This is a genomic window from Trinickia sp., assembly GCF_051954495.1.
In the GTDB taxonomy this organism is placed as follows: Bacteria; Pseudomonadota; Gammaproteobacteria; order Burkholderiales; family Burkholderiaceae; genus Trinickia.
The window spans coordinates 1-48188 of record NZ_JBQCHR010000076.1 but is presented as its reverse complement, the minus strand read 5'-3'; the positions used below and the strand labels follow the sequence as shown (position 1 = coordinate 48188).

Annotated in this window: 43 protein-coding genes; 31 read left to right on the top strand and 12 right to left on the bottom strand. The window is 63.5% G+C overall.

Annotation, left to right across the window (positions count from 1 at the left end; genetic code table 11):
- From ACTHNR_RS10685 to ACTHNR_RS10665, 5 genes are all read left to right on the top strand, one after another.
- Positions 1-561: NAD(P)/FAD-dependent oxidoreductase (locus ACTHNR_RS10685; RefSeq protein ID WP_440547576.1), on the top strand; the 561-nt coding region annotated here is incomplete at its 5' end.
- A 145-nt stretch (positions 562-706) separates the two neighbouring features.
- Positions 707-2134: an amino acid permease gene (locus tag ACTHNR_RS10680; protein WP_440547575.1), complete on the top strand. Its 1428-nt coding sequence runs from the start codon at positions 707-709 to the stop codon at positions 2132-2134.
- A gap of 137 nt (positions 2135-2271) precedes the next feature.
- On the top strand, positions 2272-5223 hold the full coding sequence (locus ACTHNR_RS10675) for a molybdopterin-dependent oxidoreductase (protein ID WP_440547574.1): 2952 nt from the start codon (positions 2272-2274) through the stop codon (positions 5221-5223).
- A 13-nt stretch (positions 5224-5236) separates the two neighbouring features.
- Complete coding sequence (locus ACTHNR_RS10670; protein WP_440547573.1) at positions 5237-5977, top strand: 4Fe-4S dicluster domain-containing protein; 741 nt, start codon at positions 5237-5239, stop codon at positions 5975-5977.
- 57 nt (positions 5978-6034) lie between these two features.
- The gene (locus ACTHNR_RS10665) at positions 6035-6982 is read left to right on the top strand and encodes a dimethyl sulfoxide reductase anchor subunit family protein (RefSeq protein WP_440547572.1); all 948 of its coding nucleotides are present in this window, start codon (positions 6035-6037) and stop codon (positions 6980-6982) included.
- Positions 6983-6991: 9 nt separating this feature from the next.
- On the opposite strand, the gene pdxR is transcribed toward ACTHNR_RS10665, so the two are convergent.
- Both pdxR and ACTHNR_RS10655 read right to left on the bottom strand, forming a co-directional pair.
- Positions 6992-8536: a MocR-like pyridoxine biosynthesis transcription factor PdxR gene (gene pdxR / locus ACTHNR_RS10660; RefSeq protein WP_440547570.1), complete on the bottom strand. Its 1545-nt coding sequence runs from the start codon at positions 8534-8536 to the stop codon at positions 6992-6994.
- A gap of 203 nt (positions 8537-8739) precedes the next feature.
- Complete coding sequence (locus ACTHNR_RS10655) at positions 8740-8865, bottom strand: hypothetical protein (RefSeq protein WP_440547569.1); 126 nt, start codon at positions 8863-8865, stop codon at positions 8740-8742.
- Between the two features lie 453 nt (positions 8866-9318).
- Between ACTHNR_RS10655 and ACTHNR_RS10650 the strand changes: the two genes are divergently transcribed.
- Together ACTHNR_RS10650 and ACTHNR_RS10645 are read left to right on the top strand one after the other, a co-directional pair.
- Positions 9319-9831, top strand: a complete 513-nt coding sequence (locus ACTHNR_RS10650; protein WP_440547568.1) for a thioesterase family protein — start codon at positions 9319-9321, stop codon at positions 9829-9831.
- A gap of 97 nt (positions 9832-9928) precedes the next feature.
- Complete coding sequence (locus ACTHNR_RS10645; protein WP_440547567.1) at positions 9929-10672, top strand: class I SAM-dependent methyltransferase; 744 nt, start codon at positions 9929-9931, stop codon at positions 10670-10672.
- 67 nt (positions 10673-10739) lie between these two features.
- On the opposite strand, the gene ACTHNR_RS10640 is transcribed toward ACTHNR_RS10645, so the two are convergent.
- Positions 10740-11516: a GntR family transcriptional regulator gene (locus ACTHNR_RS10640; protein ID WP_440547565.1), complete on the bottom strand. Its 777-nt coding sequence runs from the start codon at positions 11514-11516 to the stop codon at positions 10740-10742.
- Between the two features lie 349 nt (positions 11517-11865).
- On the opposite strand from ACTHNR_RS10640, the gene ACTHNR_RS10635 reads away from it, so the two are divergent.
- From ACTHNR_RS10635 to ACTHNR_RS10600, 8 genes are all read left to right on the top strand, one after another.
- Positions 11866-12486 carry a cadmium resistance transporter gene (locus ACTHNR_RS10635; protein WP_440547564.1) on the top strand — a complete coding sequence of 207 codons (621 nt, stop codon included), beginning with the start codon at positions 11866-11868 and terminating at the stop codon, positions 12484-12486.
- A gap of 183 nt (positions 12487-12669) precedes the next feature.
- The gene (locus ACTHNR_RS10630) at positions 12670-13467 is read left to right on the top strand and encodes a GntR family transcriptional regulator (protein WP_440547563.1); all 798 of its coding nucleotides are present in this window, start codon (positions 12670-12672) and stop codon (positions 13465-13467) included.
- 109 nt (positions 13468-13576) lie between these two features.
- The gene (locus ACTHNR_RS10625; protein ID WP_440547562.1) at positions 13577-15019 is read left to right on the top strand and encodes an ABC transporter substrate-binding protein; all 1443 of its coding nucleotides are present in this window, start codon (positions 13577-13579) and stop codon (positions 15017-15019) included.
- A 1-nt stretch (position 15020) separates the two neighbouring features.
- A complete protein-coding gene (locus ACTHNR_RS10620) occupies positions 15021-15917 on the top strand; it encodes an ABC transporter permease (RefSeq protein ID WP_440547561.1) in 897 nt (298 codons plus the stop codon).
- The gene (locus tag ACTHNR_RS10615) at positions 15914-16774 is read left to right on the top strand and encodes an ABC transporter ATP-binding protein (protein WP_440547560.1); all 861 of its coding nucleotides are present in this window, start codon (positions 15914-15916) and stop codon (positions 16772-16774) included. Before ACTHNR_RS10620 ends, ACTHNR_RS10615 begins: the two co-directional genes overlap by 4 nt.
- Before the next feature lie 63 nt (positions 16775-16837).
- Positions 16838-18205 carry an arylsulfatase gene (locus ACTHNR_RS10610; RefSeq protein ID WP_440547559.1) on the top strand — a complete coding sequence of 456 codons (1368 nt, stop codon included), beginning with the start codon at positions 16838-16840 and terminating at the stop codon, positions 18203-18205.
- A gap of 113 nt (positions 18206-18318) precedes the next feature.
- On the top strand, positions 18319-19191 hold the full coding sequence (locus tag ACTHNR_RS10605; RefSeq protein WP_440547558.1) for a formylglycine-generating enzyme family protein: 873 nt from the start codon (positions 18319-18321) through the stop codon (positions 19189-19191).
- Between the two features lie 67 nt (positions 19192-19258).
- On the top strand, positions 19259-20761 hold the full coding sequence (locus tag ACTHNR_RS10600; RefSeq protein WP_440547557.1) for a SulP family inorganic anion transporter: 1503 nt from the start codon (positions 19259-19261) through the stop codon (positions 20759-20761).
- 66 nt (positions 20762-20827) lie between these two features.
- On the opposite strand, the gene ACTHNR_RS10595 is transcribed toward ACTHNR_RS10600, so the two are convergent.
- Both ACTHNR_RS10595 and ACTHNR_RS10590 read right to left on the bottom strand, forming a co-directional pair.
- Positions 20828-21577, bottom strand: coding sequence for a hypothetical protein (locus ACTHNR_RS10595; protein ID WP_440547556.1), 750 nt, complete (start codon positions 21575-21577; stop codon positions 20828-20830).
- A 250-nt stretch (positions 21578-21827) separates the two neighbouring features.
- Entirely contained in the window at positions 21828-22313 is a 486-nt protein-coding gene (locus ACTHNR_RS10590; protein ID WP_440547555.1) for an SRPBCC family protein, read from the bottom strand.
- Between the two features lie 183 nt (positions 22314-22496).
- Here ACTHNR_RS10590 and ACTHNR_RS10585 point away from each other — a divergent pair, with 183 nt between their 5' ends.
- The 5 genes from ACTHNR_RS10585 to ACTHNR_RS10565 all read left to right on the top strand — a co-directional run bounded on the left by ACTHNR_RS10585 (position 22497) and on the right by ACTHNR_RS10565 (position 29134).
- Positions 22497-23102 carry a LolA family protein gene (locus ACTHNR_RS10585; RefSeq protein ID WP_440547554.1) on the top strand — a complete coding sequence of 202 codons (606 nt, stop codon included), beginning with the start codon at positions 22497-22499 and terminating at the stop codon, positions 23100-23102.
- 159 nt (positions 23103-23261) lie between these two features.
- On the top strand, positions 23262-23834 hold the full coding sequence (locus ACTHNR_RS10580; RefSeq protein WP_440547553.1) for a hypothetical protein: 573 nt from the start codon (positions 23262-23264) through the stop codon (positions 23832-23834).
- Entirely contained in the window at positions 23744-25372 is a 1629-nt protein-coding gene (locus tag ACTHNR_RS10575; RefSeq protein ID WP_440547552.1) for a glycosyltransferase family 2 protein, read from the top strand. The genes ACTHNR_RS10580 and ACTHNR_RS10575 overlap by 91 nt, the downstream gene beginning before the upstream one ends.
- Positions 25365-26921 (top strand): hypothetical protein, encoded by a 1557-nt coding sequence (locus ACTHNR_RS10570; protein ID WP_440547551.1) that lies wholly within the window; start codon positions 25365-25367, stop codon positions 26919-26921. Before ACTHNR_RS10575 ends, ACTHNR_RS10570 begins: the two co-directional genes overlap by 8 nt.
- A complete protein-coding gene (locus ACTHNR_RS10565) occupies positions 26918-29134 on the top strand; it encodes a hypothetical protein (protein WP_440547550.1) in 2217 nt (738 codons plus the stop codon). The genes ACTHNR_RS10570 and ACTHNR_RS10565 overlap by 4 nt, the downstream gene beginning before the upstream one ends.
- 66 nt (positions 29135-29200) lie before the next feature.
- Here ACTHNR_RS10565 and ACTHNR_RS10560 read toward each other — a convergent pair whose 3' ends face one another.
- Positions 29201-29698, bottom strand: a complete 498-nt coding sequence (locus ACTHNR_RS10560; RefSeq protein WP_440547549.1) for a hypothetical protein — start codon at positions 29696-29698, stop codon at positions 29201-29203.
- 325 nt (positions 29699-30023) lie between these two features.
- Here ACTHNR_RS10560 and ACTHNR_RS10555 point away from each other — a divergent pair, with 325 nt between their 5' ends.
- Positions 30024-30899, top strand: a complete 876-nt coding sequence (locus tag ACTHNR_RS10555; RefSeq protein ID WP_440547548.1) for a class I SAM-dependent methyltransferase — start codon at positions 30024-30026, stop codon at positions 30897-30899.
- Positions 30900-30973: 74 nt separating this feature from the next.
- A complete protein-coding gene (locus tag ACTHNR_RS10550; protein WP_440547547.1) occupies positions 30974-31753 on the top strand; it encodes a phosphoribosyltransferase family protein in 780 nt (259 codons plus the stop codon).
- 154 nt (positions 31754-31907) lie between these two features.
- Here the strand turns inward: ACTHNR_RS10550 and ahpF are convergent, their stop codons facing one another.
- From ahpF to otsA, 5 genes are all read right to left on the bottom strand, one after another.
- Positions 31908-33506: an alkyl hydroperoxide reductase subunit F gene (ahpF, locus tag ACTHNR_RS10545; protein WP_440547546.1), complete on the bottom strand. Its 1599-nt coding sequence runs from the start codon at positions 33504-33506 to the stop codon at positions 31908-31910.
- A 108-nt stretch (positions 33507-33614) separates the two neighbouring features.
- Complete coding sequence (ahpC, locus tag ACTHNR_RS10540; protein WP_277426908.1) at positions 33615-34178, bottom strand: alkyl hydroperoxide reductase subunit C; 564 nt, start codon at positions 34176-34178, stop codon at positions 33615-33617.
- A 240-nt stretch (positions 34179-34418) separates the two neighbouring features.
- Positions 34419-34841 carry a type II toxin-antitoxin system VapC family toxin gene (locus tag ACTHNR_RS10535; protein ID WP_440547545.1) on the bottom strand — a complete coding sequence of 141 codons (423 nt, stop codon included), beginning with the start codon at positions 34839-34841 and terminating at the stop codon, positions 34419-34421.
- Positions 34838-35092, bottom strand: a complete 255-nt coding sequence (locus tag ACTHNR_RS10530; protein WP_440547577.1) for a FitA-like ribbon-helix-helix domain-containing protein — start codon at positions 35090-35092, stop codon at positions 34838-34840. The genes ACTHNR_RS10535 and ACTHNR_RS10530 overlap by 4 nt, the downstream gene beginning before the upstream one ends.
- Before the next feature lie 290 nt (positions 35093-35382).
- Complete coding sequence (otsA, locus tag ACTHNR_RS10525; RefSeq protein ID WP_440547544.1) at positions 35383-36780, bottom strand: alpha,alpha-trehalose-phosphate synthase (UDP-forming); 1398 nt, start codon at positions 36778-36780, stop codon at positions 35383-35385.
- A gap of 485 nt (positions 36781-37265) precedes the next feature.
- On the opposite strand from otsA, the gene dbpA reads away from it, so the two are divergent.
- Together dbpA and ACTHNR_RS10515 are read left to right on the top strand one after the other, a co-directional pair.
- The gene (gene dbpA, locus ACTHNR_RS10520; RefSeq protein WP_440547543.1) at positions 37266-38663 is read left to right on the top strand and encodes an ATP-dependent RNA helicase DbpA; all 1398 of its coding nucleotides are present in this window, start codon (positions 37266-37268) and stop codon (positions 38661-38663) included.
- Between the two features lie 104 nt (positions 38664-38767).
- On the top strand, positions 38768-39199 hold the full coding sequence (locus tag ACTHNR_RS10515; RefSeq protein ID WP_440547542.1) for a hypothetical protein: 432 nt from the start codon (positions 38768-38770) through the stop codon (positions 39197-39199).
- On the opposite strand, the gene ACTHNR_RS10510 is transcribed toward ACTHNR_RS10515, so the two are convergent.
- Positions 39193-40680 carry an MFS transporter gene (locus ACTHNR_RS10510; RefSeq protein ID WP_440547541.1) on the bottom strand — a complete coding sequence of 496 codons (1488 nt, stop codon included), beginning with the start codon at positions 40678-40680 and terminating at the stop codon, positions 39193-39195. The two genes, ACTHNR_RS10515 and ACTHNR_RS10510, sit on opposite strands and share 7 nt — an antisense overlap.
- 339 nt (positions 40681-41019) lie before the next feature.
- Here ACTHNR_RS10510 and ACTHNR_RS10505 point away from each other — a divergent pair, with 339 nt between their 5' ends.
- From ACTHNR_RS10505 to ACTHNR_RS10475, 7 genes are all read left to right on the top strand, one after another.
- Positions 41020-41871 (top strand): transporter substrate-binding domain-containing protein, encoded by an 852-nt coding sequence (locus ACTHNR_RS10505; RefSeq protein WP_440547540.1) that lies wholly within the window; start codon positions 41020-41022, stop codon positions 41869-41871.
- 42 nt (positions 41872-41913) lie between these two features.
- Positions 41914-42636, top strand: coding sequence for an ABC transporter permease (locus ACTHNR_RS10500; protein ID WP_440547539.1), 723 nt, complete (start codon positions 41914-41916; stop codon positions 42634-42636).
- Positions 42637-42656: 20 nt separating this feature from the next.
- On the top strand, positions 42657-43403 hold the full coding sequence (locus tag ACTHNR_RS10495) for an ABC transporter permease (RefSeq protein ID WP_440547538.1): 747 nt from the start codon (positions 42657-42659) through the stop codon (positions 43401-43403).
- A 27-nt stretch (positions 43404-43430) separates the two neighbouring features.
- Complete coding sequence (locus ACTHNR_RS10490; protein WP_440547537.1) at positions 43431-44222, top strand: ABC transporter ATP-binding protein; 792 nt, start codon at positions 43431-43433, stop codon at positions 44220-44222.
- A 28-nt stretch (positions 44223-44250) separates the two neighbouring features.
- Positions 44251-45801: an HAL/PAL/TAL family ammonia-lyase gene (locus ACTHNR_RS10485; protein ID WP_440547536.1), complete on the top strand. Its 1551-nt coding sequence runs from the start codon at positions 44251-44253 to the stop codon at positions 45799-45801.
- The gene (gene hutC / locus ACTHNR_RS10480) at positions 45779-46522 is read left to right on the top strand and encodes a histidine utilization repressor (RefSeq protein ID WP_440547535.1); all 744 of its coding nucleotides are present in this window, start codon (positions 45779-45781) and stop codon (positions 46520-46522) included. Before ACTHNR_RS10485 ends, hutC begins: the two co-directional genes overlap by 23 nt.
- Positions 46523-46755: 233 nt before the next feature.
- On the top strand, positions 46756-47907 hold the full coding sequence (locus tag ACTHNR_RS10475) for a porin (protein ID WP_440547534.1): 1152 nt from the start codon (positions 46756-46758) through the stop codon (positions 47905-47907).
- Positions 47908-48188: the final 281 nt, after the last annotated feature.

The following is a 48188-nucleotide window of genomic DNA, read 5'->3' as shown; positions in this document are numbered from 1 at the left end:
TCGCTGCGCAGCAAGGTCATGCCGATTCTGTCGAATTCGATGGTGACCCGCGTGCTCACCGACGAGGAAATTCAAGCCTGCAACTTTCGCACGACCCAGGTTTTGACCGACACACGCACGCTGCGCTTCTACTATCGCTTTCTGCCCGACAGGCGCCTTCAGATGGGCAGCCGCAGCGCGATCACGGGGCATGACGCGCCGAATCCGCGCCACCTGGATCTGCTCAAGCAAGGCTTGGCGCGCAAGTTTCCGGCGCTGCGCGACGTGGACATCGACTACTCCTGGTGGGGCTGGGTGGACGTCAGTCACGACATGATGCCGCGCGTATGCCAGCCCGACCCGCGCCAGGCCGTCTTTTACGCGCTCGGCTACGGAGGCAACGGCGTGTCGTACTCGCAGCAGGCCGGGCGCAGGCTGGCCGAGCGTATCGCGGGCAAGGGCGCGCACCAGACGCTGCCGATCTTCACGAGCCCGTTGCCGGGTCATCTGTTCGCGCCGTTCCGCAGAATCGGGCAGCGCATGCTGTACGCGCAATACTTCAGGCGCGACGAAAGGCCTTGAGCCGCGCGCGCGTTCCCGCGCGCGCATTCATCTCCGCATGCCCGGTGCGCTAGCGCCCGGGCATCGCACCAACGGTTACTCAGCGATACGGCAATTCACGCGGCGCCGCGCAGACGGCGTCCGATCACTAAGATATGGAGAAGGCATGCAACCCTCGATGGATCAAAGCAAGTTGAAATGCGGGCTCAAGCAGCGCCACATGACGATGATCGCGCTTGGCGGCGTCATTGGCGCGGGGCTATTCGTCGGCAGCGGTGTCGTCATCCAGCAGACCGGTCCCGCGGCGATCCTCTCGTTCTTGATCACGGGCGCGCTCGTCGTGCTGGTGATGCGGATGCTCGGCGAAATGGCGTGCGCCATGCCGGCGGTCGGGTCGTTCTACGAATATGCGCGGCTCGCGTTTTCGAATTGGCGCGGCCCGGGCCGATTGGCGGGATTTTTGACGGGCTGGATGTACTGGTACTTCTGGGTGATCGTGGTGGCGCTCGAAGCGGTGGCCGGGGCGAAGCTGGTGCAGTTCTGGTTACCCGATACACCCGCTTGGATCATTAGCCTCGTGCTGTTGATCGTTCTCACCGCCACGAACCTGATTTCCGTCGGCAGCTATGGGGAATTCGAATTCTGGTTTTCCTCGATCAAGGTCGGCGCGATCATCGTGTTTCTCTTTCTGGGCGGTCTTTATGTGCTCGGCCTGTGGCCCGCGTCCATGCACACGACGGCCGTGCTGCCCACGCTGCTCGGCCATGGCGGGTTCATGCCGCTCGGCATCGGGCCGGTGTTGAGCGGGGCGGTGGCGGCTACGGGCTTTTACTTCGGCGCGGAAATCGTCACGATCGCGGCAGCCGAAGCTCGCGAGCCGGCGAAGGCCGTCGCGAAGGCCACCAATTCGGTCATCACGCGCGTACTCGTGTTCTACGTGGGTTCCGTGACGCTCGTCGTGGCGCTCGTGCCATGGAATTCGCCGGCCATGGCCACGCCCTACGTGAGCGCGTTGCAGGTGATGGGCTTGCCGGCTGCGGCGCACGTGATGAACGCCATCGTGCTGACGGCCGTCCTCTCGGCGCTGAACTCGGGCCTTTATGCCGCATCGCGCATGCTGTTCGCGCTGACGCGCAACGGCGACGCGCCGGCATCGCTCGCCAAGGTCAACCGGCGCGGCGTGCCGGTGCGCGCGATCTTGCTCGGCACGCTCTTTGGCTATGTCTCGGTGGTCATGTCGTATGTGTCGCCCGACACCGTCTTCGCCTTTCTCGTCGATTCGTACGGCACCGTGGCGATCTTCGTCTACGTGCTGATTGCGTTTTCGCAGCTCAAATTGCGCAGCCGCCTGGAACGCGAGGCGGCCGACGGCTTGCGCGTCAAGATGTGGTGCTTTCCCTATCTGACTTGGCTGTCGATTGCCGGCATGGTCGGCATTCTCGTCGCGATGGCGTTCATCCCCGAACAGCGTAAGCCGCTATGGCTCGGCGTCGCGAGCTTGGGCCTGCTGTTTGCCGCCTACTTGCTGTTCGTGCGCCGCCGGCGCGCGCGCTATGTCGACGAACACGAACTGGCTTCGTATCCGCCGCGATAACTATCGCTTGGGCCGATAGTTTCGATCATCGAATACGACTTTTTGTCGGCGCGGGCTGCGCCTAGCATAGACGTACCACATGGGCAGGCGCCTGGCTCGTCGCGGGCCGGGCGCCGCTCCCGCGAATGAGGAAGCACATGGATCATCAGCCGCGCACGCAGAACGAAAAACTCGAAGTCAAGACGACTACCTGCTACATGTGCGCTTGCCGGTGCGGCATTCGCGTTCATCTGCGCGATGGCGAAGTGCGCTATATCGACGGCAATCCCGATCATCCGCTGAACCAGGGCGTCATTTGCGCCAAAGGCTCATCGGGCATCATGAAGCAGTATTCGCCTGCCCGGCTGACGCGGCCGCTGTTGCGCAAGGCGGGGGCGGAGCGCGGCGAGGCGCGATTCGAGCCGATATCGTGGGACGTCGCCTTCGATATGCTCGAAAAGCGTCTCGCGCATTTGCGGGCGACCGATCCCAAACGGTTTGCGCTTTTCACGGGCCGCGATCAGATGCAGGCGTTGACGGGTTTGTTCGCGAAGCAATTCGGCACCCCGAACTATGCTGCCCACGGCGGGTTTTGCTCGGCGAACATGGCGGCCGGGATGATCTACACGATCGGCGGATCGTTCTGGGAATTCGGCGGTCCCGATCTCGACAATGCGCGGCTGTTCTTCATGATCGGCACGGCCGAGGACCATCACTCCAATCCACTGAAAGTCGCGTTGTCGAAATTCAAGCGCGCCGGTGGGCGCTTCATCGCGATCAACCCCGTGCGCACCGGCTACGCGGCGATCGCCGACGAGTGGATTCCCATTCGTCCCGGCACGGACGGTGCGTTGTTCATGGCGCTGATCCGCGAATTGATCGAGCATGATGCCTACGATCGAGCGTTCGTCGAGCGTTTCACGAATGCCGGCGAACTCGTCGACTTGCGCGAGGAGAGCGATACGTTCGGGTTGTTCGTCCGCGATGCCGATCTACCCGAAGTCAACGCGTTGTATCCGCAAAACCATCTGTGGTGGGACACCCGCTCGAATCGCGCGGTGCCCCACCACGCGCCGGGCGCGCAGCCTGCGCTGGACGGCCGCTACGTGCTGGAAGACGGGACGCGCGTCGCTCCTTCGTTTACGCTGCTGCGCGAGCAAGTCGCCCATTGCACCCCGCAATGGGCGGAGGCGATCACCGGCATCGCGGCCGAGACGATCGCACGCCTCGCGCGCGAGATGGCGACCGTCGCCCGCGAGCAGCGCCTCGTGTTGCCGGTTGAGTGGACGGATTCGTGGGGACAAACGCACGATACGGTCGAAGGCGCACCGGTCGCGTTTCATGCGATGCGTGGGCTCGCCGCGCATTCGAACGGGTTTCAGACGGTACGCGCGCTGGCCGTGCTGATGTCGCTGCTCGGCACGATCGATCGGCCAGGCGGTTTTCGCCACAAGGCGCCGTATCCACGCGCGGCGCCGCCTTCGGCCAAGCCGCCTAACGACCCCGCTTCGATCAAACCGAACACGCCGCTTGCCACGGGCCCGCTCGGCTGGCCCGCGCAGCCGGCCGATCTCTTCGTCCACGAGGACGGCTCCCCCGCCCGCATCGACAAGGCGTTCTCGTGGGAGTATCCGCTCGCCGTGCACGGGCTCATGCATTCGGTCATCACGAACGCTTGGCGAGGCGATCCTTATCCGATCGACACGCTGCTGATCTTCATGGCGAACATGGCATGGAATTCGTCGATGAACCCAGGTCAAGTGCGCGAGATGCTCGTCGACAAGCGGGAAGACGGCGAATACAAGATTCCGTTCCTCGTGGTGTGCGACGCATTCGAATCGGAGATGACCGCCTTCGCCGATTTGATTCTGCCCGACACGACGTACCTCGAGCGCCACGACGTCATGTCGGTGCTCGATCGCCCGATCTCCGAATTCGATGGTCCGGTCGATTCCGTGCGCGTGCCCGTGGTGCCGCCGACAGGCGAATGCAAGCCGTTTCAAGAAGTGCTGATCGAGCTGGCGAGCCGGCTCAAGTTTCCGGCTTTCACGACGGCGGATGGCCAACGCAAATTCCGCGACTATCCGGATTTCGTGATCAATTTCCAGACCGCGCCCGCGTCGGGAACGGGGTTCTTGATCGGCTGGCGAGGCACGGATGGCACAAAGGCCGTCGTCGGCGAGCCGAATCCGAAGCAATGGGAGCAGTACGCGAAGAACAACTGCGTGTATCACCACAGGCTGCCCGAATCGCTGCAGTACATGCGCAATTGCAACGGCGACTACATGCAATGGGCCGTCGATAACGGCATGCGCAAATACGGCGTGCCGATCGTCATCCAGTTGTATTCCGAAGCGATGCAGACGTTTCGGCTGGCCGCGCAAGGCAAGACGAAAGGGCGGCAGCCGCCTGATCACCTGCGCGCGCGCATCGCACGATACTTCGATCCGTTGCCGTTCTGGTATCCGCCGCTGGAGCGCGACGTAACCGACCTCGATCGCTATCCGCTCGCGGCGATCACGCAGCGCCCCATGGCGATGTATCACTCGTGGGATTCGCAGAACGCGTGGCTGCGGCAAATCCATGGCGAGAACCATCTCTTCGTGAATCCGGCCACGGCATCGAGCGAAGGAATCGAAGACGGCGGCTGGATCTACGTCGAATCGCCTTGGGGCAAGGTGCGCTGCCGCGCGCGCTACAGCGAGGCGGTCGAGCCCGGCACCGTCTGGACCTGGAACGCCATCGGCAAGGCGGCTGGGGCGTGGAATCTCGATCCGGCGGCGGGCGAATCGCAGCGGGGCTTTCTGCTCAATCACGTGATCACCGACGAGTTGCCCAGCGATATGCGGGCGGGCGAGCGCATGTCCAATTCCGATCCCATCACGGGCCAGGCCGGCTGGTACGACGTGCGCGTGCGCATCTATCGGGCCGAGGCCGACGCAGCCACGACCTTGCCGCAATTCGCCCCGATGCAGCCGTTGCCCGGTACGACCTCGGTCTTGCAGCGCGTGCAGGCGTATTTCGCGGGCAAGGGGGAATTCGCGGCGCGGCTCGCCCGGGCGGCGCAGGCCGGCGGTTCGCGGCAGGCTTCGGATACGTCGGATCAATAGGAGAGGTAAGACTATGACTCAAATGGCGCTCGTCATCGACTTGAACGTCTGCGTGGGTTGCCATGCCTGCGTCACGAGCTGCAAGGAGTGGAACACGTCCGGGGAGGCCGGCAGCCTAACGGATGTCCGCCCGTACGACGACGATCCGTCCGGCACGTTCTTCAACCGGGTGCAGACGTACGAGGCCGGCGTGTTCCCGATGACCGACACGATCCACTTTCCGAAGTCGTGCCTGCATTGCGAGGATCCGCCCTGTGTGCCGGTATGCCCCACCGGCGCGAGCTATAAGCGCAAGTCGGACGGCATCGTGCTCGTCGACTACGACAAGTGCATCGGCTGCAAGTACTGCGCGTGGGCCTGCCCCTATGGTGCGCGCGAGCTCGACGAAGGCCGCAAGGAAATGACCAAGTGCACGCTGTGCGCCGATCGCATCGATAACGAAGCGCTGCCCGAGCGCGATCGCAAGCCGGCCTGCGTGCTCGCATGCCCGACTTCCGCGCGGATCTTCGGCGACATTCACGATCCGCAGTCCGACGTATCGCGGGCGATCCGCGAGCGCGGCGGCTATCCGCTCATGCCGGAATGGGACACGAAGCCTTCCAATCATTATTTGCCGCGCGTGAAGACCGAATCGTCATGCGGGTGCGGCAAGACGGCAGGGTGCGGCAGCGCCGAAGCATCGACGGACGCGTCGTTCGAAGCGCGATTCGAACGTGGCGAGATCGATCTTGCGGCCCTAGCCGCGCAGCGCTGAACGCCACGCACGCGCACCACGCGACGACATTGCCAACGATAACGACGGAGTCTGCCCATGCGGCCCGCTTTCTCGGTCATCTTTCTCACGACGCTTTGCGGGGCGGCGCAGGGCTTAATGCTCGCGCTCGTCGCCACGGAAGCCATTGCGCGCGCGATGCGCGTCGACGTCCCGCCCGCGTTTTACATCACCGGTGCGGCGCTCGCGGTGGTGCTCGGCGCGCTTGGGCTATTCGCCTCGTTCTTTCATCTCGGGCACCCCGAGCGTGCTTGGCGGGCAATCGCGATGTGGCGCACGTCCTGGCTTTCGCGCGAATGTATCGCGTTGCCGGTGTTTCTGGTCTTTACCGCGGCCTACGGCGCGGCGCACTGGGCCGGTGGTGGCGGCACGCTCGTGATCGGCGCGCTCGGCGCGGCGGCGAGTATCGGATTGTTCGTCTGCACGGCGATGATCTACGCGTGCTTGCGCTTCTTGCAGGAATGGGCGAGCCCGTTCACGTTCGTCAACTTCGCGCTGCTCGGCTGCGCATCGGGCTGCACGCTCGCGACGGCGTGCGCGGCGTGGCTGGCGCCGTCGCTCGTCGGCGCGCTGGCGCCGTGCGCGTGCGTGTTGACGCTAGCGGGCTGCGCGACGCGTCTCGCTTCCTTGGCGCGCAACGCCAGGCTCGAGCCGAAGTCGACCGTGCAGAGCGCGACGGGCATTCGCCAGGCCAAGGTCGAGCAAAAGTCGCGCGGCTTCACGGCAAGCGCGTTCAATACGCGCGAGTTCTTCCACGGACAAAGCGGCGAGACGCTGCGGGTGGTCAAGGTTGGGTTCATCGTCGCCGCGTTCGCGGTGCCGTTCGTGCTGACCGGGGCGGGCGCGTTGGCGCCAAGGTCGGTTGCGGCGGCACTGGCGTTGTGCGCGGCGTTCGTCATCCAGTACGCGGGCCTTTTGGCGGAACGCTGGTTCTTCTTCGCGGACGCTCGCCATCCGCAGAACATCTACTATCAGCGCGCATCCTGACCGCGTCCGTCAACCGACGTTGTGCTGCGCGTGGACGCATTGGGCGAGCGCGCGCACGCCGGGCTCGATCTTCTCGGCCGCGATGGCCGAGAAGCCCATGCGGAAATGACGGCGGGCGTCTTCATCGTCGTTCATGAAGAAGACGTTGCCGGGTTCGATCAAGACGCCGACCGCTTGTGCGTCGGCGGCGAGGCGCTCGGCGTCGAGCCATGCGGGGCCCTCCACCCAGCATGACGCGCCGCCCGTCACCGGCACATAGCGCGCCTCGGGCAGATGCGTATCGAGCGCCGCCATGAGCGCCTGCGAGCGCTCGCGATAGGCATGCGCGAGGCGCCGCAGCAACGCATCGTGGTGGCCTAGGGCAAGAAACGTCGCGAACGCGCGTTGCACATAGCCCACCGGATGGCGCACCATCAAGCGCCGCAGCGCCCGCAGTTCGCGGATCAGCTCGCGTGGAGCGACGACATAGCCCAGGCGCAGACCCGGAGCGAACGTCTTCGATAAGCTGCCGACGTAGATCACGCGGTCGGCCGTATCGAGACTCTTGAGCGCTGGGTGCGGCGTGCCCGAAAACGTGTTTTCGCTTTCGTAGTCGTCCTCGACGATGACGAAGTCGTGCGCTTGCGCCTGCTCGAGCAGCGCGCGGCGGCGCTCGATCGGCATCGTCGCCGTGGTGGGACACTGATGGCTCGGCGTCACGTACAGGTAGTCGCAGCGTGCAAGCGAATCGCCGAGCGCCTCGGGGGCGATGCCCTGGGGATCGACGGGCAGCGGCAGCAGCCTCGCGTTTCGATTTTCAAAGATGTTGCGCGCATCCGGATACCCCGGATTCTCGAAGCCGACGGTCGTCTGTTCGTCGCACAGGAGATCGGCGATCAAATACAGCGCCTGCTGGCAGCCGTTGGTGATGATGATTTCTTCGGGCGCCGCGAATACGCCTCGGCGAGGGAGCACCCGCGTGCGAATCTGCTGAATCAGCGATTCGTCGTCGCGCTCGATGAGATCGGGCGCCCAATTGCGGATCTCCATGATCGACAGCGCCTTCATGCAGCACTCGCGCCAATCGTTGGTTGGGAAGAGCGTTTGGTCGAATTGGCCGTAGATGAAGGGAAATTCGTAGAGCTGCCAATTGGCCGGCTTCACGATGTTGCGCTGCTGCGAAGGCGGGTGAGCGATGCGCCGCCGCCATTGAGGGCGCAGAGCGGCGTCGTGCTCGCTATCCACCGGCGCCGAAACGCCGGTGGATGCGCGCGACCCATGCGCGCCGGGCAGGGCGCGCAGCATATCCGGATTCACGAAGTGTCCGCTGCGTTCGCGCGAGAGCAGATAGCCTTCTTCGACGAGCATCTGGTAGGCGAGCACGACCGTATTGCGCGCGACACCTAGCTGTTCGGAGAGTTCGCGGCTGGAAGGCAGCGCGACTTCGGGCGGCAACTGCCCGTCGAGTATCGCGGCCACGAGCATCTGTCGTATCTGATCTTGCAGGCTCGTCTTGGCTCCCGACGACCGCCGGAACTGCTGCACCCACAGGGCGGTCGGGGTACGGCTCGGCATGCTGGCTCCTGTCGTTGATCGAAATCGCCGAAACGCGCGCATGAGTGCGATCGCGCGGGTCTGCCCACGGCTATGGCGAAATCATACTGAATCAGCCGCGCATCGGCGATCGGGAGAAACATCGCTGGCGCCGTGTTGGAAAATACGGATCGCAGGAGCGGGTCGCCGGAAACCACGCTTCATTCAGAGCAGCGCGTTTCGTATCAGCGCGTAATGTGCTGCAGCACGTAATGCAGCGCCTGCAGTAGGGCGCTCTGCATTTCGGTGGGCCGCAATCGATAGGCGAGCAGCACCGGGCTGCTCAAGAGCATGATGAGTAGATATTTCACTTTGGTCTCCTCACGAACGGGGTGACGTGAGGTATCGGTATGAACGCGCATTGAGCAGAAGTCGTGCCATCGGCGTAAGACGTCCGCGCGGTGTGGCGCCGCACGGCGCTGGGGGTACGCCATGGCCCGAATCGACGCGAAGGACGTTTCGGGTTCGATACGCAGAGCGGGTTACGATGCGCGGGCGGCACGAATAGGAGCCCGCCGCATGGCCGGGCCGGTGCGATCGTGTATTGAAATACGCTAGGGAAAAGGCGCTGCGCGATCGGCCGACCGCGTCCGCGGGTAAGCCGCACGGACGTATTGCCGTGCAAAAGCGTCACACCCGTGAAACGTCGGCGCCGAGCGAGGTTAAGTCTGACGAAATGACGAAGCTAGCCACGCAGTGTCGAGCCCGCTGCCGGCGGGGCGTACGAGTGTCGATAAAATGCGCGGAAGACACCTGGAGGAGCCATGGGAAACGAAGAGCAGGGGGCGATCTATCGGGACGTCGTGCGTGCGGAGTGGGTCGACTACAACGGACATTTGCGCGACGCGTTCTACATGCTGGTCTTCAGCTTCGCCACGGATGCCTTGCTCGACGCGATCGGCCTCGACGACGAGCAACGCAGATCGCGGCATCGCTCCGTTTATACGCTCGAGGCCCACGTCAACTATCTCCACGAGATCAAGGAAGGCGTGGCGATCGAAGTAATCGTGCGTGTTCTAGCGCACGATACGAAACGAATGCATCTCTATCTGGAGATGCATGCCGATGGACACACCGGCCCCGTGGCGGCAAGCGAACAAATGATGCTTCATGTCGACACGAACGGCGCGAGCGGCCCGCGGGCAGCCCCGTTCGACCCCGACGTGATCGACTGCGTGCGCAAACACGCGGCGGCCAGCGCGATGCTGCCGCCTCCAAGCTATACGGGACGCGTGATCGGATTGCGCCGCGAGCGTTCTCAAGTACTGGGAAGTTGATGCATGTTCGCGAACATGCACTCCCAGATGGGCTCACCGGCACGAGTTGGGCCTTTTCCAGTTGCTCGATGAGAGCGCGAACCCTACGATGCTCATAATGAATACCGATCACTTTACCTCCGTCGCCAAGCAGTACGTCCAGTCCCGTCCCACCTACCCGCCGGAACTGTTCGCCTGGCTTGCCCAGACATGCACGGGCCACGATTTGGCCTGGGACGTGGGCGCCGGCAATGGGCAGGCGTCCGTCGCCTTGGCGGCCCACTTCGCGAAGGTCTTCGCCACTGATCTCAGTGAAGCGCAAATCGCGCAAGCGGCGCCGCACGAACGAATCGAGTACCGCGTCGCGCCCGCCGACCGCAGCGGCTTGCCCGATGCGAGCGCCGATCTCGTGACCGTCGCCCAAGCGTTGCATTGGTTCGATTTTGATCCCTTCTACGCGGAGGTTCGGCGCGTGCTGAAGCCGGGCGGGTTGTTCGCTGCCTGGACTTACGGCGTACTGCACGTCGAAGGACAAGCCGTGGAGGAGCGGGTGAGCCATTTCTACCACGACGTCGTGGGCGCCTATTGGCCGGCTGAACGCCGGCATGTCGAGAATGCCTACGCGGATCTGCCGTTTCCGTTCGATGCGGTGCAAAGCCCGGCATTCGCTATCAGGCTGTCGTGGACCCTCGACGATCTGCTCGGCTACTGTCGAAGCTGGTCGGCCACGGCGCGCTGCCAAGCCGCGACGGGCGCGGATCCGGTCGCCGCGTTGGACACGGAACTTGCGGCCGTCTGGGGCGAGCGCACGCGGCGACGCGAAGTGGTCTGGCCGATCTCCGTGCGGGCGGGTTTTCGGTAGGGCGCTCGTTTGGAGGGGCGCCTTCAGTCGCCGCAAGGCGTCTTATAGGAAAGCCAAACGCGGGACGTTACCGGGAATAGCCGGCCCGCTTAGGCGCGCGCTTTCGCTCCACCCGCAACTGGTACTGCACGGCATCGCCCTTGAGGTACAGGTACTCGAAATCGATTGGCTTGCCATCCTTGTCGTGCGTCAGCCGTTGCACGCACAGCACCGGCACGTCGCGCTTGATCGAGAGCGCACGCGTGACCGGCGCACGCGCGGCGATCGCGCTAATGCTTAAATCGGCGCTGCCTAGCGCGACGCCGCAGTCATTTTCCAAAATCAGAAAAATGTCGCGAGCGGCGAGGTCGGCGCGCGCGAGCTTCTTGCCGAGCGATTCCGGCAAAAACGTGATTTCGTAGGAGGTAGGTGCGCGGTTGAGCAGGCGCACACGATGAATCTCCGCCACGTTCGCGCCTTTTTCCACGCCGAGCCGCGCGGCCACCTCCGCGTTCGCGGGAACGAATGCGAACGACACGACGCGATTGACGATCTCGTTGCCGTCGCCTGCCATGGCCTCCGCAAAGCCCTGCAACGACGTGATGTTCTGCACGGCCTTCGGCTGGGAGACGAACGAGCCCTTCCCGTGCACCTTGAAAATCAGCCCTTCCTTCTGCAGATCGCCGAGGGCTTGCCGGATCGTGATGCGGCTGACCTCGAACATCGCCTGAAGCTCGCTCTCCGAAGGCATGCGACAGTGCGGCGGGTACTTGCCGTCGAGGATCGCACCGCGCAAGGTTTCCTTGATCTGCTGATAAAGCGGAAGCGGCGAAGCGGATTCGAATGTGGGCGAAAGGGTCTGCATGGTCGACGAGCGAACGGGAAGAGGGGGTCAATCGTGCAGCTGGAAAGACCGAAGATTATACCGCCGCGCGTGCGTTGAATCGGTCCAAGATACACCTCGGACCATCCTCGCGCGCTCGTATTGCCGGCGCCCGGAAGCGACGCTCGGGGGCTCGCACCGCCGTGTAGCGGCAAAGCACCAGAACGCACGCGTCGCCGCACCGCATTGGCGCTGCTTCTCCTCGAATGCCTCTTCCAGTGGGCGCGATCTCGAATGGCACGGTAGTTGCCTATCGTTGCGACGTTATAGCTTGTTATGACGAGTTGCTGTCGCTCGAACCGTACCGCGACCATTCCGGATGGAGGACTCATTGGACGCTCCCGCATTGATCGTCACCGCCGCCGTTGCCTTTGCATCGACCAATGTCGACGGCTATGCGCTGCTTCTCGGATTTTTCAGCGACAAGCGGTATCGCGCGGGGGAGGTCGCGGCGGGGCAATTCCTCAGTGTGGCGATCCAATTGGCGATATCGGCGGCGATCGTCCTCTTCGGCAAAGTGACCGAGGCGCCGTTTCTGGGACTTGCCGGCATGGTTCCGCTGCTGGCGGGACTGACTCGGATGGTCGACCGGCGCGAGCGGGGCGGTCCGCACCTGAATAGCGGCGCGCCAGCCGCATGGCAAGCACGGGGACGCGTTCTTCGCGCGGCGACCGTGACCGTCGTCGCGACTTCAGGCGCGGTCGACAACATCCTCGTCTATTCAAGTCTGCTAGTGGGCCGCACGACGGCGGCGGTCATCGCGGTGGCCTGCACGTTTGCGCTGCTGACAGTCTTGCTGTGTCTGTGTGCGTACGCGACGGCGAGCTCGCGCTCGGTGCTGAAGGCGTTGCACGTCGCGGCGGGCCGCGTCGCACCGTTCATGGCCACGGCTATCGGCCTGTCGCTGCTCATTCGCTTCGGCACCTTGCGATGGATCGTATCGCTCGCCTGAGCCTCGGGCCAAGCGTGCACCAAGCCGGATCGAATCGTGCACCGCGCACCGCAGCCAAGTTCGGCGATGAGGCGCAAGGCGCAACGAAAAGCGCTTGAAACAGGGGTTTTGCAGTGGAAAGGCGGTTGGCACAGGTCTTGCCTTATATCGACCAACTTGTAATGACGAGTTATATCCACCGACATGCGCACAGCCGATCCGATTTTGCCTCTGCCAAGCTCGACACCCGCGGGCGAAGCGTCTGCCGCGCTCGGTGGCCCCAGCCCGCTGTATCTGCAGATCGCCGATATCTTGCGCAACCGCATCCTGCAGCACGCATACCGGCCGAACGAGCAGATGCCTTCCGAGAGCGAGTTGATGTCCGCGTTCGACGTGAGCCGCATCACGGTCCGTCAAGCGCTCGGCAATCTGCAAAGCGAAGGACTCATCTTCCGCATTCACGGTAAGGGAACGTACGTCTCGCGTCCGCGCGCGTTTCAGGATCTGGGCAGCCTGCAAGGATTCGGAACCGCGATGCGAGAGAAGGGCTACGAGACCCACTCGAAGGTGCTGTCGGTACGGACGATCGTGCCGCCCAAGCACGTGCGCGAACGTATCGAGAGCGGCGAGCACGTGACGGAGCTGAAGCGACTGCGTTACCTCAATCGCGCGCCGATCTCGCTCGATGTGTCGTACTTGCCTTCCGCGATCGGTCTTCGTGTCGCGCGTGCCGACTTGGCGAATCGCGACGTGTTCGCCGTGCTCGAGAACGATTGCCAAATCGCGCTTGGTCATGCCGATCTGCGCATGTGCGCGATGCTCGCCTCGGACGAACTGAGCGAAACGTTGGGCGTGGAGGAGCGGGCGCCGATTCTCTTCATCGAGCGCGTGATTCATACGAGTACCGGCCAGCCGCTCGAATACGAAGAGCTGTACTACCGAGGAGACGCCTTCCAGTTCAAGGTCCGCGTCGAGAGACAGACGGCCGAGGCCGAACGTTGAGATTCCAAGCTGGATCACATGTGGGCGCCGGTTCGGCGTCCGGGTTGTCACCGTCTGACATGAGCGTGGCAACGAGCCGTTTCATGTCAGTCAATCTTAGGGTTACGTCATGCGAATCAGAGCTTTGCTAGGCCGTGGGCTGTGCTGCGCTTCACTCGTCGCAATGGGCTCCGTGGCGGTGTTCGGCAACACCGCGCGCGCCGAGACGATCGATATCGGAATCGGCACGCAGGATACGACGACCAACACCGTGACGGGCGGCGTCATCATCAAGCAGTTGCACCTGCTCGACAAGTATCTCCCGCACACGGGCAAGTACAAGGATGTCACGTACAACGTCACGTGGCAAAACGCAACGTCCGGTCCGCCCATCACGAACGGCATGATCGCCGGGAAGCTGCAGATCGGGATGATGGGCGATTATCCGCTGCTAGTGAACGGCGCGACCGGGCATGCGACGAACAACGATACGGAACTCGTCGCGGTCATTGCCTACAACGCTCAGGGGGGCGGAAACGGCGTCGTCGTGCCGAAGGATTCACCGTATTACGACCTTCAAGACCTGAAGGGCAAGCGAGTATCGGTGCCGTTCGGTTCCGCCGCGCACGGGATGCTGCTCGCCGCGTTGCAAAAGCGCCATTTGCCGAGCGACTACTTCGCACTCGTCAATCAATCGCCGGAAGTGGGCAGCACGAGCATTCAGGAAAAGCGCATCGATGCACATGCGGATTTCGTTCCCTTCGCCGAGTTGCTGCCCTATCGCGGCTACGCGCGAAAGATCTTCGATGGGGTGGAGACGGGGCAGCCCACGTTTCACGGCGTCGTGGTCCGCAAGGACTTCGGTCAGAAGTACCCCGAGATCGTGACAGCCTACATCCGAGCGCTGATGGATGCGGACGACTGGGTGCGCGCCGATCCCGAGCGGGCCGCCGAGCAAATCGAATCCTGGACCAAGATCGACAAGGAAGTGGCGTATGTCTTCCTGGGGCCGGGCGGCATCGATACGCTGGACCCGACCATCAAGCCGCGCTGGATCGCCGCGCTCAAGACCGATTACGCGGTGCTCAAATCGCTCGACATGGTCAAGCCTCTGGACATCGACAAGTGGGTCGACGACTCCTTCGTGCGAGCGGCTTTCAAGCAAGCCGGACGCGACTACGACGCACAGCTTGCCAGTCTTTCCAACTATCAAGCGCACGGCGAGGACCCGGTCTGCGACACGAGTGTCAGCGACCCCTCCCAGGCGGGGCAGATATGGCTGGCCGGAGCCGACATCGTTTCGTTCAGTTCCGCGGCTTGCACGCTCGAGGGCGTGAACCGATACCGCGCACAAGGCAAGAAGGTCGATGCCGTCTATTTGACGGATAAGGCGCTCGGTCTCAAGGTTTTCGCAAACGATGCCTTCTACACGCTCGGCAGCGCCGCTGACGGCAAGCCGGACGTCGAGCCCTTTTTGCTCAAGCGCGACGCTCAAGCCAGTGCGGGCAAAAGCGGAGCGAAGGTCGTGAACTACACGCAAGCATTGAGCGCCGTCGGCAACGGAGGTAAGTGAAATGGAAAGGTCTCTCGACATGGACGTCGATCGTGGTGCAACGGTGCTGCCTAAGCCTCCTGCCAAGAGTGCGCGAGCGAGCGCGCTCGAGCGAACGGCTTCGCTTGAATGGGTCCGCACGTTCGGCGTCAGAATCGCGTTCGCCGTGGTTTCCATCGGTGTGCCTCTTGCGGTCTGGTATCTGGGCACACGCTATCGGGTTCAGTTCTACATACGCTTCGAAAACGTGCCGACCCCGCTCGAAGTGTTTCGCGCGGCGGTTCATGTCGCCGCGTCCAACACGTTCGCGACGAACATCGTGAGCAGTCTGAAGCGCATCTTTCTCGGGTTCTTCATCGCACTCGTTTCCGGTGTCGCGCTCGGGCTGTTGATCGGCCGATATCGACTCGTGCGTCAACTTCTGATGCCCGCGATCGAAGTGATGCGGCCCATTCCGGCCATCGCTTGGGTGCCGCTGTCGATCATGCTTTGGCCCACGACCGAATCGTCCATCGTGTTCATCACCTTCGTCGGCGCGTTTTATCCGATCTTGCTCAACACAGTGGACGGTGTCGAATCGCTCGACGGCGTACTGCTGCGTGCCGGACGCTGTCTAGGCGCGAGCGAGGCGCAGCTTTTCAGGCACGTGATTCTGCCGGGCGTCTTGCCGAATGTCTTCACCGGGCTGGCGGTCGGCATGGGCGTCGCCTGGGTCTCGCTGATTGCGGCGGAGATGATTTCCGGGCAATACGGCGTCGGCTATTACACCTGGGAAGCATATTCGCTCGTCAACTATCCGGCGATCGTCCTCGGCATGATCACGATCGGTGCGCTCGGGCTGTTGTGCAGCGGCGGGATTCGTCTGGTGGGGCAGCTGGCGATGCCGTGGCTTGCTTATGTGAACGGAGCGCGCAAATGACCCAAGTCAGCAAAGGACGCATCGACTGCCGCAACATCGGCGTCGTATTCGGTTCGGGAGCGGCGCAAACCGAAGCGGTAAAAGACGTCTCGATCACCGTCGAGCCGCACGAGTTCGTTTCTTTGATCGGCCCATCCGGTTGCGGGAAATCGTCGCTGCTGAGCATCGTCGCGGGTTTCACGAAACCGGCGCGCGGCGCGGCCACGTTGGATGGCGTGCCCATCCGAAAGCCCGGCGCCGAGCGCGGCGTCGTGTTTCAGCAGTATTCGCTGTTCCCCTGGCTGCGCGTGCGGGAGAACGTCGAATTCGGTTTGAAGATGGCCGGCGTCTCGCGCTCCAAGCGAGAAGGTACCGCGCGCACGCTGCTGGGCCTCGCCGGCCTGCTCGCCTTCGAGAACCACTATCCGGACCAGCTATCGGGCGGCATGAAGCAGCGGATCGGGATCGTGCGAGCGCTCGCGGCGAACCCGCGCGTGCTGTTGATGGACGAGCCTTTCGGCGCGCTCGATACGCAAACCCGCACGGTGATGCAAGAGATTTTGACCAATATGTGGCAGCGCTTTCGCTTGTCGGTGCTGTTCATCACGCACGACATCGAGGAAGCCGTGTTCCTTTCGGATCGCATCTACGTCATGACGGCGCGGCCGGGACGCATCAAGGCGGAGATACGGGTTCCGCTGCCGCGTCCGCGTACGGCCGAGATGATCGAAACACCCGAGTTCACCGCGCTGGTCCACCGGCTGAAGACGCTCATCCGTGAAGAGTCGCTGGCGGCCATGGGCTCCGAATTGGACGCCGGCGGCGTGGCGGGGTTCAGCATGGAGATGGGGCCAAACGGAGTCGAAGAGATTCTTTGACTTTATACGAACATCCCTACCCGAGAGCGGGGGATATCGCTCTCGACACGATGGAGTTTTGCAATGAGCAAGAAACCGAACATCCTGTTCTTTCACGTCGATAACCTGGGAATGGGTGAGCTCGGCTGCTATGGCGGCGGCAAACTGCGCGGCGCGGACACCAAGCGCATCGACGCGTTCTGCAAGGAGGGCACCAAGCTCACGCACTACGTGGTCGAACCGCAGTGCACGCCGACCCGCTCGGCATTGATGACGGGCCGCTATCCGATCCGTTCCGGCAATCACACGATCGCGCTCGGCGGCAATGGCGGCGGCCTCGTGACCTGGGAGATCACGATCGCGGAATTGCTGGCCAAGGGCGGCTATAAGTCGTCGTGTCTCGGGAAGTGGCATATCGGCGCGGAAGACGGCCGCTTTCCGACCGACCACGGCTTCGACGAATGGTATGGTCCGCTGCGCACCTACGACGAATGCATGTGGCTGGAAGATCCGCATTACGTGCCTGAGCGCGACGGCTATTCGCATATGCACGAGGGGTTCAAAGGCAAGGGAACGAGGCCGCTGCTCGACGAGCAGCTCACGATGGAAACGAAGAAGACGTGCGACCTCGAGTATCAAAAGCGCGGCATCGACTTCATGCAGCGCTGCGTCAAGAACGACGAGCCGTTCTTCCTCTATTTCAATCACTCGCTGATGCATTTCCCCATGTCGCCGCGCGACGAGTTCGTGGGCAAGAGCACCAATGGCGATTGGGGCGATTGTCTGCTGATGCTCGATCACGACTTCGGCGTACTGCTGGACGAACTCGACCGGCTCGGGGTGGCGGACGATACGATCGTCATTCTCTGCGGCGACAACGGCGCGGAAGATCATCTGGCGGGGCGCGGCACGGGCGGCTTCTTCGACGGCTCGTATTTCAGTTCGGCTGAAGGCGGCATTCGCACGCCGCTGCTGGCCCGTTGGCCCGGCCGTATTCCGGCGGGCGTGGAAAGCAACGAGATGGTGCACGTGACCGATCTGTTCACGACGCTGCTCAAATTCGCCGGCAGCGATACGCCGAAGGACCGGCTCATCGACGGCAAGGATCAGACGGCTTTCTTCCTCGGCGAGCAAGCTACCTCGAACCGCGAGTCGTGCATGGTGTGGCTCAAGGACGAACTGCATGCCGTGAAATGGAAGGATTTCAAGATCAATTTCAAGCGGCAGCAGCATTTCCACGATCCGGAGCTGCCGCTCGGCTTTGCGCGCATCACGCATTTGCAGGAGGACCCGAAGGAGCGCGAGGCCGTCAATCAGCGCTACGTGCGGTGGTGGGTCATGCAGCACGCACATCGCGTGGTGCGCGAGTTCGAAGACAGCGTGAAGCAGGAGGCGCTGATCCCGCCGGGCTCGGAGCTCGATTTCGTGCCGAAATCGGTCTTTAACGCTTAAGCGCCATGGCCGCGCCGATGACGGACGCACGACCCGCGAAACGTGCATGCTGCTGCGCAAGCTCCGAAAGGGAGGCGCCAGCGCCATCGATGAGCCCCGCCCGCACCGAATCCATGGTGCGAATCTTGGGCGGCGAATTCACGATGGGTTCCGATGCGTTCTATCGCGAGGAGCGTCCGGCGCGGCGCGTCACAGCGCCCGATTTCTGGATCGACGTCCATCCGGTTACGAACGCGCAATTCGCCGCGTTCGTCGATGCCACGGGCTACGTCACGCTGGCGGAGCGGCAACCGGACCCGGCGCTGTACCCGGATGCCGATCCCGCGCTTTTGTGCCCGGGGTCGCTCGTATTTAGCCAGCCACCTGCGCGCGTGGGCCTGGGCGACTATCGGCAATGGTGGGCGTATGTGCCGGGGGCGTGCTGGCGGCATCCGCAAGGGCCGCACAGCACGCTGCATGGTCTGGAACAGCACCCCGTCGTTCATGTGACGTTCGAAGATGCGAGCGCCTATGCGTCGTGGGCGGGCAAGTCGCTGCCCACCGAAGTCGAATGGGAATATGCGGCGCGCGGCGGGCTCGACGGCGCTGCGTATCCCTGGGGAGACGAATTCGCACCGGAGGGGCGCCTGATGGCCAATACATGGCAAGGGCAATTCCCCTGGCAAAACACGGCGCTCGATGGCTACGAGCGCACGTCGCCCGTCGGCTCGTTTCCGGCCAATGGCTATGGGCTATACGACGTGGCGGGCAATGTGTGGGAATGGACCGCCACGCGATACGGCAGCGCGCCCGGGATCGAGGAGGCGAAGTCGTGCTGCATTCCGGCGTCGGGCGTCGGCATACAGGACGTGCGCCATGTCGTGAAGGGCGGCTCGCACCTGTGTGCGCCGAGCTATTGCCTGCGGTATCGGCCTGCCGCGCGCCAGGGGCAGACGCTCGACACCTCGACGAGTCATATCGGCTTCAGATGCGTAGTGCGGGCGTGAAACGGGCGGCACGACGCTGTTGTGCCGCATGAAGACGCCCGATCAACGAAACCAGACGACAATCTCCATGAAAAATCCTGGCAGTACGATCGCCATGACGCGCGCGAGCGCGCGCGAAGCATGGCCCACGACGCGCGCCGAATGGCTGCGCGAAATCCTTGCGGGTGTCGTCACGACGCTCGCGCTGATTCCCGAAGTCATCTCGTTCTCTTTCATCTCCGGTGTGGAGCCGCGTTCGGCGCTGTTCGCATCGGTGGTCCTGCTATTGGTCATGTCGCTGTTCGGCGGGCGGCCGGCGATGGTCACGGCGGCGGCCGGTTCCGTCGCGCTGGTCGTCGGGCCGATGGTCCGCGTTCACGGCGCCGGATACATCCTGCCCGCCGTATTGCTAGGGAGCTTGATCCAAGCGGCGTTCGGCGTTCTGGGCCTTGCGCGCATCGTGCGCTTCATTCCGCGCTCGGTAATGCTCGGTTTCGTCAACGCGCTCGGTATCCTTATTTTTTGCGCCCAGATACCGCATGTCGTCGATAAACCGCTCGCGGCCTACGCGCTGTTCGCGATCGCGCTCGCCATCGTGTTGATCGCTCCGCGCTTTCAGCGCGTCGTGCCTTCTCCGCTGATTGCGATCGTCGTCGCCACCTCGCTCGGCGTCGCTTTGCATTTGAACGTGCCGACCGTTGGGGAGGGGCGCCCCATGCCGGCGGATTTGCCGGGCTTGACCGCGTGGACCGTCCCGCTCGATCTGAGCACGCTCGGCATCGTCTGGCAGACGGCGGTCAGCATTGCGTTCGTGGGCCTGCTCGAAACGCTGCTCACCGCCAAGCTCGTCGACGACATGACGGCGACGGGTTCGGATAAAACGCGCGAATCGTGGGCCCTGGGATTGGCCAATCTGTGCGCCGGACTATTCGGCGGAATCGGCGGGTGCGCGATGATCGGCCAAACCGTGGTAAACGTCGGTATCGGAGGCGGGCGCACGCGCGTATCGACGATGGCGGCTGCCCTTACGTTGCTGTTGCTCATGACCGGCCTGAGTGCGGTGATGGCGCGCATCCCGATGGCGGCGCTCGCGGCGGTGATGATGGTGGTCGCGGTGAAGACCGTCGATTGGCACGGCCTGCGGCTCTCGACGCTCAAGCGCATGCCGCTCATGGAAACGTCGGTCATGCTGGTGTCGGTGGCGTTGACCGTCTACACGCGAAATCTCGCGCTGGGCGTGGTCGCCGGCGTGCTGTTGGCGATGGCGCTGTTCACGCGCCGGGCCGCGCATGGAATGCGGACCACGCGCACGGTATCGGCCGATGGCCAAACCGCATGCTACGAGGTGCGCGGCGCACTATTTTTCGGCAGCAGCAACGATTTGATGGACCGGTTCGAGTGCGCGAACGACCCGCGCGCGGTGGTCGTCGATCTGTCCGGCGCGCAGATTTGCGACGCATCGACAGTCGCCGTGCTCGATTCGATCGAAGCGAAGTATCGGCAGCAAGGCGCCAGCGTTCGGTTCGTCGGTCTCGACGAGCGAAGCCGTGCGTTTCATGCCCGGCTCAGCGGGAATCTCAATGTCAATTGACGCTGCGGTGCGAGGCGAAGTGGACGACTTCCCCTCGCTGATTTCGATGTCGGCCGCGCGATAGCGTTAGAAGATGTCGGGCAACAGATGGTGCAGGAACGAGTCGGCGTTGGGCGGCGTCGGCGAAAGGAAACTCGTATCGCCGCTATCGCTGGAGTACAGAACCGCCAATTGCTTCGGATCGGCTTTGGAAGGGCCCGCTTGGTCGGCGCTGTCCGCCGCCCGGAGCCCTAGCACGTCCACCGTGTCATCGGGGTTCGAACTGGGCTTGGCCGGCATCACGACCTCGGCGGTGAGCGCGTGTTTCGTCAGGCTGCGCGCGTCGGGGGCGATATCGACTGTGATCGGCAACGTTTTCCCGTCGCCGGGTTGCAGCGTCACGAGTTGATTGTGATACTCGTCGAACCCTCGGGGCAAATGGGCCAGGTTTTCCGACGTAAGATTGCCGTCGTTGACGAGATTGCCCTCGGAGTCATAGTGGAAGGTCGACGACACGGGCTTGCCCGTCGCGGGGTCGATGTCGGGCTTGCCTGTGCTCGGATCGAATTGCGTCACCGACACCGTATTGTTCAAGTGGTCGAGATTGACTTGCCCGACGATCTGATTCTTATTGTTGGTGATCGTGGCGGTGGCCGTCTCTTCGCCGCCGTCCGTGCCCCACACGACATGAGCATTGCCGACGGTCAAACTGCCGTCCGGCCCGACCGCGCCCGGACCCGAGTTCGGCGTCGGCAAGGGCCGATCCGACAAGGGAGACAATTCTGGCGGCAGGGCGAATGCATGACCTGCATGGAAGACCGGCGTCACGGACGACATGTGAGTTCTCCTGTACGGCTCGTAAGTTGAACGACGACACGGCCCCTGGCGCAGTCCGCAAGACGACCCAGCTGGGTGCGCATCGAACACGGTGAACCGATCGATCCGCGGAAAGTATCGGCGAGAGCCCGCGCGCCTGTAGTCCTGTTTTCCGTAGTCGTTTTTCGATGATTCGGCGAATGGGCGGCTTGGACTGCGCGTAGCCGCAGTTGCCCTGTGAGAGATCGTAGGAGCACGGCCATGGCCGCGCTTAACTCGCCGGGCCGGATTTCAGACGCGCGTCGAGCAAGCGGGCGAGGGCGAGGCCGCCTTCGCGCATGATCGAATCGTGATTCCAGCGAAATACCCATCGAGCGGGTGGAAGACGAGCGAGTGCGCGCATCCAAGGGGCGGCGGTATCGACGTTCCAGTCATAACGCACCACGGTGCGCTCTCCGTCCGGGGTAAAGTGCCAGCAACCCACGCCCTCCAGCGCGCCGCTGGCCTCGCCCTCGAGCGCAACGAGCGGGACGATGCGCGTGACGCGCACGTCGATGACCACGCGGTAAGGCAGCACGCCCTTCCACGTGTAGCGATGAACGGCCCCTAGACCGTCGGCGCGGCCCGCTTGCAATTCGTGGACGGCTTGGACATTCGCCCACCATGTCGGCCACTGCGTCGCATCGTGGATCGCGTCCCATACCGGTTGCACCGGCGCATCGATGCACCACATAGTGGTCAAGCGAAAATCGGCCATCGCGTTCTTTCTCCTTTGCCCTGACACGCATGCTCGATGGGAGGAAGTGGCCCGCACATTGCATGGTACGGCGCAGCGGGCCAAAATCGGTCACACGCGGCCCGGCTACGCTCGAGTATAGGAGGCGGCAATGCGCATGAAGGCGATTGCATTCGCGGTGCGGCGGTGCCGTAACGACCTGCGATGACACGGCCCGCTGTTCCGACCCCGGATTTCATGTCCGACGCGCAGGCGCGCTTCGATGCGCTCGCGAACTACGAGGTCACGCTCAGATCGACATCGGCAAGCGCCGAGGCCATCGTGGTGCGCTACGCCTACCGTAAGCCGGGCTTCGTGCGGATGGACTTCATCCGTCCTCATGCCGGCGCGACGCTTGTTTATAGCCCCGAAACGAGGCAGGTCACGCTTTGGCCGTTCGGTTTCGGCACATTTGCGCGACTGACCTTGAGCCCGGACAGCCGCCTGCTCCAAAGCCCCCACGGCCATCGTGTCGACCAATCCGATATCGGCGCGCTGCTCGTCGACGTGCGCAAGCTTCAAGAGCAGGGCGATACGCGGATCCTGGGCCTCGAGGCTGTCGGCATGTCGAGGGCCGCGCATGTTGTCGTGGAGCGAAGCGTCAAACGTCAGGCGGCCGGTGTATGCCGCTATGAGTTGTGGTTCGACGCAAACCACGGGCTGCCCGTGAAGGTCGTGAGCGAGGGCGCATCGGGCCGGCCGATCGAAACGGTGCTCATGGAGGATCTGAATATCGATGTGCCGATGTCGAGGTTGGCGCCCTTTGGGTAACGCGACACTGGCATGAATGTCGCCTTCTGACTATGCTCGTACAAATCGGGCCGCCGATCCGGGGGATCGATTCCGATCGTTTTGCGCATTCCCCGAGCGCTGTTGCATGCCGATGCTGCACTCAATTCATGTCCGACCGACTGGGTGGGGGAGCCGAACATGCTATTGAACACCTACAAGGCCGTCGCGGCGCTGTCGCTGGCTGCCCTCGCGGCGCTTGCCGTTCTGTCGGTCGGCTTGCCGCACCCAGTCGCCAATGCGATGGGTTTTCTCGCGGTGTTCGCGGTGCTCGTCGCGGTGCAGACGCCGCTTACGCGGTCGTTGCTGCTCGTCTTCAGCGGCTTTCTCATCGCGCGCTACATTGCCTGGCGCTTCGCTTCGTTCCCCCTGCACAGCGCGCTGCCCTCCCAAATCGTGGCGGTGGCGCTGCTCGCGGCCGAACTCTATTGCATGGCCGTAGTGCCCTTCGGCTACTTCGTGAGCGCAAGGCCGCTCGATCGCGTGCCGCCGCCGCTACCGGACGATCGCGCCGCGCTGCCGTTCGTCGACGTCTACATTCCAACGTATTCGGAGCCGCTTGCCGTGGTGCCCCCACGGTATGCGGCGCGGTTGAAATCGACTATCCGCGGGAACGGTTTCGCGTGTTCGTGCTCGACGACGGCTTCCCCCGATCCAAGACGGCGAAGCGGCCCGAGCAGCGAAGCGAACTCGCCGCGCGCGCCGAAGCCTTGAAGGCGCTCTGCGCGCGTCACGGCGCCACGTATTTGACCCGCGAGTCGAATGAGCATGCCAAAAGCGGCAATCTGAACGCTGCGATGGGAAAGACATCGGGCGAATTGATCGCGATCCTCGACGCCGATCACGTTCCGACGCGCGACTTCCTGCGCTCGACCGTGGGCTTTTTCATCGCCGATGCGAAGGCGGCGCTCGTGCAGACGCCTCACTTCTTCACCAATCCCGACCCGCTCGAAAAGAATCTGGGCCTCTTCAACCGCATGCCCGCCGAGAACGATCTCTTCTACCGCGTGGTGCAAAAGGGCCTCGATACGTGGAACACGTCGTTCTTCTGCGGGTCCGGCGCGCTCGTGCGGCGCACGGCGATCGAGGCGATCGGAGGATTCTCGACCGATTCCATCACCGAGGACGCATCGACCTCGGTCAAGCTGCATCAGCGCGGCTGGCGTTCCGTCTACCTGAGCCGGCCGATGGTCGCGGGGTTGCAGCCCGAGACGATTTCCGGCTTTCTCGTCCAGCGCATTCGCTGGGGCGTGGGCATGATGCAGATCCTGATGAAGCAGAACCCGTTGATCGTGCGCGGTCTCGCACTCGCGCAGCGGCTAAGCTATTTCTCCGTCGGGCTCTTCTGGTTCTTTCCCTTCGCACGCCTCGTCACATTCGTCGTTCCGCTGATCAGCATCGTCTTCAAGCTGCAGATGTACCCCGGCGGGACGGAAAACCTGCTCGGCTACACGCTGCCGTATATCGTGGCGGCGTTGCTCACGGCCGAACGGCTCAACGGACGTTTCCGGCGCATCTTTTCCTCCGAGCTCTATGAAACGCTGCAGGCGTTCTACATGTTGCCGGCTATCGCGTCCGCGCTCGTCCGGCCCAATGCGCCCACGTTCAGCGTGACGCCGAAGGGCCAGCAGAGCGAGGCCGATTTCATCAGCGAATTTCGCTTGCCGTTCTACGCGATCTTCGCCGGCTCGGCGATCGGGCTCGTCTGGGGCATCGCCCGCATGGTTCTCGAGCCCGAAGCGCGTTCTATTCTCGCGGCGGCCGTGGCTTGGATTGGGTTCAACCTGTTGCTGAGCTTCGGGGCGCTCGGTGCGCTCTTCGAAAAAGCGCAGCGGCGCGTGCGGCCGCGTATCGCCATCGGCGAGCCGATCACGGTCGTCGATGCGATCGGCGAGCAAGAGGCCTTGCTGGTCGATGCCAACGAACTGGGGTTGCGCATACGCGTGCGTGCGCCGTTGGCGCAGGGGACTTTCGCGGTCAAGTTCGCGGGCCGCTTGCTGAACGCGCGCGTGAGCGCTTTCATCGACAGCGCCCGCGGGGAATACGTCGGGCTCTACACCCCTAGTTGCGCCGAAGACGAGCGGGCGGCCGTCACGTTGGCCTATGGCGACAGCGAGCGATGGCTGAAGCAATGGAAGGAGCGCGAGGCGCCGGCGAACTTCGTGCGTTCGCTGGCCGGCATGCTCCTTGTTTCCGTTAAGGGGGCTCATGCCCACGCGCGCCACGTCGGGCGCAAGGTGTTTCATGGGTAGCGCCATGAAGGGCGGGCTCCTTCGCTTTGCCGCGGCGCTGCTGATGAGCCTCGCCGCCGCGGATGCGTGCGCGCAAACGGCGGCGCGGCCTTTCTCGGCGCTCAGGCCCGCGGGCGGCGCGGCGGCGAGCGCCCATGCGCTCGTCGTCGAACTCTCGCCGCGCGAAGTGCTGAGCGGCGCGCATCTCGACGTCGTGCCCACCGTCGAGCCGCCGATCGGATCGCGTTACGCGGTGTGGGTCAACGGCGCGCTTGCCGCCGATGTCCTCGCAAGCGGGCCGAAGCAGACGCTGGCGCTCGCACCTAATTTGTTCGATCCGGGCGTCAACACGATTCAACTCGCACTGGCGCCGCCGGGCGCGCCGCTCACGAGCGAGCTCGCGCGCCCGGCCGCCGCGAGGGTCGACGACGCCCGGTCGAGGCTGTCGCTCGATTTCGCGGGGCTCAGGCCGAACCCCACGCCCACGCTCGCGCAGATTCCGCAGGCATTCGACGCGCGCGCCTGGCTTGCGCGTACCTTGAGCGTCGATTTGGGGCTAGGCCCGAGCGCCCCCGAGCAGTTGGAGGCGGCCACGCTCGCCGTGCAGCGCATCGTCGCGCGAATGCATCAGGTGGATGTCTCGGTGGCCTATTCGAGCGAAGGCTCGATTGCCGAATGGGGCCGCGAACCGGAGTCATGGGGGCTCAATGAAGAAGACCTCGCCGCTGGCGACACACTGGTCGTCGGCACGCGCGCCACGCTCTCGCGCCAACTCCCCGCTTCGATCGCACGCGCCGTGACGGGGCCGTTCGTCGGTATTTACCCCGCCAATGCGGGCAAGTTCGTTATCGTCGTCATCTCGGGTGTGACCGACGCCGACTGCGTTCGAGCCGCGCAGTGGTTCGCCGATTCTTCGGCCGCGCTGCCCGCCGAAGCGGCCACGGTGATCGGCAAAGATGCGCGCGTGCGACCGCCCGCGGCGCATGCGGCCATTGCGCTCGCGGAGCCGGACCCCGCGCTCGTGCGCGCGACGCTGCGGTTTGCCGCGGCGCGGACGAAGGCGACAGGCGAGGTCGCCGATTTCGCGATACGTTTTTCCGGCGATCCATCGGATGCGAACTACTTTTTCGGCAAGGACTCGGCGCTCCCGCCGGGCCTTCGGCGGCACTTGCCTACCTACGCGCCTTTGCAACCGGGGCAAGCCGTGTCGCTGCCCGCCACCGTCGGGGGCGACTCGTTCGTCGCGATCGTCGGCGCACGCAATGCCGCCGTGGTGGGCGCGGTCGATATGCTGCGCCGTCCGGCTGTGTGGTCGCTCTTCACGCAGCATGCCACGCTGTTCGATACGCGGGCGCAATCGGCTGTCCCGCTGGAGGCGGCAAGGCGTTCGCCGCTCGCCGAGGTCAGGCTCTTTCTGGCCGATCCGCTGACCTTTTGGTCGGTGCTCGGCGCGTTATTGCTGGCCAGCTTCGTCTTCGTCAATCTCGCGTTGAAAGCGCAGGTCGCTCAACGGCTCGAGGCTGCCGGCCAGCGGCCTGCCGGTGAAGCGCCACCTCAAAAATCGACATGAAGCGATCGCTCGTCCTTACCGCGGCGGGAACCGTTCTCGCATGGCATGGCCTCGCCGGCGCGGCGCAACCCTCGACGCTCGCTGCGCCGCCCGCGGGGCCGTCATCGAGTCCGGGCAGTTCGAGCGCGGGCACGGAACGCGGCTGGGGTAATGCGCCCGCCGCTGGAAACGCGGTTCGGCTTGCCGAGCCGCCCGCGCCGTCTCCGAGTGAGCATGCATTGCCCACTGTCCCGCCCCGGGGCGCACGGCGTTCGGTTAGCCCGCGGACGCCCGCGCATGCGAAGCCGGCGACGCCCGCCCAATCACTGGGTTGCCGAAGTCTGCCGGCGAAATGGCGCGAAGCGCAGCAGCTCGCGGACGCGGGACAATTCGACCAAGCCTACGCCGCCTATGCGGCTTTGCTCCATGAGTGCTCGGGCGTAGGCGAGCGCGAGGGCACGGCATGGAAAGCCGCGAAGGCGCTTCCCGCCGCGTATATGGAACGGCTGCTTGCCGATGCCGCGTTCGATGCGCCCAAGTTGCGCAAGACGCGCACCGATATCGAACTGCAGCAGATGTACGCGGAAAACACGGCGGGCAGTCACGACCGCGCGCTGGCGTATTCGCGTTCGCTGCGCGCCGATCCGTCGGTGAAACTCGATGCCGCCGCGCTCGAAGTATCCGGCTGGCTGGAGGAGGAGGCCCATGACGATCTAGCCGCCGAACGGCTGTTTCGCGAAGCGCTCGCCGGCACGACGAATCCCGAGAGCGCGCGCCAAGGGCTGGCGCTTTCGCTGATGCATCAAGGGCGGCTGGAAGAAGCCCAGGCCCAGTCGAGCCAACTGACGAGCCCGGACGGCCGGCGCTTGAACGCGCAGGTCGCGCTGGCGCGCGCCAAGGCCTCGGGCGACCCCGCTCAAGTCGATGCCGCGTTGACGCTGATCGACGAGACGGGCGGGGCGAGCGATTCGGCCACGCGCGCGCTCGTCGGCTGGGCGTTGTTATCGAGCCAGCGCCCGGCCCGAGCGGAAGACATCTTTCGCGCGCTGCATCGGCAAGATCCCGACAACGCGGAATATTCGCAGGGCCTCGCTTACGCGGCCGCCGCCGCGCGAGACTACGCGGCGCTCGATGCGCTCGTCGCGGAAAACAAGCCGGGCACGCCGGCGCAGGCGCGCGAGTCGCTGGCCGAGCACGATGCGCGCCTTGCGCTCTATTCCCGGGCGCGTTCGCTCGTGGGACATCCGATGGAAGGACAGGGGGCGGCGGTGCAGGGGCTATTCGGCCTCGATCGAAAATCGGGCGCAGCCGGGCAAGACAAGCTGACCGTCTGGACGATGCCGCAATTGTCGGCCACGCTGCTGCCCACGCCGACGCTCACGGTGCAAATCGATGCCGCGCTGCTGCGTTTGGACAACGACGTGCGCCACGCATGGGGCAAGCAATTCGGCGCCGCGGCGCGCACCGATTGGCATGACGGCGCGCTTTCTTTCGGCGCGGCCGTCGAAGCGCCGGGCCGGGCGCCGGAGCAGTGGCTAGGCAAGATTCGATACCAAAGGTACGCTCAAAACGAGCAATCGTTCGTGCGACTTACCGCGGCGCGCGACGGCATTTACGACTCGCTGCGCGCGTACGAAGGGACGGCCGCCGGCCTGGGTCCCGCGATCTCGTCGTCGCTCGAACTCGCCGCGGGGCAGCCCATCGGCGGTACGGCTTGGCATGTGGCTGAAACGCTCGCAGGCGGCGTCGTGATGGCCACCGGCACCGCCTTCAATCCGTTCTACTCGGTGAGCCTCGGCCTGACGCGGGATTTTTTCGTGAAGGGCTGGAGCTGGCTCAACACGGGCCCAGACCTGCGGTTCAGTTCCTACCGTTACGACGCAAACCGCTTCGATGGTCCGTACGCCGGGTATTGGAGCCCGAAGTCGAATCGCGAGGCAGGGCTCGTCTTCAATGCGCAGACGCAGGAGGGCGGCCGCCTCCTGTTCAAGACAGGTGCTCGCGTAGGCTATGCCACGCGCGAGTTGTACACGGGCCGGGCCTCGGGCGCGTTCGGCGAGGATACGACGACGCTTGCGGGGCTCGTCGCAACGAACCTCATCATGGGCGCAAGCGTGGGATTTCGCGCTTCTCCCGGCTATCGGGATCTGAGCGTCATCGCCTGGCTCAAGCTTCCGCTCGATGCACGTGCGCATCTTCGCGTGGTGGATCTCGTCACGCCGCGAGGCTTTTAGGCGTTGCCGGCTCGTCGGCGAGCGGGCGCTCGTGGTTTTCGCCTGGTAGGACGCGTCTTTGCTCGGTCATTGCGTGGCGAGCGGTGTCGGACCTTGGCATTGGGCGTCGGAAGCGGCTTGCGTGCCGGGCGGGCAACGATGCGGGTGAAGGCGCCGTTCGCGCTGCCGCTTTTCGCGCATGCGCGCTTCGCGGTTGCGCTCGTCCTGCAGCGCTTGTTGACGCAGCGCTTCTCGGCGTAGCGCTTCTTGCCGGAGCGCATCGCGGCGCACTGCTTCCTCACGCAGCGCGTCCCGGCGCATTGCTTCTCGACGCAATGCATCTTCGCGCATGCGGTCTTGGCGCATCCGCTCTTCGCGCATCCGCTCTTCGCGCATGCGATCTTCGCGCATGCGCTCGGCCCGGCGATTGTCCTCGAGTGCGCTGACGTGGATCACCGTGGCGCAGCTAGCCGCTTGGTTCATGTCGCCGGCGCAAGCTTGAGCGGGGTGCGCGATCGCATGTGCGGATGTGAGCAGCATCAGGTAGCAAGCGCCACGCGCGAAGCGCTGGGAGCACAAAGCCATTTGGAACTCCGGCCACATGGAAGTTGCCATGGTCGCATCAGGGGGGGAGCCAGTTCGAAGGGAAAGCGAAATGATCGACCGCACAGCGAACCCGGTCGTACGCCTTGAACGCCACCACGTACCGGCCGACGAGGCCGACCGATGAGCGGCATCCACGGCGCAATCGCCGTTCTTCGCAAATCCGGTTGTCCCTTCGCGGACAGACGGCACAGCGGCGCTCACTCGGTTAGTGTCGAACCGAATCTCGACACGAGCGCCCGTATGCGGTTGGCAAGCCTCGGCATGCTGGAGCGCCAGCCAACTATCCCGTCATCGGAGGAGTCCCATGCGAGCGGATCGCTCGAGTCAAACCGCCGAGTTCGTGGCGATGTATCGCGCCGCGCATCAAGTGCTCGATGCGCCGCCGCTATTTGACGATCCGTTTGCCATTTTGATGACGCATCCGCAGTTTTCGCGTGCATTTCAAGCGGATCCGGAAAGTAAGCGAGCGCAATTGGCGCCGGCTCGCCGGGTTTTCTTGGCCGCGCGCAGCCGCTATACGGAAGATCGGCTGGCGCATGCGCTCGGGCAGGGCTGCACGCAATACGTCGTGCTCGGCGCTGGGTTCGACACGTACTGTTTGCGCAGCAAGGACCGGTCGCTACGGATCTTCGAAATCGATCATCCCGCCACGCAGGCGACGAAACTCGCCAGGTTGCGTAACGCCGGCGCGAAAATCGGGCCTCGGACATCGTTTCACGCCGCCGACTTCACGCGCCAGCCGCTGAAGGAGATCCTCCTGGACGCCGGCGTCGATCCGGCGCTACGCGTATTCGTATCGTGGCTTGGCGTCGCGCAATATTTGCCCCGGGAAGTCATTCGCGCCGCGCTCGCGGATATCGCCGGGTTCAGCGCGCAAGTCGAGATCGTTTTCGACTACACATTGCATTACTTACTGCAAAACCAGACGCAACGCTTCATCTTCGACACCTCGCGTCGTTTCGCCGCGTGGAAAGACGAACCGTTTCGCAGCATGTTCAGGCCCGAGGAAATCGTCGAGCTGTGCGGCGCCGCGGGATTTTCCGCGACAACGACGACGAGTCTGGACGAACTCAATGCGCTCTATTGCGATCCGGCCGGCAGTTCGCCGAGAATAGCGGGCATCAATCAACTGGCCTACGCCTGCGTCGAACGGCGAGGATCGCGTCATACAGCGGGCTGACGGGCGCGCGCCCGCGATGGCCGGGTGAGGCGTTCGCTCGATGTTACGCCTCCTTCAAAGGAAACGAGCAATAGATGGACACCGGATTTACGGAATTGCCTGTCTACTTCTACGGCTATCACGACATAGAGACGTTTTGCCTATCCCAACGAGCATCATTGGCTAGGGAGCGCATTGGCTTAATCTTGGGCGTCATGCGCGGAGGCGGAATCCCCGCGCTGATGCTGTCCCAGATGTTGGGTATTCCGGTCGACTTCGTCCATTACGATCGTCGCGAAGCAAAGGCCGAAATCCGAAGCGACAAAGCGTTCGAACTCATTGCGTCCTGCGTGAAGGCAGGCCAAAAGATATTGCTGGTGGAGGATATCGCCGGCGTCGGGCAAACGCTGATTGATTGCTACGAATATGTGCGCGCGTTGGTCGAAGACGCGGCCTCGCTCAAAGTGCTGGCGCTGGTGCATCACGAGAACAGCAGAACTAAACCGGACTACGGGAAGGATTGCGCCGGAGTTCGAGCCATCTTGCCGTGGGAAAGGTACGTCACGAGCCGGCTTTGCTTGGAGGATTTTTTAAAGACGGGGCGGGCGTTGCCGGACGATCAACGCTACAAGAAGACGCTGGCCATCGACGATGGGGCCGCCCCTCTAGACCTCGGGCTCGACTGGCCGGTGGATCATCGTCTCGCGTGCGATGGGGATGACGATTCTATCGTGGCGGCCGTTCGAGCGATCGGCCCCGAGGAAATTTACTGCAATAGCGAGCGGCTGATCGCTTCGATACTGGAAAAGCTCCCGTTCGCGATCGTCTACAAGGTGATCGATCGAAAGCGGTATCGGATCATCGCGGTGGATTGAGCGTCGAAGTGGGCGCGCTCAAGGCGGAGGGCGCAGTCCCTTTCGCGCGATCTTTGCGGTGCGGCGCGCCGCGCGTGCGCATCGGCGCCCACGGACAGAGGGCTCGGCATCGATATCGTCCGAGCCCTCTGCTTGCCGCGGGCCTGCCTGCCGCTTACGCCTCGGCTGTGCTGGCGACTTGCGCTGCTTCGCTCGCCTCGGGCGTGCGGATGAGGTAGTCGAATGCGCCCAACGCTGCCTTGGCGCCATCGCCCGCGGCGATCACGATCTGCTTGTACGGCACCGTCGTGCAGTCGCCGGCGGCGAACACGCCCGGCACGTTCGTCTGCCCCTTGGCGTCGACGACGATCTCGCCAAACCGGCTCAATTCAACCGTGCCCTTGAGCCACTCGGTGTTGGGCACGAGGCCGATCTGCACGAACACGCCTTCGAGCGCGACCGTGTGTTCTTCTCCGCTCGCACGGTCCTTGAAGCGCAGTCCGTTGACCTTGTTGCCGTCGCCGGTGATCTCGGTCGTTTGCGCGTTCACTCGCACCGTGACGTTCGGCAGGCTGCCGAGCTTGGCCACCAGCACCGCGTCGGCCTTCAACTGATCGTTGAATTCGATCAACGTGACATGTGCGACGATGCCAGCCAGGTCGATCGCGGCTTCGACGCCCGAGTTGCCGCCGCCGATCACGGCCACGCGCTTACCCTTGAAGAGGGGCCCGTCGCAGTGCGGGCAGTACGCCACGCCCTTGTTTTTGTATTCCTGCTCGCCCGGCACGTTGACGTTGCGCCAACGCGCGCCGGTCGACACGATCACGCTGCGGCTCTTCAACGTACCGCCGTTTTCCATCCGCACGGTCACGAGGCCGCCCGGCTGCGTCGCCGGAATCAACTCGACGGCGCGTTGCTGCGACATGATGTCGACGCCGTAATGGCGCACTTGCGCTTCGAGGGCCGCGGAGAACTTCGGGCCGTCGGTTTCGAGCACGGAGATGTAATTTTCGATCGACAGCGTATCGTTGACTTGGCCGCCCATGCGTTCGACGGCGATGCCGGTGTCGATGCCTTTGCGGGCGGCGTACACCGCCGCCGCCGATGCAGCCGGGCCGCCGCCGACGATCAGCACGTCGAAGGCGTTCTTGGCGTCGAGCTTGGCCGCGTCGCGCTGGGCCGAACCGGTGTCGAGCTTGGCGACGATTTCCGCGAGGTCCATGCGGCCCGCGCCGAACATTTCGCCGTTCAGATAGACGCTCGGCACGGCCATGATCTGGCGCTCGTCGACTTCGCTTTGGAACAGGGCGCCGTCGATCACCACGGTCTTGACGCGCGGGTTCAGCACGGCCATCACGCTCAGCGCCTGCACGACGTCCGGACAGTTGTGGCACGAGAGCGACATATAGACCTCGAAGCGATAGTCGCCGTCGAGCGCCTTGATTTGCTCGATCAGCTCCGGCTCGACCTTGGGCGGATGGCCGCCGGTCCAGAGCAGGGCGAGTACGAGCGAAGTGAATTCATGCCCGAGCGGGATGGCCGCAAAGCGCAGGCTTTGACCACCGCCCACGGGGTTCAGGCTGAACGAGGGCTTGCGCGCGTCGTCGCCGTCAGTGCGCACGGTGATCTTGTCCGACAGCTCGGCGATAGTCCGCAGCAGTTGCTCGAGCTCGCGCGAGCTCGATTGCTCGTCCAGCGACGCCACGAGTTCGAACGGCTGGTTCACACGCTGCAGGTAGGCCTGCAATTGGCCCTTGAGGCTGTCGTCCAACATGATGATCCTCGATGCTTGAGAAGTTGCGAACTGGCTGATTCAATGCCGGCCGGGGACAGCCCGGCCGGCGCGTCAATCCATCGATGCGATTGACGGCGATGGCGATGCTTAGATCTTGCCGACCAGGTCGAGCGACGGGGTCAGCGTCTTCGCGCCTTCCTTCCACTTGGCCGGGCAAACTTGGCCGGGGTTGGCGGCGACGAATTGCGCTGCCTTGAGCTTGCGCAGCGTTTCCGACACATCGCGAGCGATCGCGTTGTCATGCACTTCCATCGTCTTGATGACGCCTTCCGGGTTGATGATGAACGTGCCGCGCAGCGCGAGGCCTTCTTCCGGAATGTGCACGCCGAAGGCGTTGGTCAGTTGGTGCGTCGGGTCGCCGACGAGCGGGAACTTCGCCTTGCCCACGGCTTCGGACGTTTCGTGCCACACCTTGTGCGAGAAGTGCGTATCGGTCGTGACGACGTACACTTCCGCGCCGGCCTTTTGGAACTCGGCGTAGTTTTCGGCTGCGTCTTCGACTTCCGTCGGGCAGTTGAACGTAAATGCAGCCGGCATGAAGATCACGACCGACCATTTGCCCAGGAGCGACTGTTCGGTGACCTCAACGAACTTGCCGTTGTGGAACGCTTGGGCCTTGAACGGTTGGACTTGGGTGTTGATAAGCGACATGAAGTTTCCTTGAACAGTGGTGGGTTGGAACATGTGCCGTTGTTGACGGACTCTATATTGATGAAATCTTACAACAAATTCAATTCGATAGTTTCTATCTAAGCGATAAAGGCGGACTAACAGGATCATAGGTCGGGCGAAGGCGTCGGCGGCGGGGCCCGCGGCTGATGCCGCGCGCGATTCGCCACGGCTATTCACACCCGCGCAGCCTGCGTGCCAACCAAGCCGGCAGCCGGCCGATCAGCTTTTAGAGGTCCACGGATTGATGACCCGCACCCCGCCCGCCTCATAGGGGGACGTGTCGCGGGACGCGACGGTGAATCCTCGCGAAACCGCGATGGCGGCAATATAGCCGTCCGGGGTAGGGAAGCCGCGTCCAGCCTTTCTGGCGGCGAAGGCCAAACGCGCGTGGTGACGTACGGCGTCGACGTCGAACGGCAATATGCGTCCCTCGAAGAGCTCGGTTAAGCCGTCTAGTGCATTCGCGAGCAGATTTTTGCGCTTGCCGGTGGGCAGCGCCGCGATGCCGAACAGCAGTTCCGCCAACGTCACACTCGATAAGTACAACGTTTCGGCGGCTTGCTCATTGAGCCAAGCTCGGACGGCGACATCCGGCTCCGGCTTCATTGCTTCCGAAACTACATTGGTATCCAAAACAATCATTCAAACCTCATCGGCTCCGCCGGCGTCTTGTCTCGTCCCTCGTCAAAGACAGCGAAGTCTTCATTCGTTAGACCCACTTTGCGACCCAAGGCGGCCAAAGCGTCGCCCAATCGCACGCGTTTTTCCGGTTTCACAGTGCTTGCGAGAATTTCCCGCACTTCGGCTTCGGTGCTGTGCCCGTGCTGGGCGGCGCGAAGTCTTAGCGCCCGGTGCACGTCGTCGGGCACGTTGCGTACAGTTAGAACGGCCATCGTCAACTCCTTTGTCCTGCTGTCGATGACGTCAATTGTAGCAATTTGCTGTCGCCAAGGCTATCTGCGGCGGCGGCTTGGGCGAGGGAGCTCCCGCGGAGCGGGAATTGCGCGGGTTGGGGTAAGGTAGACCCTCGGAGTCTACGTCTCGCCGGCCCTTGAGCGCCCCATTCGTGCGGCTCCGGCACGTCGAACGGGGGGGCTCATGCAGCCCAAGGGCAATCGCGCGATCACGTTATGGACGCAGCGCCGCTTGAGTCCGGAGGAAGCCGTCGCGCACAATCCTGCGTTCAAGCAGTCAAGGGCACGACGGCTTGTTTCAACTCATCGAGAAAGCGCTTGCGCCACCAATGCACGTCGTAGCGCCGTATGGTGGCCATCAATGAGGCATGCCGCTCCACGCGTTCTTGGATCGGCATCGTCAGCGCGCGCTGGATGGCCTCGGCCATCTCTTGCGTATCGTACGGGTTCACCAGCACCGCTTCCTTGAGCTGTTCCGCCGCGCCGGCAAAACGCGACAGGACGAGTACGCCAGGGTCAGTCGGATCCTGGGCCGCGAGAAACTCCTTCGCGACGAGATTCATGCCGTCGCGCAACGGGGTAACGAGCGCGACTCGGCTCGCGCGATACAAACCGGGCAGGCGCTTGCGCGCCACGCTGCGATGAATGTAGCGCACGGGCATCCAGTCGAGTTCGCCATAGTCGCTATTGATCGCGCCGCAAAGGCTGTCCATTTCACGACGCAGATCGTCGTACGCATCGAGGTCTTCGCGGCTCGGCGCCGCGATCTGGATCAACGTCGCGCGGTCGCGGTTCTCTTCGTGGCATTCGAGCAGGCGGCGAAAGGCTTGAAGGCGCTGCGGCAGTCCTTTGGAATAGTCGAGCCGGTCGACGCCGACGAGCAGCTGCCGACGCGAGTATTCCTTTCGCATGCGCTCGAACATGTCCATTCCTTCGCGGCTTCGAGCGAGTTTAGAGAACTCCTCGATGTCGATGCCGATCGGAAACGCCGCCAGTCTGGCGGTTCGGCCGAATGCGCGGAATGTTCCGTCGGGCAAGCGCTCCACGTTGATTTCGGCTTCGAGGTGGCGCGCGAAATGCGTCAAATCGCTTTCCGTTTGAAACCCGATCAAATCGTAGGCGAACAGCGATCGAACGAGCCAGGCATGCTCCGGGATGGCAGCGAAGATTTGAGGTGGCGGAACCGGAATATGCAAAAAGAAGCCGATTCGATTCTCGCAGCCCAAGGCGCGTAATTCCGCGGCGAGCGGGATCAGATGATAGTCGTGCACCCAGATCACGTCGTCCGGCTTGAGCAGCTTGTGCAATGCGTGAGCGAACTTTCGATTGACGCGGCGATAGGCGTCGGCGAATCGCTCGTCGAATCGTGCCAGGTCGAGCCGGTAGTGAAAGACCGGCCATAAGACGTTGTTGGCGTAGCCGAGATAATAGTTCTCGTATTCTTCTCGGGTGAGATCGGCCGTGGCGAGCTGGACATTGCCGACGGTTTGAACGTTGACCTTCGTGCAAGTCCCTTCGTCGGATGCGTCCTCCCGTTGGCGACCGCTCCAGCCGAACCAGATACCGCCGGTTTCGCGCAAGCTTTCCCTGACCGCCACGGCAAGGCCCCCAGCGGCGGGTTTTTGAGGATTTGCAACGCGGTTGGAAACGACAACCAGACGGCTCATCGGGTCTCCTTTGGCTATGTTGTGGTTCGAATGCACCGAGCAATGCCCGATGCTTTCGACGACACTTCGATCCTTCGTTGCGGCGAACCTTGAATCCAAGGGCTCGAATCGGATCGGCAGCGAAGGTCTTGGCTAGAGGGAAAGCGCCGCGCATCGCACCTCGTTGCGACGTCATCCGGCACGGTGGGCGGCCGTGAAACCGCGGCACGCTCGAGAAGGCGGTCGAACGCATCGTCGACACGCCGTACGCCGCTCGTGGCGCCTGAGCGACGGGCATCGTTTGACGATGCCGAGTACGCATGCGAGAGCGATGAGAAGAGCGTACGACCGGGATTTTAAACGATGCGGCGCGACTCGGCCATGTGAGGCGTTCGAGCATCCGCGCCGTTACGAGTAAACTGCGTGCTTGGCCCAAGCTAGGGAAAGCGCCTTTTTGCGCTATCCAAGGCATCGGGCAGTTCGTTTATCCCACGCAATGCCGCCTCATGACAAACAAACCGATCGCCACGCCTTTCAGCGAACTTCCGCTCGCGCCTGCGGTACTCGCTAACCTCGACCGGCTTGGGTATGTCTCCATGACGCCGATCCAAGCGATGAGCCTGCCGGTCGCGCTCGCCGGGCACGACTTGATCGCCCAGGCGAAAACGGGAAGCGGCAAGACGGCCGCATTCTCGCTCGCCTTGCTCGCACGGCTCGACGCACGCCGATTCGACGTGCAAGCCATGGTCCTGTGCCCGACGCGAGAATTGGCCGATCAGGTCACGCAGGAAATCCGCCGCCTGGCGCGCGCCGAGGAAAACATCAAAGTGCTGACGTTGTGCGGCGGCACGCCCATGGCGCCGCAAACCGCTAGCCTCGAACATGGCGCGCATATCGTCGTGGGCACGCCGGGGCGGATCATGGACCATCTGGAGCGGGGCAGCCTTGCACTCGGCGCTCTGAATACGCTCGTGCTCGACGAAGCGGACCGCATGCTCGACATGGGCTTTTACGACGATATCGCGAAGGTGGTCGGTCAATGTCCGAAGGAGCGCCAAACGCTGCTGTTTTCCGCGACGTATCCGGAGGGCATCGCCAAGCTCAGTCAGCGGTTCTTGCGCAACCCAAAAGAAGTGAGGTTGGAAGAGCGCCACGACGACAGCAAGATTCGCCAGCGTTTCTATGAAGTGACCGAAGACGAGCGGCTGCACGCGGTCGGCCTGTTGCTGAACCACTACCGTCCGGTGAGCACGCTGGCGTTCTGCAACACGAAACAGCAATGCCGCGATCTGCTTGACGTGCTGCGCGCGCAGGGCTTTCACGCGCTGGCGTTGCACGGGGAGCTCGATCAGCGCGAGCGCGATCAAGTGCTGATCCAGTTTGCGAATCGAAGCTGCTCGGTACTCGTCGCGACCGATGTCGCCGCGCGCGGGCTAGACGTGGCCCAGCTCGAAGCGGTCATCAATGTCGACGTGACGCCGGACCCGGAAGTGCATGTGCACCGAATCGGCCGCACGGGCCGCGCGGATCAGGACGGCTGGGCGCTGACCCTCGTCAGCATGAACGAAATGGGGCGTGTGGGCAGCATCGAACAGGCGCAAGGGCGCGATCTCGAATGGCACGCACTTGCCGAACTCAAGGCCGAAAACAATGCCCCATTGTTGCCGCCGATGGAAACGCTGCAGATTCTAGGCGGACGCAAAGAAAAGATTCGCCCCGGCGATGTGCTCGGCGCGCTCACCGGCGAAGCGGGTTTTAGCAGCGCGCAGATCGGCAAGATCAACGTGACCGAATACTCGACCTATGTCGCGGTCGAGCGAAGCATCGCACGGGATGCGCTGCGCAAGCTCAACGCGGGCAAGGTCAAGGGCAAGAAGGTCAAGGTCCGGTTGATGGATGAGTGAAGCTCGATCGGCAGGCCTGTAAGCACTGGCTTGTTGCCGTCGAGCCGAGCATCGATCGTTGGGGAGCGTGCCGGCGTCATACGCCGCGCTATCGAAGAAAAGACATGAAACGACTATTCCTAGCCGCGCTTGCGGCCACCTGTTTCGCCACCGGCGTTCGGGCGCAAAGCAATGAGCCCGGTCCGTTCGTCACGCCTTCGGGCAAGCTGCAGTTCCTGCAAGCCGGCGCGGAATTCTCGGGGATGCTCGACTCGGAAATTTTCGATCGCTTCGGCGCGAATCGGCTCACGCATTTCGATGATGTCGATCAGGCGAACGATACGGTCGTGCGCACGCTGGTGCTGACCGATCGCGGCCCCGTGCTCTACGATTTCCGCCGCCATCCGCCGCTCGTGCAGCGTTTGGGCAAGCGCATGACGGTGAGGCGCGTGTTCTGGCAGGGCGATGAGGTCGTATTGCAAAGCTCGACAGGCTGGTTTCGGTTCAAGGGCGGTGTCTTGACGAACCTGCAGTCGTCGAAGATGACGTTTCATTGATCACGCGCCGGCGGCTCCCCATCGCCCGGCCTGGACCGAATGCTGGCCGCGCCCAGCCCCGCTCCGGTGAACGCGCACGCCGCGCACACGAGCGCGACGGCACGCAGCGGCGCGCCATGCGCCCCAACGAACACGATGCCGAGAACGGCAATCGCAAGTAAGCTCGCCACGCGTGCAACGGAATTGTTGATGCCGGAGGCGACGCCGGCGCGCTCGTTCGGCACCGAACTCATGACGGTCGTGGTCAGCGGCGCGACGGTGATCGTCATGCCCAGCCCGAGTACGGCCAGTGCAGGGAAGTAACCGGACCAATAGCCGCCGCGGGCGAGCGGCAGCGCCAGGAGCGCAAAGCCTATCCCGGCCGCGCAAGGGCCTGCCGTCAGAAGCGCGCGCGGACCATAGCGGCTCGTCAGCCCCCCGGTGAAGCGCGACAGCGACCCAATGATGACTGGCACCGGCAGCAGCGCGGCACCCGCTTCCGTAGCGGTGTAGGCATGCGCGCGGATCAGCGTGTACGGCAGAAAAAACAGCAAGCCGCCCAAGCCGAAGTAGAGCAGCAGCGTGACAAGATTGGCGCCGGTGAATTCGCGCGAGCGAAACACGTCGAGCGGCACCATCGGATGGCGGCTATTCGCTTCGATCGCCACGAATGCGGCCAGCGCCAGCACACCGGCGCCGATCGTCCCGGCGACGAGCGGATCGGCGAATCCTCGCGCTGGGGCCGCTGTGAGCCCATAGGTGAGGGCGGCCAATCCCGCCGCCGCGGTCAGCGCGCCTAGCCAGTCGAGCTTTTGCGGTGCATCGAGTTTGTGGCTGTTCGGCACGGACGATGCGGCCAAGACGATCGTCACCGCCGCGAGCGGCACATTGAGAAAGAAGATCGCGCGCCAAGAAAACGCATCGACCAGCCAGCCTCCCGCCACCGGTCCCGCCGCGGACATCATCGCGCCTACTCCGGTCCAAATGCCGATCGCCCGCCCGCGCGCTTCGCCTTCGAATACCGCGCCGATGATGGCAAGACTGCTCGGGACGAGCAACGCCGCGCCGACGCCCTGGGCCGCGCGCGCGGCGATGAGCGCATCCGCGTGCGGCGCCAGCCCGCAGGCGGCCGAGGCCAACGAGAAGAGCCCGATGCCGGCGATGAACACCGTGCGTCGGCCGAGTTTGTCGCCCATCGACCCACCGACGAGAACCAAGGACGCGAGAAACAGCAGATACGCGTTGACCACCCACTGGATGGCGGCAACGCTCGCGCCTAGGTCGCTTTGAATGGAGGGCAGCGCGACATTGACGACGGAGCCGTCGATGAACGCCATGCTCGAACCGAGGATCGTCGCGGCCAGTGCGCGACGTTTGCGCTGACACGGCCGGTCGACCGTGGTTGGCTGCGTGCGAATGATCAGTTCGTCACAGGGCGCCGCTTGCACGGCGACGGCGTGCGCGGTATCGCGCGGACGATCGAAAACGTCTTGGCTGGCCAAATTCGCTCCCGTCCCAATGGATCCGGCTGGGGAATAGAGCGCGTCCGCTCGTGACTCGGCGGAAGAGACGCGCGCGCAGTTCGCAATCAGTATGACGCACGGCGTCGCCGATGTACTGCCCGCCGTGCCGAGCCGCTTAGCCCTTTGGGACAACAAAAATGTATAGACAACATAATTCATATGACGATAAGACGCTAGGGCATACCCGAATAAAGGCCGAATTTATGGGGGTTCCACTTGATCCGCATTTTTGTTTCGTGCAATGTTGTCTATACAACCTCGCAGCAAAGCAGGCATCGGTGCGAGTCAAGTCTTTTCCCACGCAATAGGAGTGTCGAAATGAACGTGAAGCGCACCATGCTCGTCAAGGCATGGATCGGTGCGGTACTGGGTACGGCTTTGCTGACGGGGACCGCCGAGGCGAAGGAATGGACGTCGGTCACGGTGGCGACCGAAGGCGACTACGCACCGTGGAACCTGACGGAAGCCGGCGGCAAGCTGAGCGGTTTCGAGCCGGAACTGATGGCGAACCTGTGCGCCCGCATCAAACTGCAATGCAAACTCGTCACGCAAGACTGGGACGGCATGATTCCGGGCCTACAGGCGGGCAAATTCGACGTGCTGGTCGACGCCATCTCTATCACGCCGGAGCGCGAGAAGATCATCGGCCTGTCCAAGCCCTATGCCGCGACACCCGCGACGTTCGCCGTGGCCGATACGACGATCCTCCCAAAGGCCGCGGCCAAGCCCGTCGTGGTCAAACTCGACAACAACGCGCACACGGGGCAACCCGGCGTCGAGGCGCTGCGCAAAGCCTTGAAGGGCAAGTCGATCGGCATTCAGTCGGGCACGGTGTACACCGACTTCATCCAAAACAACTTCAAGGACGTCGCGACGATTCGCCAATACAAGACTGCGCCCGAGCGCGATCTCGATCTCGCGAACGGCCGTATCGATGCATCGTTCGACGATGTGACTTATTTCACTTCGGGCGCGAACAAGAATGCGTCGATCGTGATGGCCGGCCCTGAAATCGCGGGTCCGGTCTGGGGGCCGGGCGAAGGGTTGGCGTTCCGCAAGCAAGACGCCGATTTGAAGGCGAAATTCGACACGGCGATTGCGGCGGCGATCGCGGACGGCACGGTCGCGCGCCTTTCCCAGAAGTGGTTCAAGACGAACGTCGCACCCTGAGCGGCATGAAGGAATGGGCAGCGTGAAGATTCGGAGCGGAACATGAATGCGTTCGAAATGTTCGGATTTGGCGTCAACGGGTGGGGCACGGTATTGCTGCTCGGCGCGTTGATGACCGTCGTATTGACGCTTGCTGCGCTAGCCATCGGCGCGGTATTCGGCGCCATCGTCGCGGCCGCGAAGCTCTCGCATTTCCGCGCTGCCGGTTTTCTGGGGGAGTGCTATACGACGGTCTTTCGGGGCGTGCCCGAACTGCTCGTGATCTACCTGTTCTATTTCGGCGGGTCGAGCTTCGTCTCGGCGCTTGGGCATTGGTTCGGCGCCGAAGGGTTCGTGAGCGTGCCGCCGTTCGCGGTGGGCGCATTCGCCGTGGGCATGATCTCCGGTTCGTATCAGGCCGAGGTCTACCGCGCGGCGGTGCTGGCGGTCGCCCCTGGCGAGATCGAAGCGGCGCGGGCGATCGGGATGCCGCGGCGAACGATGCTTCGCCGCATCCTGATCCCGCAGGTGCTTCGTTTCGCGCTGCCGGGCATCGGCAACGTATGGCAGATGAGCCTCAAGGATTCGGCGCTGATCTCGGTAACGGGGCTGGCCGAGCTCATGCGTCAAAGCCAGGTCGGCGCTGGCTCGACGCACGATTACTTCGGTTTCTTCATCGCCGGCGGTGTGCTGTATCTCGTGATTACCGGGGTGTCGAATCGTATCTTCGGTCGTGCGGAGGCGGTCGTCGGGCGCTCGTTCAAACGTAACTTTGCTCGTAACTGATCGCCGCCCGGGGATAACACATGTCGATCGATTTCGCTTTCCTCTACGACACCATGTGCCGGTTGTTGGCGGCGGTGCCGGACACGCTTGGGATCTTCTTCGCGTCGTTGGCGCTGGGCGGTTTGTTCTCGCTCGTCATCGTCGCGATGCGCGTCTCGCCGTATTGGCTGCCGAACCGCTTTGCACGCCTATACATTTTCGTGTTCCGCGGGTCCCCGCTGCTGATTCAGATGTTCCTGATCTACTACGGGCTCGGCCAATTCGGCGTCATTCGCCACAGCCTGCTATGGCCGCTGCTGCGCGAGCCCTACGTGTGCGCGGTGCTCTCGCTCGCGCTGTGCACGGCGGGCTATACGGCGGAAATCATTCGCGGCGGCCTGATGGGCGTGCCCATCGGGCAAATCGAGGCCGGCTACGCCATCGGCATGTCGGGCTTCAAACTGTTGCGCCGCGTGATCGCGCCGATCGCGCTGCGGCAGTGCTTGCCGGCCTATTCGACGGAAGCCGTGCTGCTCGTCAAATCGACGGCGCTCACGAGCCTCGTCACCGTCTGGGAAGTGACTGCGGTGGCGCAAGACATCATCCGCCAGACCTACCGCACGACCGAAGTCTTCGCGTGCGCGGCGTTGATCTATCTGTGCTTGAACTTTGCGATCGTGCGTGTGCTCGGCTTGGTTGAAAAACGGTTGTCGCGGCACCTGCGCGCGCCAACGCGGCCAGCACCCGCGTCCGCTTCGGCCAATCTCGCCCGCGCCGCTTCACGCTAGCTCGGCACGCATTAGACGGAGAACCCCATGAATACGTCCGCACCTGTCACGCTGTCGGTCAAGAATATTCAAAAATCCTTCGGCGACCACCACGTCCTGAAGGGCATATCGCTCGATGCCAAGGAGGGGGACGTGATCTCGATCCTCGGCGCGAGCGGGTCCGGCAAGAGCACGTTCCTGCGCTGCCTGAACTTGCTCGAGACGCCGGACGACGGCTCCGTTTCGCTCGCCGGCGAAGAGCTGAAGATGAAGCGACGCGGCGACGGACGCCTGCAGCCGGCGGATCGCCGCCAGGTCGATCGCATGCGCTCGCAGCTCGGCATGGTGTTTCAGAACTTCAACCTCTGGTCGCACATGACGGTGCTCGACAATCTGATCGAGGGCCCGTTGCGCGTGCTCAAACGCAGTCGCGCCGAGGCGGTGGAAGAGGCCGAAATGCTTCTCGCCAAGGTTGGGATGGCAGATAAGCGCGGGTACTATCCCGCGCATTTGTCGGGCGGCCAGCAGCAACGCGTCGCGATCGCGCGCGCACTGGCCATGCATCCGAAAGTCATGCTGTTCGACGACCCCACTTCCGCGCTCGATCCGGAACTCGTGGGCGAGGTGCTGCGCGTGATGCGCTCGCTCGCCGACGAAGGCCGAACGATGCTCGTCGTGACGCATGAAATGGGCTTTGCTCGGCACGTGTCGAATCGCGTGCTGTTTCTGCACGAAGGGCGAGTCGAGCTCGACGGTACGCCGCAAGAAGTATTCGGCGAACAGAAATCGGAGCGTTTCCGCCAGTTCGTCTCCAGCCACCAGGATCGGGCGACGCACTGACGTCGCGTTGAGGTTTTTTTTGCAGATTATGAACCCTCTCATTCGTTCCGCCGAGCCGTTCGATTGGCTGGCAATCGCCGAGATCGCCGCCGGGGCGCCGCTCGAACTTTCCGGTGATGCCTGCGCGCGTATCGATGCGGCCCGTGCCCTGGTCGAACAGATCGTCGCGCGCGGGATTCGCGCCTACGGCGTCAATACGGGCGTCGGCGCGTTATGCGATACGGTCGTATCCGAGGCCAAGCAGCGCGATTTGTCGCACAACATTCTGATGAGCCATGCGGTCGGGGTCGGTCCGTTGCTCGGGCGAGAGGCGGTGCGCGCGATCATGGCCGCGGCCGTGAACAACTTCGCGCATGGGTGCTCCGGTGTGCGGCTCGCCGTGGTTCACCAGCTCGTTGCGCTGCTCGAGGCCGATTGCATCCCCGAAGTGCCGGCGTTCGGTTCGGTCGGATATTTGAGCCATATGGCCCATATCGCCCTCGTCTGTGTAGGAGCCGGATGGGCCCGCTTGAACGACACCCGTATGAGTGGCGCACAGGCGCTGGAACGGCTCGGCCTCGAACCGCTGTCGCTCGAGGCGAAGGAGGGGCTAAGCTTGGTGAACGGCACGCCGTGCGTGACGGGGCTTGGTGTGCTCGCGCTGGCGCGTGCGCGGCGCCTGCTCGATTGGGCGGATGTGGCGGCCGCCATGACGTTCGAAAATCTGCAAGGGCAGCTCGAAGCGTTCGGCGCGCAATCGCTCGCATTCCGGGTGTCGCCGGGCCTCGAAACCGTGGGCGCGCGGTTGCGCGGGGCGTTGACGGGCAGCGGCATCCTGGCCGTGGCAGCGGGACGGCGCACGCAAGATTCACTGAGTTTGCGCGCCATTCCGCATGTGCACGGCGCGGCGCGCGACGTCTTTACCGATGTGGCGAAATCGGTCGATCGAGAGCTGGCGTCGGTGACCGACAACCCGATCGTCGCCGGTACGCCCGAGAACCCGAGCGTGTATTCGCAAGCGCATGCGGTCAGCGCGTCGCTTGCGCTGGCGATGGATAGTCTTGGCGTGGCGTTGGCGCAGGTGGCGGCCATGTCCGAACGCCGCATCGATCGGCTCGTGAACCCGCTCGTGAGCGGCTTACCGGCGTTTCTCGCGGCGGAGGGGGGCACGCGTTCGGGCTTCATGATCGCGCAATACACGGCGGCGTCGCTCGTTGCGCAGAATCACCGCGAGGCGTCGCCGGCCAGCCTCGACGGCGGCGTGACGTCGGGGCTTCAGGAGGACCACCTGTGCCATGCGACGCCGGCGGCCTTGAAGGCGCTCAATATCGTCGAAAATGGCACGCGCATCGTCGCGATAGAATTGCTCGCCGCCGTGCAGGCCTATGATCTGCAACCCGCCGACTTGCCGCGATCGCCCTATACCGAGGCGGTGCGCGCGCAAGTGCGCAGTCTCGTGCCGACCTATCGGGACGATCGTCCACTCGCGGACGATATGAACCGAGTGTTCCGGATGATCGCCGAGGATGCGCCTCCACCGCTGGCCGACCCAGAAAGGCGACCTAGTCGAACACACGATGAATATGAACGTACAAGCTGAGATCGCGGCAGACCCCGCCGAAACGCCGCGCAGAAGTCTGCCGGCCTACGAGCAGATCAAGCGTTATGTGGTGGACCGTATCGCGAACGGCACCTGGAAGCCCGGCGACATGATTCCTTCCGAGGCGGAACTGGTCAAGGAATTCGGGGTAGCCCGCATGACCGTCTCGCGCGCGCTGCGCGAGCTGACCACCGAGCGCGTGCTGACGCGCGTGCAAGGCTCTGGCACGTTCGTCGCGCCGCGGCACTACGAATCTCCGGTGCTGGAGATCCGGAACATTGCCGACGAGATCGTCTCGCGCGGCCATCGCTATGGCGCGCGCGTGCTCACGCTCGAGCGCAGCGACGATCCGGATGCGGTGGCGACACTCGATCTGGAGAAGGGGCCGGTGTTTCACTCGCGTATCGTGCATGCGGAAGAAGACGAACCGATCCAGTACGAGGACCGGTTCGTGAATCCGCGCGTGTTTCCCGATTATCTGCAGCAGGATTTCACGTTGGAGACGCCGAATCACTACATGGTCAGATTGGCGCCGATCCAGCGCGCGGAATTCCGCATCTATGCGCAAAAGCCCGATGCGAACGTGCGACGCTACTTGGAGATGGAGATCGGCGAGCCCTGCTTGCTGGTCTGGCGCCGCACCTGGGTCGGCAAGTCGGTGGCCACTTCGGTGAAACTCTGGCATCCCGCCTCGCGTTTCCATTTGACCGGCAGCGTTTGACGGACTAAGTCGAGGCATGGCCCGGGCGCCTCGGGGCGGCCCGTATAATAAATTAGGATTCCTAATCAATATGGCGATGAGATTCGCGCTTAACCATCGCTTCGCCTCGTCGCGCCGCCGATATGTGTGACGGTTGGCTCGCTATCTGCCGTTTTCGTTTAAGCGCCTTACCCGACGGACCGAAGTCGGCTCCGTCGACAACACCAACGCAACATCGATGAATGGAGATCCGAATGAAAATGAAGCTGATGGCGCTGGCCGTCACCGCTGCTTGCGCCTCGCCCGTGTTTGCTCAGAGCAGCGTCACTCTGTATGGCGTGATCGACGAGGGGCTGAACTATACGAACAACGTCGGGGGCAGTCGCGTCTACGAGATGCAGAGCGGCTACGTGCAAGGTAGCCGGTGGGGCCTGCAGGGCAGCGAAGATCTCGGCGGCGGCACCAAGGCGCTCTTTCAGCTCGAAAACGGCTTCGACGTCAATTCGGGCCGGCTGGGACAAGGCGGCCGAATGTTCGGTCGTCAGGCGTTCGTCGGCTTGAGCGCCGAACACTACGGCACGGTGACCTTCGGGCGGCAATACGATTCGATGGTCGACTACGTCGGGCCGTTGACGTCCAACGGCAACTGGGCCGGTTATCTGTTCTCCCACCCGTACGACAACGACAATACCGACAACTCGTTCCGGTTCGATAACGCGGTGAAGTACACGAGCCCGAACTTCGCCGGTCTGCAATTCGGCGGCGCGTACAGCTTCAGCAACAGCACGAACTTCGCGGATAACCGCGCCTATAGTCTGGGGGCGCAATACCAGCGCGGCGGGCTGCTCGTGGCGGCGGCCTACTTGCAGGCGAATAACCCGGGGAACGGCTCGGCAGGCGCCATCACGGCCAATGACGCGAGCTTCATTGCCCAGCGCATGCGCGTGTTCGGTGCGGGCGTGAATTACACGTTCGGGCCCGCGACCGTCGGCTTCGTCTATACGAATTCGAACTACAAGAACCCGACCGGCAACGGCTATCTGGGCACGCCCGGCGCGATCGTCGCCTCGGGAACCACGCTGAATGCGCTCAAGTACCAGAACTTCGAAGTGAACGGCCTATATCAGGTGACGGCGGCGTTCTCGCTCGGCGCGGAGTACACGCTGTCGCTGCAGCACGACGACTCGTCGGCGGGCAATGCCGAGTCGAAGATTCACCAGCTCGGTTTGATGGCCGACTACAACGTGTCGAAGCGCACCGACGTTTACGCCCAAGCGGCCTATCAGCACGTCGCCGGCGACAAGACGAATTCGATCCTCGATCAAGCGTTCGTGCTCGGTACCGATGCGCCGTCGTCGACGGCGAACCAAATCGCGGTGCGTCTGGCGGTGCGGCATAAGTTCTGAGGCGGGCTGCTAGGGCGCTGCGCTGATGGAACCTTTTGTCGGTGTCCTATGGCTGCGCGCGGAGGCGCAGCCATAAGAGTCGCCGCGTGCGTGAAACAGTCGGGTTTTGCGAACTGATTCGATCACGAGCGCGGGTCTTCGGCAGAATGTCGGTCCGTGACCCGCCCACATCTGCGCGGGTCTTCATTTTTCGCGAAGTTGGACAAATTGCACAAAATACGTAAAACGCGGAATATCTTGCTGTGGGATCCCTATGGCTACTGTAACCGCCACCGATCTAG

Bases quoted from the DNA above. Each gene is read 5' to 3' on its own strand.
- ACTHNR_RS10610 (WP_440547559.1), top strand. From the start codon at position 16,838: ATGAGCAAGAAACCGAACATCCTGTTCTTTCACGTCGATAACCTGGGA.
- ACTHNR_RS10650 (WP_440547568.1), top strand. From the start codon at position 9,319: ATGGGAAACGAAGAGCAGGGGGCGATCTATCGGGACGTCGTGCGTGCG.
- ACTHNR_RS10675 (WP_440547574.1), top strand. From the start codon at position 2,272: ATGGATCATCAGCCGCGCACGCAGAACGAAAAACTCGAAGTCAAGACG.
- ACTHNR_RS10680 (WP_440547575.1), top strand. From the start codon at position 707: ATGCAACCCTCGATGGATCAAAGCAAGTTGAAATGCGGGCTCAAGCAG.
- ACTHNR_RS10585 (WP_440547554.1), top strand. From the start codon at position 22,497: ATGACACGGCCCGCTGTTCCGACCCCGGATTTCATGTCCGACGCGCAG.
- ACTHNR_RS10570 (WP_440547551.1), top strand. From the start codon at position 25,365: ATGGGTAGCGCCATGAAGGGCGGGCTCCTTCGCTTTGCCGCGGCGCTG.
- ACTHNR_RS10590 (WP_440547555.1), bottom strand. From the start codon at position 22,313: ATGGCCGATTTTCGCTTGACCACTATGTGGTGCATCGATGCGCCGGTG.
- ACTHNR_RS10625 (WP_440547562.1), top strand. From the start codon at position 13,577: ATGCGAATCAGAGCTTTGCTAGGCCGTGGGCTGTGCTGCGCTTCACTC.
- ACTHNR_RS10485 (WP_440547536.1), top strand. From the start codon at position 44,251: ATGAACCCTCTCATTCGTTCCGCCGAGCCGTTCGATTGGCTGGCAATC.
- ACTHNR_RS10515 (WP_440547542.1), top strand. From the start codon at position 38,768: ATGAAACGACTATTCCTAGCCGCGCTTGCGGCCACCTGTTTCGCCACC.
- ACTHNR_RS10505 (WP_440547540.1), top strand. From the start codon at position 41,020: ATGAACGTGAAGCGCACCATGCTCGTCAAGGCATGGATCGGTGCGGTA.
- ACTHNR_RS10615 (WP_440547560.1), top strand. From the start codon at position 15,914: ATGACCCAAGTCAGCAAAGGACGCATCGACTGCCGCAACATCGGCGTC.
- ACTHNR_RS10600 (WP_440547557.1), top strand. From the start codon at position 19,259: ATGAAAAATCCTGGCAGTACGATCGCCATGACGCGCGCGAGCGCGCGC.
- ACTHNR_RS10530 (WP_440547577.1), bottom strand. From the start codon at position 35,092: ATGGCCGTTCTAACTGTACGCAACGTGCCCGACGACGTGCACCGGGCG.
- ACTHNR_RS10550 (WP_440547547.1), top strand. From the start codon at position 30,974: ATGGACACCGGATTTACGGAATTGCCTGTCTACTTCTACGGCTATCAC.
- ACTHNR_RS10645 (WP_440547567.1), top strand. From the start codon at position 9,929: ATGAATACCGATCACTTTACCTCCGTCGCCAAGCAGTACGTCCAGTCC.
- hutC (WP_440547535.1), top strand. From the start codon at position 45,779: ATGAATATGAACGTACAAGCTGAGATCGCGGCAGACCCCGCCGAAACG.
- pdxR (WP_440547570.1), bottom strand. From the start codon at position 8,536: ATGCCGAGCCGTACCCCGACCGCCCTGTGGGTGCAGCAGTTCCGGCGG.
- ACTHNR_RS10560 (WP_440547549.1), bottom strand. From the start codon at position 29,698: ATGGCTTTGTGCTCCCAGCGCTTCGCGCGTGGCGCTTGCTACCTGATG.
- ACTHNR_RS10620 (WP_440547561.1), top strand. From the start codon at position 15,021: ATGGAAAGGTCTCTCGACATGGACGTCGATCGTGGTGCAACGGTGCTG.
- ACTHNR_RS10565 (WP_440547550.1), top strand. From the start codon at position 26,918: ATGAAGCGATCGCTCGTCCTTACCGCGGCGGGAACCGTTCTCGCATGG.
- ACTHNR_RS10605 (WP_440547558.1), top strand. From the start codon at position 18,319: ATGGTGCGAATCTTGGGCGGCGAATTCACGATGGGTTCCGATGCGTTC.
- ACTHNR_RS10580 (WP_440547553.1), top strand. From the start codon at position 23,262: ATGCTATTGAACACCTACAAGGCCGTCGCGGCGCTGTCGCTGGCTGCC.
- ACTHNR_RS10670 (WP_440547573.1), top strand. From the start codon at position 5,237: ATGACTCAAATGGCGCTCGTCATCGACTTGAACGTCTGCGTGGGTTGC.
- ACTHNR_RS10555 (WP_440547548.1), top strand. From the start codon at position 30,024: ATGCGAGCGGATCGCTCGAGTCAAACCGCCGAGTTCGTGGCGATGTAT.
- ACTHNR_RS10475 (WP_440547534.1), top strand. From the start codon at position 46,756: ATGAAAATGAAGCTGATGGCGCTGGCCGTCACCGCTGCTTGCGCCTCG.
- ahpC (WP_277426908.1), bottom strand. From the start codon at position 34,178: ATGTCGCTTATCAACACCCAAGTCCAACCGTTCAAGGCCCAAGCGTTC.
- ACTHNR_RS10640 (WP_440547565.1), bottom strand. From the start codon at position 11,516: ATGCAGACCCTTTCGCCCACATTCGAATCCGCTTCGCCGCTTCCGCTT.
- otsA (WP_440547544.1), bottom strand. From the start codon at position 36,780: ATGAGCCGTCTGGTTGTCGTTTCCAACCGCGTTGCAAATCCTCAAAAA.
- ACTHNR_RS10500 (WP_440547539.1), top strand. From the start codon at position 41,914: ATGAATGCGTTCGAAATGTTCGGATTTGGCGTCAACGGGTGGGGCACG.
- ACTHNR_RS10665 (WP_440547572.1), top strand. From the start codon at position 6,035: ATGCGGCCCGCTTTCTCGGTCATCTTTCTCACGACGCTTTGCGGGGCG.
- ACTHNR_RS10630 (WP_440547563.1), top strand. From the start codon at position 12,670: ATGCGCACAGCCGATCCGATTTTGCCTCTGCCAAGCTCGACACCCGCG.
- ACTHNR_RS10535 (WP_440547545.1), bottom strand. From the start codon at position 34,841: ATGATTGTTTTGGATACCAATGTAGTTTCGGAAGCAATGAAGCCGGAG.
- ahpF (WP_440547546.1), bottom strand. From the start codon at position 33,506: ATGTTGGACGACAGCCTCAAGGGCCAATTGCAGGCCTACCTGCAGCGT.
- ACTHNR_RS10490 (WP_440547537.1), top strand. From the start codon at position 43,431: ATGAATACGTCCGCACCTGTCACGCTGTCGGTCAAGAATATTCAAAAA.
- ACTHNR_RS10595 (WP_440547556.1), bottom strand. From the start codon at position 21,577: ATGTCGTCCGTGACGCCGGTCTTCCATGCAGGTCATGCATTCGCCCTG.
- dbpA (WP_440547543.1), top strand. From the start codon at position 37,266: ATGACAAACAAACCGATCGCCACGCCTTTCAGCGAACTTCCGCTCGCG.
- ACTHNR_RS10495 (WP_440547538.1), top strand. From the start codon at position 42,657: ATGTCGATCGATTTCGCTTTCCTCTACGACACCATGTGCCGGTTGTTG.